Origin of the sequence: Paracoccus denitrificans, assembly GCF_900100045.1 — a bacterium.
GTDB classification, from domain to species: Bacteria; Pseudomonadota; Alphaproteobacteria; order Rhodobacterales; family Rhodobacteraceae; genus Paracoccus; species Paracoccus denitrificans.
Genome location: NZ_FNEA01000018.1, coordinates 1 through 52,903, shown reverse-complemented (window position 1 = coordinate 52,903; position 52,903 = coordinate 1). Strand labels below are relative to the sequence as shown.

The 52,903-nt window shown below is 64.8% G+C and carries 72 protein-coding genes and 1 tRNA gene (1 of these 73 cut by a window edge); 45 read left to right on the top strand and 28 right to left on the bottom strand.

Annotated elements, in window-relative coordinates:
• Window positions 1-992 carry the 5' portion of a citrate synthase gene (gltA, locus tag BLT64_RS16360; protein ID WP_011749952.1) on the bottom strand. It extends 301 nt beyond the left edge of the window, so the window shows 992 of its 1,293 coding nt (coding positions 1-992); the start codon lies at window positions 990-992; its stop codon lies off the left edge, out of view.
• 54 nt (window positions 993-1,046) lie between these two features.
• Entirely contained in the window at window positions 1,047-2,453 is a 1,407-nt protein-coding gene (gene gltX, locus BLT64_RS16355; RefSeq protein ID WP_011749953.1) for a glutamate--tRNA ligase, read from the bottom strand.
• 149 nt (window positions 2,454-2,602) lie between these two features.
• On the opposite strand from gltX, the gene BLT64_RS16350 reads away from it, so the two are divergent.
• Window positions 2,603-4,756, top strand: coding sequence for a ComEC/Rec2 family competence protein (locus BLT64_RS16350; protein WP_011749954.1), 2,154 nt, complete (start codon window positions 2,603-2,605; stop codon window positions 4,754-4,756).
• Between the two features lie 37 nt (window positions 4,757-4,793).
• On the top strand, window positions 4,794-5,363 hold the full coding sequence (locus BLT64_RS16345; protein ID WP_011749955.1) for a heme NO-binding domain-containing protein: 570 nt from the start codon (window positions 4,794-4,796) through the stop codon (window positions 5,361-5,363).
• Here the strand turns inward: BLT64_RS16345 and BLT64_RS27405 are convergent.
• Complete coding sequence (locus BLT64_RS27405; RefSeq protein WP_254777243.1) at window positions 5,312-5,599, bottom strand: hypothetical protein; 288 nt, start codon at window positions 5,597-5,599, stop codon at window positions 5,312-5,314. The two genes, BLT64_RS16345 and BLT64_RS27405, sit on opposite strands and share 52 nt — an antisense overlap.
• 141 nt (window positions 5,600-5,740) lie before the next feature.
• Here BLT64_RS27405 and BLT64_RS27400 point away from each other — a divergent pair, with 141 nt between their 5' ends.
• The 4 genes from BLT64_RS27400 (at window position 5,741) to BLT64_RS16330 (ending at window position 8,973) form a co-directional block, all read left to right on the top strand.
• A complete protein-coding gene (locus BLT64_RS27400) occupies window positions 5,741-6,322 on the top strand; it encodes a GGDEF domain-containing protein (RefSeq protein ID WP_254777242.1) in 582 nt (193 codons plus the stop codon).
• A gap of 272 nt (window positions 6,323-6,594) precedes the next feature.
• Window positions 6,595-7,470 carry a hypothetical protein gene (locus BLT64_RS16335; RefSeq protein ID WP_011749957.1) on the top strand — a complete coding sequence of 292 codons (876 nt, stop codon included), beginning with the start codon at window positions 6,595-6,597 and terminating at the stop codon, window positions 7,468-7,470.
• Between the two features lie 325 nt (window positions 7,471-7,795).
• Window positions 7,796-8,035, top strand: a complete 240-nt coding sequence (locus BLT64_RS26465; RefSeq protein WP_128493052.1) for a hypothetical protein — start codon at window positions 7,796-7,798, stop codon at window positions 8,033-8,035.
• A gap of 65 nt (window positions 8,036-8,100) precedes the next feature.
• Entirely contained in the window at window positions 8,101-8,973 is an 873-nt protein-coding gene (locus BLT64_RS16330) for a LuxR family transcriptional regulator (protein WP_011749960.1), read from the top strand.
• Between the two features lie 82 nt (window positions 8,974-9,055).
• On the opposite strand, the gene tsf is transcribed toward BLT64_RS16330, so the two are convergent.
• Together tsf and rpsB are read right to left on the bottom strand one after the other, a co-directional pair.
• The gene (gene tsf, locus BLT64_RS16325) at window positions 9,056-9,946 is read right to left on the bottom strand and encodes a translation elongation factor Ts (RefSeq protein ID WP_011749961.1); all 891 of its coding nucleotides are present in this window, start codon (window positions 9,944-9,946) and stop codon (window positions 9,056-9,058) included.
• Between the two features lie 97 nt (window positions 9,947-10,043).
• Window positions 10,044-10,829, bottom strand: coding sequence for a 30S ribosomal protein S2 (gene rpsB / locus BLT64_RS16320; protein ID WP_011749962.1), 786 nt, complete (start codon window positions 10,827-10,829; stop codon window positions 10,044-10,046).
• Window positions 10,830-11,363: 534 nt separating this feature from the next.
• Here rpsB and BLT64_RS26915 point away from each other — a divergent pair.
• Together BLT64_RS26915 and BLT64_RS16315 are read left to right on the top strand one after the other, a co-directional pair.
• Entirely contained in the window at window positions 11,364-11,513 is a 150-nt protein-coding gene (locus BLT64_RS26915) for a hypothetical protein (protein ID WP_011749963.1), read from the top strand.
• A gap of 56 nt (window positions 11,514-11,569) precedes the next feature.
• A tRNA-Thr gene (locus BLT64_RS16315) sits at window positions 11,570-11,645 on the top strand.
• Window positions 11,646-11,713: 68 nt separating this feature from the next.
• Here the strand turns inward: BLT64_RS16315 and BLT64_RS16310 are convergent.
• The 21 genes from BLT64_RS16310 to BLT64_RS16215 form a co-directional block, all read right to left on the bottom strand.
• Entirely contained in the window at window positions 11,714-12,742 is a 1,029-nt protein-coding gene (locus BLT64_RS16310; protein ID WP_011749964.1) for a site-specific integrase, read from the bottom strand.
• Complete coding sequence (locus tag BLT64_RS16305; RefSeq protein WP_011749965.1) at window positions 12,739-12,945, bottom strand: hypothetical protein; 207 nt, start codon at window positions 12,943-12,945, stop codon at window positions 12,739-12,741. Before BLT64_RS16305 ends, BLT64_RS16310 begins: the two co-directional genes overlap by 4 nt.
• Entirely contained in the window at window positions 12,946-13,191 is a 246-nt protein-coding gene (locus BLT64_RS16300; protein WP_011749966.1) for a hypothetical protein, read from the bottom strand.
• Entirely contained in the window at window positions 13,172-13,627 is a 456-nt protein-coding gene (locus tag BLT64_RS16295) for an HNH endonuclease (RefSeq protein ID WP_011749967.1), read from the bottom strand. Before BLT64_RS16295 ends, BLT64_RS16300 begins: the two co-directional genes overlap by 20 nt.
• Window positions 13,627-13,869 (bottom strand): hypothetical protein, encoded by a 243-nt coding sequence (locus tag BLT64_RS16290; protein ID WP_011749968.1) that lies wholly within the window; start codon window positions 13,867-13,869, stop codon window positions 13,627-13,629. The genes BLT64_RS16295 and BLT64_RS16290 overlap by 1 nt, the downstream gene beginning before the upstream one ends.
• Before the next feature lie 97 nt (window positions 13,870-13,966).
• The gene (locus BLT64_RS16285) at window positions 13,967-14,368 is read right to left on the bottom strand and encodes a hypothetical protein (protein ID WP_011749969.1); all 402 of its coding nucleotides are present in this window, start codon (window positions 14,366-14,368) and stop codon (window positions 13,967-13,969) included.
• Window positions 14,352-14,606 (bottom strand): hypothetical protein, encoded by a 255-nt coding sequence (locus BLT64_RS16280; protein ID WP_041530388.1) that lies wholly within the window; start codon window positions 14,604-14,606, stop codon window positions 14,352-14,354. The genes BLT64_RS16285 and BLT64_RS16280 overlap by 17 nt, the downstream gene beginning before the upstream one ends.
• Window positions 14,606-14,884 (bottom strand): hypothetical protein, encoded by a 279-nt coding sequence (locus BLT64_RS16275; protein WP_011749970.1) that lies wholly within the window; start codon window positions 14,882-14,884, stop codon window positions 14,606-14,608. The genes BLT64_RS16280 and BLT64_RS16275 overlap by 1 nt, the downstream gene beginning before the upstream one ends.
• The gene (locus BLT64_RS16270; protein WP_011749971.1) at window positions 14,877-15,521 is read right to left on the bottom strand and encodes a Lar family restriction alleviation protein; all 645 of its coding nucleotides are present in this window, start codon (window positions 15,519-15,521) and stop codon (window positions 14,877-14,879) included. Before BLT64_RS16270 ends, BLT64_RS16275 begins: the two co-directional genes overlap by 8 nt.
• Entirely contained in the window at window positions 15,511-16,005 is a 495-nt protein-coding gene (locus BLT64_RS26460; RefSeq protein ID WP_128493054.1) for a hypothetical protein, read from the bottom strand. Before BLT64_RS26460 ends, BLT64_RS16270 begins: the two co-directional genes overlap by 11 nt.
• 32 nt (window positions 16,006-16,037) lie before the next feature.
• Entirely contained in the window at window positions 16,038-16,139 is a 102-nt protein-coding gene (locus BLT64_RS27830) for a DUF7666 domain-containing protein (RefSeq protein ID WP_420892255.1), read from the bottom strand.
• Between the two features lie 26 nt (window positions 16,140-16,165).
• The gene (locus BLT64_RS16260) at window positions 16,166-16,417 is read right to left on the bottom strand and encodes a DUF2312 domain-containing protein (RefSeq protein WP_011749973.1); all 252 of its coding nucleotides are present in this window, start codon (window positions 16,415-16,417) and stop codon (window positions 16,166-16,168) included.
• A 98-nt stretch (window positions 16,418-16,515) separates the two neighbouring features.
• Entirely contained in the window at window positions 16,516-17,496 is a 981-nt protein-coding gene (locus BLT64_RS16255; RefSeq protein WP_139171642.1) for a recombinase family protein, read from the bottom strand.
• A gap of 2 nt (window positions 17,497-17,498) precedes the next feature.
• Window positions 17,499-18,467, bottom strand: coding sequence for a YqaJ viral recombinase family nuclease (locus BLT64_RS16250; RefSeq protein WP_011749975.1), 969 nt, complete (start codon window positions 18,465-18,467; stop codon window positions 17,499-17,501).
• Between the two features lie 102 nt (window positions 18,468-18,569).
• Window positions 18,570-18,872: a hypothetical protein gene (locus BLT64_RS16245; protein ID WP_011749976.1), complete on the bottom strand. Its 303-nt coding sequence runs from the start codon at window positions 18,870-18,872 to the stop codon at window positions 18,570-18,572.
• Window positions 18,872-19,177, bottom strand: coding sequence for a hypothetical protein (locus tag BLT64_RS16240; protein ID WP_011749977.1), 306 nt, complete (start codon window positions 19,175-19,177; stop codon window positions 18,872-18,874). Before BLT64_RS16240 ends, BLT64_RS16245 begins: the two co-directional genes overlap by 1 nt.
• Window positions 19,177-19,371, bottom strand: coding sequence for a hypothetical protein (locus BLT64_RS16235; RefSeq protein WP_128493055.1), 195 nt, complete (start codon window positions 19,369-19,371; stop codon window positions 19,177-19,179). Before BLT64_RS16235 ends, BLT64_RS16240 begins: the two co-directional genes overlap by 1 nt.
• Before the next feature lie 226 nt (window positions 19,372-19,597).
• Entirely contained in the window at window positions 19,598-20,185 is a 588-nt protein-coding gene (locus tag BLT64_RS16230) for a hypothetical protein (RefSeq protein ID WP_011749979.1), read from the bottom strand.
• On the bottom strand, window positions 20,173-20,415 hold the full coding sequence (locus tag BLT64_RS16225) for a hypothetical protein (protein WP_011749980.1): 243 nt from the start codon (window positions 20,413-20,415) through the stop codon (window positions 20,173-20,175). The genes BLT64_RS16230 and BLT64_RS16225 overlap by 13 nt, the downstream gene beginning before the upstream one ends.
• The gene (locus BLT64_RS16220) at window positions 20,409-20,831 is read right to left on the bottom strand and encodes a hypothetical protein (RefSeq protein ID WP_011749981.1); all 423 of its coding nucleotides are present in this window, start codon (window positions 20,829-20,831) and stop codon (window positions 20,409-20,411) included. The genes BLT64_RS16225 and BLT64_RS16220 overlap by 7 nt, the downstream gene beginning before the upstream one ends.
• Before the next feature lie 186 nt (window positions 20,832-21,017).
• The gene (locus BLT64_RS16215; protein ID WP_041530394.1) at window positions 21,018-21,404 is read right to left on the bottom strand and encodes a helix-turn-helix domain-containing protein; all 387 of its coding nucleotides are present in this window, start codon (window positions 21,402-21,404) and stop codon (window positions 21,018-21,020) included.
• Between the two features lie 85 nt (window positions 21,405-21,489).
• Here BLT64_RS16215 and BLT64_RS16210 point away from each other — a divergent pair, with 85 nt between their 5' ends.
• From BLT64_RS16210 to BLT64_RS16075, 29 genes are all read left to right on the top strand, one after another.
• Window positions 21,490-21,708, top strand: a complete 219-nt coding sequence (locus BLT64_RS16210) for a carph-isopro domain-containing protein (RefSeq protein WP_041530395.1) — start codon at window positions 21,490-21,492, stop codon at window positions 21,706-21,708.
• Window positions 21,705-22,046 carry a hypothetical protein gene (locus tag BLT64_RS16205; protein WP_011749983.1) on the top strand — a complete coding sequence of 114 codons (342 nt, stop codon included), beginning with the start codon at window positions 21,705-21,707 and terminating at the stop codon, window positions 22,044-22,046. Before BLT64_RS16210 ends, BLT64_RS16205 begins: the two co-directional genes overlap by 4 nt.
• A gap of 117 nt (window positions 22,047-22,163) precedes the next feature.
• Window positions 22,164-22,493: a hypothetical protein gene (locus BLT64_RS16200; protein WP_011749984.1), complete on the top strand. Its 330-nt coding sequence runs from the start codon at window positions 22,164-22,166 to the stop codon at window positions 22,491-22,493.
• Window positions 22,493-23,203, top strand: coding sequence for a hypothetical protein (locus BLT64_RS16195; protein ID WP_011749985.1), 711 nt, complete (start codon window positions 22,493-22,495; stop codon window positions 23,201-23,203). Before BLT64_RS16200 ends, BLT64_RS16195 begins: the two co-directional genes overlap by 1 nt.
• Window positions 23,200-23,412: a hypothetical protein gene (locus BLT64_RS16190; protein WP_041530397.1), complete on the top strand. Its 213-nt coding sequence runs from the start codon at window positions 23,200-23,202 to the stop codon at window positions 23,410-23,412. Before BLT64_RS16195 ends, BLT64_RS16190 begins: the two co-directional genes overlap by 4 nt.
• Before the next feature lies 1 nt (window position 23,413).
• Entirely contained in the window at window positions 23,414-23,698 is a 285-nt protein-coding gene (locus BLT64_RS16185; protein WP_041530398.1) for a hypothetical protein, read from the top strand.
• A 68-nt stretch (window positions 23,699-23,766) separates the two neighbouring features.
• Window positions 23,767-24,240: a hypothetical protein gene (locus BLT64_RS16180; RefSeq protein ID WP_128493056.1), complete on the top strand. Its 474-nt coding sequence runs from the start codon at window positions 23,767-23,769 to the stop codon at window positions 24,238-24,240.
• The gene (locus BLT64_RS16175) at window positions 24,237-24,605 is read left to right on the top strand and encodes a hypothetical protein (RefSeq protein WP_011749988.1); all 369 of its coding nucleotides are present in this window, start codon (window positions 24,237-24,239) and stop codon (window positions 24,603-24,605) included. The genes BLT64_RS16180 and BLT64_RS16175 overlap by 4 nt, the downstream gene beginning before the upstream one ends.
• Window positions 24,605-25,363 carry a YdaU family protein gene (locus BLT64_RS16170; protein ID WP_074988172.1) on the top strand — a complete coding sequence of 253 codons (759 nt, stop codon included), beginning with the start codon at window positions 24,605-24,607 and terminating at the stop codon, window positions 25,361-25,363. The genes BLT64_RS16175 and BLT64_RS16170 overlap by 1 nt, the downstream gene beginning before the upstream one ends.
• Window positions 25,341-25,985 (top strand): SPFH domain-containing protein, encoded by a 645-nt coding sequence (locus tag BLT64_RS16165; RefSeq protein ID WP_041530399.1) that lies wholly within the window; start codon window positions 25,341-25,343, stop codon window positions 25,983-25,985. Before BLT64_RS16170 ends, BLT64_RS16165 begins: the two co-directional genes overlap by 23 nt.
• A 5-nt stretch (window positions 25,986-25,990) precedes the next feature.
• Complete coding sequence (locus BLT64_RS16160) at window positions 25,991-26,314, top strand: hypothetical protein (RefSeq protein WP_011749989.1); 324 nt, start codon at window positions 25,991-25,993, stop codon at window positions 26,312-26,314.
• Window positions 26,315-26,316: 2 nt separating this feature from the next.
• On the top strand, window positions 26,317-26,718 hold the full coding sequence (locus BLT64_RS16155; RefSeq protein WP_011749990.1) for a terminase small subunit-like protein: 402 nt from the start codon (window positions 26,317-26,319) through the stop codon (window positions 26,716-26,718).
• 100 nt (window positions 26,719-26,818) lie between these two features.
• Entirely contained in the window at window positions 26,819-28,144 is a 1,326-nt protein-coding gene (locus BLT64_RS16150) for a phage terminase large subunit (RefSeq protein WP_011749991.1), read from the top strand.
• Between the two features lie 60 nt (window positions 28,145-28,204).
• Entirely contained in the window at window positions 28,205-28,459 is a 255-nt protein-coding gene (locus BLT64_RS16145) for a hypothetical protein (protein ID WP_011749992.1), read from the top strand.
• Complete coding sequence (locus BLT64_RS26910) at window positions 28,459-31,683, top strand: hypothetical protein (protein WP_011749993.1); 3,225 nt, start codon at window positions 28,459-28,461, stop codon at window positions 31,681-31,683. Before BLT64_RS16145 ends, BLT64_RS26910 begins: the two co-directional genes overlap by 1 nt.
• Before the next feature lie 77 nt (window positions 31,684-31,760).
• Window positions 31,761-31,934 carry a hypothetical protein gene (locus BLT64_RS26905; protein ID WP_157137454.1) on the top strand — a complete coding sequence of 58 codons (174 nt, stop codon included), beginning with the start codon at window positions 31,761-31,763 and terminating at the stop codon, window positions 31,932-31,934.
• 6 nt (window positions 31,935-31,940) lie between these two features.
• The gene (locus tag BLT64_RS16135; protein ID WP_011749994.1) at window positions 31,941-33,617 is read left to right on the top strand and encodes a portal protein; all 1,677 of its coding nucleotides are present in this window, start codon (window positions 31,941-31,943) and stop codon (window positions 33,615-33,617) included.
• Complete coding sequence (locus tag BLT64_RS16130) at window positions 33,614-33,943, top strand: Bbp19 family protein (protein ID WP_011749995.1); 330 nt, start codon at window positions 33,614-33,616, stop codon at window positions 33,941-33,943. Before BLT64_RS16135 ends, BLT64_RS16130 begins: the two co-directional genes overlap by 4 nt.
• Window positions 33,936-34,592 (top strand): hypothetical protein, encoded by a 657-nt coding sequence (locus BLT64_RS26900; protein WP_011749996.1) that lies wholly within the window; start codon window positions 33,936-33,938, stop codon window positions 34,590-34,592. Before BLT64_RS16130 ends, BLT64_RS26900 begins: the two co-directional genes overlap by 8 nt.
• A 3-nt stretch (window positions 34,593-34,595) precedes the next feature.
• Window positions 34,596-35,627 (top strand): major capsid protein, encoded by a 1,032-nt coding sequence (locus tag BLT64_RS16120; protein WP_011749997.1) that lies wholly within the window; start codon window positions 34,596-34,598, stop codon window positions 35,625-35,627.
• A gap of 57 nt (window positions 35,628-35,684) precedes the next feature.
• Complete coding sequence (locus tag BLT64_RS16115) at window positions 35,685-36,113, top strand: Bbp16 family capsid cement protein (protein ID WP_011749998.1); 429 nt, start codon at window positions 35,685-35,687, stop codon at window positions 36,111-36,113.
• 7 nt (window positions 36,114-36,120) lie between these two features.
• A complete protein-coding gene (locus BLT64_RS16110) occupies window positions 36,121-36,429 on the top strand; it encodes a hypothetical protein (RefSeq protein ID WP_041530401.1) in 309 nt (102 codons plus the stop codon).
• 57 nt (window positions 36,430-36,486) lie between these two features.
• On the top strand, window positions 36,487-36,789 hold the full coding sequence (locus BLT64_RS16105; RefSeq protein ID WP_011750000.1) for a Gp49 family protein: 303 nt from the start codon (window positions 36,487-36,489) through the stop codon (window positions 36,787-36,789).
• A gap of 50 nt (window positions 36,790-36,839) precedes the next feature.
• Window positions 36,840-37,448, top strand: coding sequence for a phage connector family protein (locus tag BLT64_RS16100; protein ID WP_011750001.1), 609 nt, complete (start codon window positions 36,840-36,842; stop codon window positions 37,446-37,448).
• Window positions 37,448-39,487 (top strand): phage tail protein, encoded by a 2,040-nt coding sequence (locus tag BLT64_RS16095; protein WP_011750002.1) that lies wholly within the window; start codon window positions 37,448-37,450, stop codon window positions 39,485-39,487. The genes BLT64_RS16100 and BLT64_RS16095 overlap by 1 nt, the downstream gene beginning before the upstream one ends.
• 1 nt (window position 39,488) lies before the next feature.
• Window positions 39,489-39,956, top strand: a complete 468-nt coding sequence (locus BLT64_RS16090; RefSeq protein WP_011750003.1) for a hypothetical protein — start codon at window positions 39,489-39,491, stop codon at window positions 39,954-39,956.
• Window positions 39,956-40,507, top strand: a complete 552-nt coding sequence (locus BLT64_RS16085; protein ID WP_011750004.1) for a hypothetical protein — start codon at window positions 39,956-39,958, stop codon at window positions 40,505-40,507. Before BLT64_RS16090 ends, BLT64_RS16085 begins: the two co-directional genes overlap by 1 nt.
• On the top strand, window positions 40,507-43,122 hold the full coding sequence (locus BLT64_RS16080; protein ID WP_011750005.1) for a lysozyme family protein: 2,616 nt from the start codon (window positions 40,507-40,509) through the stop codon (window positions 43,120-43,122). Before BLT64_RS16085 ends, BLT64_RS16080 begins: the two co-directional genes overlap by 1 nt.
• A 17-nt stretch (window positions 43,123-43,139) precedes the next feature.
• Window positions 43,140-46,439, top strand: a complete 3,300-nt coding sequence (locus BLT64_RS16075) for a hypothetical protein (RefSeq protein WP_011750006.1) — start codon at window positions 43,140-43,142, stop codon at window positions 46,437-46,439.
• On the opposite strand, the gene BLT64_RS26440 is transcribed toward BLT64_RS16075, so the two are convergent.
• Complete coding sequence (locus BLT64_RS26440; RefSeq protein ID WP_139171641.1) at window positions 46,429-46,824, bottom strand: Rap1a/Tai family immunity protein; 396 nt, start codon at window positions 46,822-46,824, stop codon at window positions 46,429-46,431. The genes BLT64_RS16075 and BLT64_RS26440 overlap by 11 nt on opposite strands.
• Window positions 46,825-47,307: 483 nt before the next feature.
• On the bottom strand, window positions 47,308-47,607 hold the full coding sequence (locus BLT64_RS16065) for an Arc family DNA-binding protein (RefSeq protein ID WP_011750009.1): 300 nt from the start codon (window positions 47,605-47,607) through the stop codon (window positions 47,308-47,310).
• A gap of 80 nt (window positions 47,608-47,687) precedes the next feature.
• On the opposite strand from BLT64_RS16065, the gene BLT64_RS26050 reads away from it, so the two are divergent.
• The 8 genes from BLT64_RS26050 to BLT64_RS16035 all read left to right on the top strand — a co-directional run.
• Window positions 47,688-47,843: an Arc family DNA-binding protein gene (locus BLT64_RS26050; protein WP_081465082.1), complete on the top strand. Its 156-nt coding sequence runs from the start codon at window positions 47,688-47,690 to the stop codon at window positions 47,841-47,843.
• Between the two features lie 75 nt (window positions 47,844-47,918).
• Window positions 47,919-48,734, top strand: coding sequence for a Rha family transcriptional regulator (locus tag BLT64_RS16060; RefSeq protein WP_011750010.1), 816 nt, complete (start codon window positions 47,919-47,921; stop codon window positions 48,732-48,734).
• On the top strand, window positions 48,731-48,988 hold the full coding sequence (locus tag BLT64_RS16055; RefSeq protein WP_011750011.1) for a hypothetical protein: 258 nt from the start codon (window positions 48,731-48,733) through the stop codon (window positions 48,986-48,988). Before BLT64_RS16060 ends, BLT64_RS16055 begins: the two co-directional genes overlap by 4 nt.
• Window positions 48,985-49,341: a hypothetical protein gene (locus tag BLT64_RS16050; protein WP_011750012.1), complete on the top strand. Its 357-nt coding sequence runs from the start codon at window positions 48,985-48,987 to the stop codon at window positions 49,339-49,341. Before BLT64_RS16055 ends, BLT64_RS16050 begins: the two co-directional genes overlap by 4 nt.
• A 274-nt stretch (window positions 49,342-49,615) precedes the next feature.
• On the top strand, window positions 49,616-51,925 hold the full coding sequence (locus tag BLT64_RS16045) for a metallophosphoesterase (RefSeq protein WP_011750013.1): 2,310 nt from the start codon (window positions 49,616-49,618) through the stop codon (window positions 51,923-51,925).
• A gap of 9 nt (window positions 51,926-51,934) precedes the next feature.
• Entirely contained in the window at window positions 51,935-52,222 is a 288-nt protein-coding gene (locus tag BLT64_RS16040; protein WP_011750014.1) for a hypothetical protein, read from the top strand.
• Entirely contained in the window at window positions 52,219-52,428 is a 210-nt protein-coding gene (locus BLT64_RS26435) for a hypothetical protein (protein ID WP_074988170.1), read from the top strand. Before BLT64_RS16040 ends, BLT64_RS26435 begins: the two co-directional genes overlap by 4 nt.
• On the top strand, window positions 52,425-52,903 hold a 479-nt coding region (locus tag BLT64_RS16035), incomplete at its 3' end, for a glycoside hydrolase family 19 protein (RefSeq protein ID WP_367888672.1). The genes BLT64_RS26435 and BLT64_RS16035, both read left to right, overlap by 4 nt.

Here is a 52,903-nt window from a genome sequence, read left to right as displayed (position 1 = left end):
AGAAGGTCCAGCACCTCGTCGGCCGATTCCTTCATCACCTTGGCGCGCGGGTCGAAGTTCTTGTAGACCCGGTGGCCAAAGCCCATCAGGCGGAACGGATCGTTCTTGTCCTTGGCGCGGGCGAGGAATTCCGGGATGCGCTCGACCGAGCCGATCTCGCGCAGCATCTCCAGGCAGGCCTGGTTGGCGCCGCCATGCGCCGGGCCCCAGAGGCAGGCGATGCCGGCGGCGATGCAGGCGAACGGGTTCGCGCCCGAGGAACCCGCCAGGCGAACGGTCGAGGTCGAGGCGTTCTGCTCGTGATCGGCATGCAGGGTGAAGATGCGGTCCATGGCGCGCGACAGCGCCGGATCGACATGATAGGGCTCGGCCGGAACCGAGAAGCACATGTGCAGGAAATTGCTGGCATAATCCAGCTCGTTCCGCGGATAGACGAAGGGCTGGCCCAGCGAATACTTATAGGCCATCGCGGCGATGGTCGGCACTTTGGCGATCAGCCGGATCGAGGCGATCTCGCGCTGCACCGGATCGTTGATGTCGATCGAGTCGTGATAGAAGGCCGACATCGCACCGACCACGCCGACCATGGTCGCCATCGGATGGCTGTCGCGGCGGAAGCCGCGGAAGAAATAGTGCATCTGCTCGTGCACCATGGTGTGGCGGGTGACCCGGGTCTCGAAGTCGAGCAACTGGTCGGGGTTCGGCAGCTCGCCATAGAGCAGCAGGTAGCAGACCTCGAGGTAATGCGATTGCGCCGCCAACTGCTCGATCGGATAGCCGCGATACCACAGCTCGCCTTTGTCACCGTCGATATAGGTGATCGTCGAATCGCAGGACGCCGTCGAGGTGAAGCCGGGGTCGTAGGTGAAGACACCCGCGTCGCCGTAGAGCTTGCGAATATCGACCACATCCGGTCCCGCGGTCGGGGACAGGACCGCGAGGTCGTAGTCCTTGCCCTCGAGATGCAGCCTTGCGGTTTTTCCTTCTGCCATTCCCAGTTCCTTTCACCTGTCTCCGGCCCGCGGGCCGGGTGATGGGCGCGGGTCTCAGCCCGCTTGATCCTGCATCCGGGCCAGCGTTTCGTCGCGGCCAAGCGCCAACATCATATCGAACACGCTAGGGGTCGAACTGCGCCCCGCGAGGGCCGCACGAAGCGGCGCCGCCACCTTGCCCAGCCCCAGACCGTGCGACTCGCCTATCTGCTTGGCGGCCGCCTCGAGTTCGTCGCGCCCCCAGCTAGCATTCTGCACCGCGGCAGTCAATTCTTTCAGTATACTACGGGATACAATATCCAGCGCGGCCGCCGCCTTCTCCTCGATCTGCACAGGCCGGTCGATCAGGGCGAAATGCGCCTGTTCCAGCAAAGCAGGCAGGGTTTTCGCCTTGGTTTTCAGCGCCCCGAGTGCCGGGCGCAGCCGCGCGACCTGCCGTTCGGACAGGGGTTCCGCCCCGGTCGCGGCGCGGAAATCGGCGATCTCGTCCAAGAGCTCGACATCGTCCATCCGCGCGATATGCCAGCCGCTGACATGTTCCAGCTTCTTGAAATCCAGCCGTGCGGGGGCCTTGCCGATTCCGTCCAGATCGAACCAGGCTTTGGCCTGCGCATCGTCGAACAGCTCGTCGTCGCCATGGCTCCAGCCCAGGCGCGCCAGATAGTTGCGCATCGCCGCCGCCGGATAGCCCATGGCGGCATATTCGTGCAGGCCGACCGCGCCATGGCGCTTGGACAGCTTCTTGCCGTCCGTCCCGTGGATCAGCGGGATATGGGCGAAGACGGGGATATCCCACCCCATGGCCTGATAGATCTGGATCTGCCGCGCGGCATTGGTCAGGTGGTCGTCGCCCCGGATCACATGGGTCACGCCCATGTCGTGGTCGTCCACCACCACCGCCAGCATATAGGTCGGCGTCCCGTCCGAGCGCAGCAGCACCATGTCGTCGAGCTGCGCGTTGCCGAAGGTCACGTCGCCCTGCACGGCGTCGCGCACCACGGTCTCGCCGTCGCGCGGCGCCTTCAGCCGGATCGCATAGGGCGCGTCGGGCAGGCCGGCCGGATCGGCGTCGCGCCAGGGCGACAGGAACAGGGTCGAGCGCCCCTCGGCCTTGGCCTGCTCGCGGAAGGCCTCGATCTCCTCGGTGGTCGAAAAGCACTTATAGGCCGTGCCGTTTTCCAGCATGGCGTGGGCGACCTCGGCATGACGCTCGCGTCCGGCGAACTGGCTGACGGGCTCGCCGTCCCAGTCGAGGCCAAGCCAGCGCAGGCCCTGCAGGATCGCCTCGGTCGCTTCGGGGGTCGAGCGGGTGCGGTCGGTATCCTCGATCCGCAGCAGGAACTTTCCGTTCCGGCCGCGGGCAAAGAGCCAGTTGAAGAGCGCCGTCCGCGCGCCGCCGATATGCAGGTAGCCGGTGGGCGAGGGCGCGAAGCGGGTCACGACGGGGCGGGAATCAGTCATCGGCGATCCGGTCACTTTCAGAAAACGGGGTCATTGGCCATGTCCGTTAATCCTTTCGAAAGGGTCGGCATGCCAATCTTGGCGCCACAGATAAGCAAGTGCCACGGCAAGGACAAGTTTCGGTGACGGAATCGGTAAACGCTTTGCGAATGCGCCCGCCCGTGCTTGCAGCCGGTGCAAGGCGGCATGCGGCGGCCGCGCCGCGGCCTTCCGTCAGCGTCCGGGCGGGGCTGCTGCCCTGGGTGCCGTTCTGGCTTTCGCTGGGCATCGGGGGCTGGTTCCTGCTGCCGCGGGAACCGGGGCCGGGTCTTTATGCGGGGCTGATTCTGGCCGGCGGGTCCTGCCTGCTGCTGTCGGCCTGGACCGTGCGGCTGGCCGATGACGGCAGGCTCGGCTGGTTCTGGGCGGATCGGCTGCGGCTTGCCGTATTCGTGCTGTTCCTGGTCGCGCTGGGGGCGGTGCTTGCAGGGGCCAGGACGCATATGGTCGCCGCGCCGGTGCTGGATTTCCGCTATTACGGCCCGGTCGAGGGGCGGGTGATCGGCATCGACCGCTCGTCGCGCGACCGGATGCGCCTGCTCATCGATCAGGTGCGGTTGCACCGAGTTGCACCCGGCCGCACGCCGGCGCGGGTGCGGATCTCGCTGCTGACACCGCAGGAACTGCCGGTGCCCGGCCAGCGCGTCATGCTGACCGCGCATCTGGGTCCGCCCGCCGGCCCGTCCGAGCCGGGAGGGTTCGATTTCCGCCGCATGGCCTGGTTCCAGCGGCTGGGCGCCGTGGGCTATGCGCGCGCGCCGGTGATGACGGTGGAGCTGCCTGCCGATGGCGGCACCCTGGCGCTGCATCGCATCCGCATGTCGCTGTCCGAGGCCATGCAGGACCGGATCGGCGGCCAGTCCGGGGCGGTCGCGGCGGCGCTGATGACAGGCGACCGCTCGGGCATTGCCGAGCGGACCAACCAGATCATGCGCGATTCGAATCTCTATCACATCGTGTCGATCTCGGGTCTGCACATGAGCATGCTGGCCGGTTTCGTCTATGCCGCGCTGCGCTTGGCCGGCGTGGCCGTGCACGGGCTGGGCGGTATCCGGGCGATGCCGGTGCACAAGCTTGCCGCGGCGGGGGCGCTATGCGCCTCGGCGCTGTATCTGTGGCTTTCGGGCGGCGGCGTCGCGACCGAGCGTTCGTTCATCATGGTGGCGGTGATGCTGCTGGCGATCATCGCCGACCGGCGTGCGGTATCGTTGCGCACCATTGCGGTCGCGGCCCTCATCGTGCTGGTGTTGAACCCCGAGGCGCTGACCGAGCCAGGCTTCCAGATGAGCTTTGCCGCCACGGCAGCGCTTATCCTGATGCAGGAGCCGTGGGCGAGGCTTGCGCCGCTGTTGCCATGGTGGACCAGGCCGGTGCTGATGCTGTTCGTTTCGTCCTTCGTCGCCGGCATGGTGACGGCGCCGATCGCCGCGGCCCATTTCGGACGGATGTCACAATACGGGCTGCTGGCCAACATGCTGGTCGTGCCTGTCGTCGGCACGCTGGTGATGCCCGGCGGCGTCTTTGCGGCGCTGCTGGCGCCGCTTGGCCTTGCGCAGCCGGCGCTGTGGCTGATGGGTCTCGGAACGGACTGGATGCTGACGGTGGCGCAATGGATATCGGATCTGGACGGCGCGGTCACGTTGCTTCCTGCCGCGCCGCGCGCCGTTCTGCCGCTGATCGGCATCGGCGCCATGATGGCCGTGCTGGGGCCGATTCCCGGCGGGGCGCATCGCCCCGTGCTGCTCTGGCGGCGCGGCACGGGCCTGGCCTTGCTGGCGGCGGCCGCCCTGCTCTGGGTGGGTGACAGGCGCCCGGACGTCCTGATCTCGGCCCAGGGCGATGCGGCGGCGGTGCTGACCCCGGCGGGCAGGATACCCTCGAAGCCAAGGGGCGGCAGCTTTGCGGTCGAGAACTGGCTTGCGGCCGATGGCGATGCCGCCGATCAGGCCGGCGCCGCCGCGCGTCCGCTATGGCAGGGCACGCCCTCTGATCGTTGGGCGGTTCTCGACCGGGCCGGCATGCGGCTTCGCATCCGGCACCTGACCGGCAAGGGCGCGGCGCAGGATGCAGCCGCCCATTGCCGCGAGGGCGGCATTCTGGTCGCGAACATCCCTCTTTCCATGAGCGCGGAGGCCCGCAAGGAATGTCTGGTGCTGGATTCCGAATATCTGGGCAAGCGTGGTGCGACCGCGATCTTCCTGACGGAAGGGGGGGCGAGCCTGGTTTCCGTCGACCAGCCGGGCTCTGGCCGAATTTGGCACTGATCGCCAGCGACGGCTCATCCGAACAGGGTTTCAGGAAATGCATGGTCTCGTCAATCGTTGTATCGAGGTGTTCCTGCGCAGCACCTATGGCAATGCGCTGTGGCAGGAGGTGGCCGCCGAAACCGATGTCCACCCCGACGGCTTCCTGACCTGGGGGAACAGCCCGGACGGCGTCACGCGTTCCATCGTGATCGCCTCGGCGAGGCGGCTCGACAAATCGGCCGGTGAACTGCTTGAGGATGTCGGGGCATGGCTGAGCCGCCAGGAGCAGATCCGCAGGCTGCTGCGATTCGGCGGCGCGAGTTTCGAGGAATTCGTCGAATCGCTGCGAGAGTTGCCGGGGCGCGTCAAGCTGGTGATCCCCGATCTCGAACTTCCGGGTTTCGCGGTGCTGTCGGACGCACGGGGGCGCTATCGGATAATCGCCGAATCGCACCAGTCGGGCCTGATGCGGGTCATGGCCGGCATGCTGAGGGGCATGGCGGATGATTACGGCTCGCTGGTGATCATTTCGGTCGCCCGGGACCGCATCGAGATCGATGTCGTCCTGCCCGATTACTCCGGCCGCCGCCGCTTCGAACTTTCGCCGATGCAGGTGCGGCCTTGAAGGACGCGGTGATCGACATTCGCGATCTGGCGGCGTTGATGCCCATGCATCTCATGCTGGATCGTGCCGGCGTGATGGTTTCCCGGGGAAGGACGCTTGCCAAGCTGTTGCGAGGCGCTGTTCGCCTGGAGGATGTTTTCATTCCAGCCGATAACCTGGGTCATCGGATATCTTTCAAGGATCTGTTTTCCCATCTGGGCTGCGGCAGGCGGATATTCTTGCAGATGCGTCATCACGGGGATGTTTCCCTGCGCGGGCATGGCGTCCATGTCTCGCCGGAACGCGCCATGCTCAACCTGGGGTTTGGGATATGCCTTTCCTCGGCGGTGCAAAGATTCGGGCTGAACGATTCCGACTTTCCGCCATCGGACCTGGCCATGGAGTTCCTGTTTCTGCACGAGGCGAACCGTGCCGCGCTGCTCGAACTGTCCCGCGTCAACATCGGCCTTGAGGAGGCGCGTGAAAGCGCGCAGGTTTTGTCGATCACCGATCCCCTGACCGGATTGCTGAATCGGCGTGGATTCGACATCGCCTTCTCCAGGGCATTCGATCAGAGGGACAAAAGACCTTTTGCCCTGGTTCATCTGGATCTCGACCATTTCAAGAATATCAACGACGAATTCGGCCATGCCGCGGGGGATCGCGTCCTGGTCGGGGTGGCCTCGGCCCTGGCCTCCGAGGTGCGTTCCGGCGACAGGGTTTGCCGCGCGGGAGGCGACGAGTTCCTGGCGCTGATCTTTGCCGACTGGCCGGCGGCGGATTCCCTGAACATCTGCAAGAGGATCATCGGCAGGATCGGTTCCGTCGAGGCCGGTCCCGGCTCGGGCAGGATTTCGGCAAGCATCGGCATCGCGGTTTCCGACAGCAAGCCAGCCGTGCTGCCCCATCAGCTGTTCGAACTCGCGGATGCAGCGCTTTACCGGGCAAAGATCTCCGGCAGGGGCAGGGTGGCGTTGTGAGTTGCGGTGATTGGATGGTACCCGGTGCGGCTGTCGCGCATCGCGAAGCCCGGTCAGGACGCCGCGCTGTCGGTTGCACTGCCTGTCTTGCGCATGCTGCGCCGTCTCGGCGCCACCGTGGAGCCGCCGCCGATGCCCCTTCGGTTGTCGGGCTGCGGTGGCGGATGGGCCGGTGCTTCGGCAGTGCGGTGTCGCGGGGGACTCAACCATGAGGTTTCCGCGGCACGGATTGCTGGCTACTGTGTCGCCGAAACGAGTCAGGAGTTGTGGGTATGCAGGTCGTCTTTCATTGCGGGGTTCATGGCACGGATCTCTATCGCATGGTCAAGACGCTGTTGCAGAACCGCGACTGGCTGTTGCGCAACGGGGTCGAGCCGGTGACCCCGAACCGGCATCACGAGGTCTTCAACGAGGCGTTGAGCGCGTTGCGGGGCGGTCCCGCCACGCCCGAGATGGAACAGGTGATGCTGGATGCGATCCTGAACTCGGACAATCCGCGCCGCGTCATCTGCAGCACCCCGACCTTTCTGGGCAAGGCGTCGCGCGCGATCTCGCCCGAGGGGCTCTATGCCGCCGCCGGCGAGAAGATGGCGGCGCTGGCCAACCTGTTTCCCAGCGCCGAGGTCGAGTTCTTCCTGGGGTTGAAGAACCCGGCGACGCTGGTTTCCTTCATCCTCTCGCAGGAGGGCAGCGGCAGCTATGCCGAGTTGATGGCAGGCGTCGACCCCGAGGCGCTGCGCTGGGGCCCGGCGATCCGGCGCATCCTGGCCGCCCTGCCAGGCCGGCGCCTGGTGGTCTGGTGCCATGAAGATACCTCGCTGATCTGGCCCGAGGTGGTGCGCAGCATCTCGACCATGCCGGCCGATGTGCCGCTCAAGGCCGGATTGCAGATCCTGGGCGACATCCTGCATCCCGACGGCATCCGCATGATCCGCGAGGCGATGGCGCAGGAAGAGCGGCTGACCGTTGCAAGCCGCCGCCGCATCTTTGCCGCCGCGCTGGAGAAACACGCCCAGCCCGAGCAGATCGAGGTCGAACTGAACCTGCCTGGCTGGACTCAGCAGATGGTCGACCGCATCACCGCCGCCTATGATGCCGATATGGCCGAGATCGCTGCCTTGCCGGGGGTCGAGTTTCTCACCCCCTGAACCCGTCCCGCCGCTCCAGTCTCTGGTTCTCGCCGCAATCGGCGATCCCGTGACGGCGAGGCGTGCCGGTCGGGAAGGCGCCCGCAAATATGGGCCGATCATCAGGTGTGCGGCCCGGCAACATTGCGCAGGCTCCGGGTTGCATGGCGATGAATGCCGGCGCCGCTCTCTTCGGAATACTGGCCCTGCTTGAAACCGGGCGGTTTCAGGTATTCTCGGCCTTGCGCGAGGCCGCAGCGACCGGGTCGTGTGGCCGGGTGCGACGCCCCGATATTCCGCCGGGTGCAGGTATCACGCATTCTCGCGTTTTTTCCGTTGCGATGTGATGATTGATCGCGTGATTCTCGAAAGAATTCCCATGGCTGTTTCTTGCCGCGAACCACCAAGGGGCGGAACCGGCAAGTCGGCAACGAAAATCACCCCAAAGGCAGGGTATTTGGGCGCTCTGCCAATGATTTCCTTATATTATCAAGGCGATTTCCCCGATCCGTCAATCCTGTTGACCAAGCGTCATGCTGAAAAGGACGCGCTTGGTGCATTGATCCTTGCAGCTTCTCGGCAATAATATTTCAATGGCACTGGCTACGGTGCAATTTATTCTAAGGAATTTGGGGGAAGAGTTCGATCGACATGGAGCTTCTGAAAGACATCGAGATCATCCTGGCGGCGCGTTCGACGGCGGCGGTCTGGCAACATTATTTCGCGCGACTGGCCAGCCTGGGTTTTCCCAATGTGTCCTACCGTGCGGTGCGGATTCTCGAGCCGCCCTGTGGGCGGATGCTTGACGATGGTGTGCTTCTTTCCAGCTATTCGCCGTATCTGATGCAGGAGCTTGCTTCGCTGGATCTGTTCGAAAGCGCGCCGATGCATCGATGGATCATCCAGAACAGGGGCAGCGAAAGCTGGGACTGGATGCAGCGATGCCGGCTGGCCGGACGCCTGAGCCCGCGGGAGGAGCGCGCGATGGACGTTTTCGCCCGCTACGGCCATGTCGCCGGCTATGCGGTCGGCATGGGCGACGATGTGGAGCGGATCCGCGCCGGGGTGATCGTCAGCGGCACGATCGGGATGCGGCAGGACCGGCTGGACGCGCTTTGGGCACAGCATGGCCGCCTTGTCGGGGCGCTGAGCGGGGTCATGCACCTGCGCATCTCGACCCTGCCTCATGCCGAGCGCGAATGCGTCCTGACGCTGCGGCAGCGCGAGGTGCTGGAATGCATCTCGGCCGGGCATACCACGCAGGAGATCGCCCAGATCCTGGAGGTGACCCCGGCCACGGTGGAAAAGCATCTGCGGCTGGCGCGCAGGGCGCTGGGGGCAAAGACTACAGCCCAGGCAATCCTGCTGGCCGCCAGCAGCAAGCAGATCTCAGGTTCCGCCGCAGAGTCGCGCAAGATACCGGAGAATCGCCCATTCGACCTTCCCTCGCCGGGAACGGAAAACGGGCATGGCCATGGCATCCGGCGGGTGGCCGTGGCGCCCGCGGTCTGCCGGGCGATCTGAACCGCGACGGCCGCGCGCGGGCGCATGATGCGAAACGCCGGCCCGATGGGGCCGGCGCTCGCAATTCGGCTGTTGGGGCGGATCAGGCGCCGGCGCGGGTCTTGGCGACCTCGGCGGCGAAATCCTCTTCCTTCTTCTCGATGCCTTCGCCGACCACGACGCGGGCATAGCCGGTCACCTCGACGCCGGCCTCTTGCGCGGCCTGGGCGACGGTCACGTCGGGATTGATGACGAATTTCTGGCCGAGCAGGGTCACCTCCTCGAAGAACTTCTTCATCCGGCCCTCGATCATCTTCTCGATCACCGCCTCGGGCTTGCCCGATTCGCGGGCCTGCTCGCTCAGCACCGATTTCTCGCGCTCGACCAGGGCCGGGTCCAGATCGGCTTCCGACAGCGAGGCCGGGTTGGTCGCGGCGATATGCATGGCGATCTGCTTGCCGATTTCCTGCGCCTTGGCGGCATCGCCCTTCAGCGCGACCAGCACGCCGATCTTGCCCATGCCCTCGGCGGCGGCGTTATGCACGTAGGAGACGATGGTGTCGCCTTCCAGCGCGTGCAGCCGGCGCAGCGTCATGTTCTCGCCGATGCGGGCGATGGCGTCGGTCAGCACATCATCGACCGGGCGGCCGTTCAGGTGGGTGGCCTTCAGCACCTCGACATCGGTGGCGGCATCCAGCGCGACATTGGTGATATCGCGGACGAGTTGCTGGAAATCGGCGTTCTTGGCGACGAAGTCGGTTTCCGAGTTCAGTTCGACGGCGACCCCGCGGCCGGCGCGGACGGCGACGCCCACCAGGCCCTCGGCGGCGACGCGGCCCGATTTCTTGGCGGCCTTGGCCAGACCCTTGGTGCGCAGCCAGTCGATGGCGGCTTCCATGTCGCCATTGGTTTCGGTCAGCGCCTTCTTGGCGTCCATCATGCCCGCGCCGGTGGTTTCGCGCAGGTCTTTCACCATAGCAGCGGTGATAGCCATCGGGAGTCTCCTTGCTTTTCAATGCGTCAGGCGGGGTTTATCCCCGCCTGATGAATGTTCCGTAAACCTGTCGCGGCCCGGTCCGGGCCCTGTCCGATCAGGCTTCGGCGGCTTCTTCAGCGGTCTCGCCGGTCAGCTCTTCCTCGACGCTGGCTTCCAGCGCGCCAAGGTCCACGCCGGCGGCGCCCATCTGGGCGGTCATGCCGTCCAGCGCGGCGCGGCTGACGAGGTCGCAGTAAAGCGCGATGGCGCGGGCGGCGTCGTCGTTGCCTGGGATGACATAGTCAACGCCCTTGGGCGAGCAGTTGGTATCGACCACGGCGACGACCGGGATGCCCAGCTTCTTCGCCTCGGCGATGGCCAGGTCTTCCTTGTTCACGTCGATGACGAACAGCAGGTCGGGCAGGCCGCCCATTTCGCGGATGCCGCCCAGCGAGGCTTGCAGCTTGGCCTGCTCGCGTTCCATTTGCAGGCGCTCTTTCTTGGTCAGCCCTTCGGCGCCCGAGCCCAGCGTCTCGTCCAGGGCCTTCAGGCGCTGGATCGACTGCGAAACGGTTTTCCAGTTGGTCAGCGTGCCGCCGAGCCAGCGGTGGTTCATGTAGAACTGCGCCGAACGCTCGGCCGCATCGGCGACGGCCTTCTGCGCCTGACGCTTGGTGCCGACGAACAGCACCCGGCCGCCCTTGGCGACGGTGTCGCGCACGACTTGCAGCGCCGCGTCCAGCATCGGCACGGTCTGGGTCAGGTCGACGATGTGGATGCCGTTGCGTTCACCATAGATGAACTCGGCCATGCGAGGGTTCCAGCGCTGGGTCTGGTGGCCGTAATGAACGCCAGCTTCAAGCAGCTGACGCATGGAGAATTCGGGAAGCGCCATGTCCATGTCCTTTCCGGTTTGCGCCTTGGCGGGGCTTTCAGGGGCTTGCCCCAACCGGTGGACCGTCGAAGGATGTCTCCCTCCGGGGCCCGACCCCGCCTGTGAAGTGCGCGCGAGATAGTCCCTTCGCGCCCGGAATGCAAGCCCCGGCGACCGGAAATGCGCCGGTTTCGCAAGATTGCCACCGGAATGCGGCGGCTTGCGGTCTCGCGTCAACCGCAGATTAATCTTTCCGCGCGATCCTGCCCGAAACTGCTTGATTCGGAGGTATTGATGATCGCTGCCGGCCACAAGGGACGACTGGGGCGGGGCGCGGGGAACGGGCATGGCGCTGACGGTCCTGGTCCAGCACGGCAATCGCGAATTGCGCGCAGGCGTGGCCGCGATGCTCGCGGCGGCGGGCATGGCGGTGCGGCAGTCCCGCGACGGAGCCCAAGAGGCTGGCCATGCTCGGGCCCGTGCCCGTCGATGTCATCCTGACAGGCATCAACATGCGGCGGGTCTGCGGTTTCGGCTTCGTCTAGGCGGTGCCAGGGTCGGTTGCGGGACATCCCGATCCTGGTCATGGCGGTCACGGCCACGCCGGAACTGACGGCCCGCGCCCGCAATGCCGGGGCGGGGGGCGGGCTGCCTTATCGGCTCGATCCCGTGCGGCTGGTCGCGGCGGCGGGCATGGTCGCCGCGTCATGACGGCGCAACCCGCGCTTGCGCCCGCGCCCGTCAGACGCTATCGGAATTGCAGGAACGCCGGTTTAGCTCAGCTGGTAGAGCAGCTGATTTGTAATCAGAAGGTCGCGGGTTCGATTCCTGCAACCGGCGCCATAAAATCAATGGGTTGTGCGGAAATGATGATAACTCGGGAAAATGTTTCCCACAATCGTTTCCCACGGTCATGTTCTGTCCCCGTTCCGTTCCATCGCTGCCCGTGACAGTTTCTTTCGATTCGCGCGCTTGCGATAATAGGCGACGGTCTGCGCGGACTGGTTGGTGATCGCCTGAATTTCGGCGTCCGTGCATCCAGCCTCGGCCAGCCTGATGATTGACAGCTTGCGCAGACCATGCAGTGAGAAGGGCCGGGCGCGGTCGCCCAGATCGGTGCGCCATGCCCGGAACGCCTTCTCGACCGAATCGTATCGCATGGGCTGGGTCAGGTTGCGCGGAATGACGTGCTGTCCGGCAACCGGCAGGCTGGCGAGATAGGAACGGAGCTCCTGCGGGCAGAATATCTCATAGCTCTCGTCGCCCTTCTCGTCGGTGACGGTCATCCATTCTCCGTGGAACTGATCGCGTCGCATGACGATGGCCGCTGATGGGCGCTGTCCAGTGCCGAGGATCAGTTCGGCCGCGCTGCGGACGACCAGCGGGGCGTCTGGCAGCGCCTTCACCATCCATTCCGGCCAAGGCTCATATTCCCGCTGCTTCCCGTAGAGCGTCAGTCCCTCGGCTGGATTCGTGACGGCCCATTCAAGCTGGGTGCGCGCGAAGTTGACCAGGATCGAAACCATCTGCACCAGCATATCAGCCTTGCGCGGCGTCTCCCCATACTTGACGTGCAGGTCGCGCAGCTTCTGCTTGGTGATGGTCGATACCGCCTTGTCGGCGTTCGCTGACAGAATCCATTCAATCGTGTCATTGTAGGACTTCTGGGTGCGGGGCGCGAGCTTTCGGAACCCGGCGCTGCCCCGATAGGCCATTACCAGTTGCCGCCACGTTTCCTTTTTCGGCCTCTGGACTTCCTCGCTGGTGCCCGAGCGGATCGACCAATAGGCCCGGTCGAATTCCTCGCTGTCCGGGTCGTCTGGCAGGGGGATGAACCGCTCTCGACGGCGCGCGCCCTCGAACCACGTCAGGCGGTAATACCAGCGAGCCTTGCCGCCGGTGCGCTTGAGCGTGACATAGGGCTTGCGCTGTTTCCTCACAGGTCAAATTCCTCGCTGGGCTTGATCTTCGTGCCGCGCATGATGGCCTGCAACTCGGCAACATCCCAGCGCCCATGCCGAACCGCACAGGGCAGCGCCCCGGCATCGACCAGTTTGCGGAACTCGGCCGGCTGCATGTCCAGCAGGCGCGCGGCGGTTTTCTCGCTGGCGAACAGCGGCTGCATCGGCTCATGCCTCCCCATCTACGCCTCCCTCTGTGCGGCGCGCAAATCTGCGAAGCGCAGCCAGTCCTGAAAGCGCGCCATTAGTGCAGCCTTTGCGGCTAGAACGCTCTTTTCCTTGACGTGGATGAATGATCGGCTGCCCAGCCAGAACGACCACATGGCTTTGCCGTCAGCCAGCGGGAAAACCGCTCCGACCTCAACCTGACCCGTCCGGGCCAGTATCCTGCCGCCCTCATATTGCGGCTCAACGAATACCAGCGTCATCCCCGCCTCCCTTCTCCCCCGTGCTGGACAGGGCGCCGCGGGCGACTTCCTCGAAATAGAACACCACCGGCTTTTCCGTCACTGAAATGAGGCCAAAGCGAACGCCAGCGCGGAATATCGACTTCTCTCTGGCGACGATTTCGGCTGACCGTGCCAGCAGATCGCGCCACCCTTCCAGAGTGTGTCCGCCCTTGCTGATATTGCATGGGCCGCAGGCAGGCATCATGTTGTCCACGGTGTTGCGATCAGCCTTGACCATTCTGCATTCTGAAGCTGGCAGGCGGTTCCCCCACGGGTCGGTGGTGATGCGGATAACAGGCTGAACGTGGTCAGCGTGCATCTTGTCCATCATCTGGCCGCAGTAGGCGCAGCGACCGCCGAACTTGGCGCGCAGGGCTTCTTTCTGCCGTTTTGAGCCGGTCCACGTTTCAGCCATCACCCCTTCTCCCCCGTGCTGGACAGGGCGATGCGCAGAACACGGCGAGCGCCAATCTCAATGGCAAATCCGCGATCTTCCAGAATGTCGTCAGCGTGACGGATCGCCTCCCGCAGCCGCCGGTTTTCCTCGATCTGCGCGGTGATGAGGTCGGCGGCGTCGTCCATCAAAAATTGCCAGATCGAATTGTGATCCTCACGCAGCTTCTCCACCAGTTCCCGCGCTTTGTCGTGATGGGTCATTTACCCTTCCCTTTGCGAATGCACTCTGGCTTTGGCTTCTTCCTTCCGGTCGCAGCGCAAACGCACACTCCAGAGCATTTTACACTATCGTAGGCGCTCATTCCCCGCCCTCCTTCTCCATTTCGGCGAGTATGGCAGCGATGCCCTGCGGATACAGATCGACGGCCCGCTTCATCCCCTCCCGCACCTTTTCGCGGTCACGGGCTTCAAGAGCGGCTTTGGCATCGGCGGGGGTGAGGGCGCGGATAGCCAATTGCGAGGCATACACCACGTCATTGACCCCATAGGCGTCGTCCGGGTCTCGCAGAGTATAGGTTGGCTGTGCCCTTGATGCCGCCACATACGCAGCCGCCACCTGCGCCCGAGCCTCGTCCCGCTCCTTGGTCAGCCGCTCGATCTCGGCGCGGGCTGCGGCGAGGTCAAATTGATAAGAGGACGCGCCGCAGGTGCAATCGTGACCCAGTCGATGTTCACAATCGTTATCATGTGTGATCTGCATTGTTCTCTCCTTTCATGGCGCGCATGGCGATCTTGTCGATGATGTCGAGGCGGATACCTTGCGAGAGGTTGCCATCCTGGATCGCCGCGCGGATTTCGCGCAGCGCCTCCGCGACCGACACGCTGGGTTGGGGCGGGTGGGCACCACAGACTGCGCACGGGATATTCGGGTGTTTCGGGTTATCCTCGCCGCGCACCTGGCCGGCGCCGGGCTGCTTGATCCAGCGGTCAGCCATCATCACACCTCGCTCAGGGGCTTGTGGTCACCTTCGCGCTCAAGCTGGGCGCGAAGGCTGGCGACGTGCTGCTGGGCGTCTTCGAGGCTGGAAAACCACTCGGGCCAGTAGGCTTCATCTTCCGAAAGGGCGATATCATCCTCCATGATCGCAATGATCTCGGACAGCAACGCGGCATGCTCGGGGCAGAAGGTAACCTCGCCGCTGAATTGGGCCTTGTCGCCTTCGTAGAGCGGAAGGCCGCAGGACTCGCATACGTAGACGTGATCGCGGTCAGCCATTGTCGCCTCCCGACAGGGCGCGCGGATCGACGCTTTCCAGATTTGACTTCGTCACCCATTGTCCGTCGAGGTGTTGCCACATCAGCCATCCGTCATAGCGACCGCCGACGCAGACCCCGTAACCGTGCATGGGATACGGCAAGCAGATGACGCGAGGCTCCGCGACCGTCTCGCTGGGCAGGGGCGGGTGGGCGTAAAGGGGGGCCTGCCGCAAAGTCTCATACGGCGAAACGGCAGTGGTAAGCACGTCCATCAAACCACCGTCCGGCCAATAATAAGCCCAAGCCACCGCCTCTTGCGCGGTCGGGGTTGCGGGGGTGGATGCAGGCGTCCATCTATGAGCCGGGGCACCGACGATCTTGCGCAGTTCGGCAAGCTCGTCGCTATCCGGGTGCTCGTCATGCACGTCGGGGGCCAGCAGATCCCGCAAAGCATCGTCGTAAAGTTCCAGGATGCGATGCGCGGCCGCCCGCACCTGCTGGCCCGAGGCGCAGAGGTCGGCGCGGCGGTTCCAGCGATCTACATCCACGGCCAGATCGCCAATAGGGCATTTCTGTGGGTCGAGGTGGACGGCGCCGTATCCCCGATCCTCCATTTCCCCGCCGCAAAACGGGCAGGGCTTGAGTTCACTCGGCATCGCAGCCTCCTTCGGCTTCGGGGGTGGTGGGATAGAGCGTGGCCTTGACGCTGGCGATCCAGTCCTCGATTTCGCGGATCGACTCGACGGTGGCCTGATCCTCTGGGTCGGGACACATGACGCCGTTGACGCTGATGCTGGCGCGCAGAGCACTGGCCTCAAACGCCAGCAGGTCGCAGCCCGCCAGCAGCAGGGCGCGCATTCCCGCCTCTGCCTTGCGGCGGGCGAGGACTTCACAGATCAGGGCAGGCACGAGCGCGATGGCGCGGGCGTTGGCCTCACCTTCGTTTGCATCCGGCCCTTTTGCCCATGACGAGATTGGCGCAATCCTGCATTCGGAAACGGGATAGCCCATACCGCGATCACTAGTATCATCAGCATCACACGATCCCCAAACTAGCGTGGTGCCAGCTTCAACGCGCCACTCTCCCGGCGTGATGCTCGCCGCCAGCCGTTCCAGTTCTGCCGTGTCGATGGGGGTCATGCATGCCACCCCGCCGTGGCTGTCTTGGGCGCTCATTCTGCGGCCTCCACCAGCTTGCCGCCGATTTCGAACTGGAAGCCTCGGCAGGTCAGATCTGACTTGAAACCCTTGATGCCGCGAATTGTCTTGCACATGCTGTGTGTCCTTGCGATAGGGCCGGTCAGGCCATGCCGAGGGCGGATTTGTAGAGTTCCAGCACCGCCTCTTGCTCGGCCACCTGATCCTTGTCCTTCCGGCGCAGGGCGACGATCTGGCGCAGAGCGGCGCCGTCGTAGCCGCGGCCCTTCGCCTCGGCGTAGACCTCTTTGATCTGCTCCGCGATGTCGCGCTTTTCCTGCTCCAGATGCTCGATGCGCTCGACGAACTGGCGCAGCTCATCCGCGGTGACGGTATAGGTGTCGTTGTCCTGCATGGTCGTCTCCTGTTTCGAAAAGCCCCGGCTGGCGCTTGCGAACCGGCCAGCCGGGGAGTGGCCGCGCCCGGCGATGGGGTGCGGCGTCAGGGTTCAGGCTATCCGCGCAGGCGGGCGATCATCGCCTCGGCCGCGCCGGAGTCCTTTGCGCGCAGGTCGTCGATCTGCTCGGCATAGGTTTCCAGCACAGCGTCGAGGTCGGCGCCGGCATCCAGCTCGGCTGCCAGCAAGCTTTCAATCCGGTCCAGATCCGACGCGCGCAGCTCTGCCAGACGGTCGGCATAGGCGCGGCGGGCCTGATCCTTATCGGCGTCGGGCAGCCTGCCGCAGTCGGCGCCGACTTCGTTCAGCGCAGCCTCGGTCGCGGCGGCGCCGATCTTCTCAAGCACCTCGCTCAGCGACGGCCCCTCGGCCTTGGTCTTCTTCGCCGATACCTTCGCTCGGACCTTTTCAGCCGTGCTGACGGGGGCGCCCTCGGGCGTCACGTCGCGCATCACCGGCGTGTCGCGGGCTTCCTCGGCGATTGCCACGCCGCGCAGCACATCGGCGAAACCGTCGCGCAGGGCGAAGGCGCGGGCGCGCAGCTGGAGCATCCGCTTCGGGTATTGCTTCCACGGCCCGTCCTTGCGGCTAAGCCCGGCGCGGTCGGCATCCTCCATGGTGAAGGTGCGGCTGATCGGCTGGGCGTGCCCGCGGCGGCGCAGGGTGCAGGTCGCAACTTTCCCGTCGTCGCTGATTTCCTCGTGGATGCTATCCAGAAGGCCGGAGCCCTGCACGAGACCAAGCATCGCATCGCCCCAGATCGAAGGGCGCCCGTTGATGACCGCGATGGACTGCATGGCCTGGAGGGGCTGGAGCCCAAGCTCGGCCCCCCACTGGCACGCGATAAGCACGTTGCCCGGCCGGCCCTGGAAGTCCTTCGGCACGATTGACGAGTCGGCCAGAATTTCGGCCATCTTCATCGCTTCGCCGAGGTTGGCCGGGGTCAGGAACCCCATAGCAGGGCGGCTTTGCGGCGCGACCGCGGCGCCTTCCGGCTGCACGGCAACGGCCGTGGCGGGCTTCGTCATGGTGTTCACGATCATTCCTTTCTGGATTTGATGCGCAAGACGCGCGAGCTGCTGGTCTTGCTGTAGAGGTCGGCGATGCCGGGGTAGTCGGCCCGCAGCGCCTTGGCATCGATGCGTGTGGCGCTCTGGGTTTTCAGCGTGGCGATGGGCGTGCCCATATCGGTCAGGATTTCGGCATCCTGCGCCTCGGCCATGATCTGGAGCTTCAAGGCTTCCTCGCGCTCGGCCAGCGCCTTGGCCTGCTGCTTGATCGCGTCCAGTTCCTCGATGGCGCGGACGGTCGGGATCGAGGCGACGGCCGTTTTCCCGGCAACGTGCTGGGGCCAGCGCGCCTGCGCGTCGGCGAGCGTCTGCGGATCGGGCGCCACGCCGTCCTGCACCAGTTTCCAGAATGCCTCGGCCTCGGACATCATGTCGGAGAACAGATCGGGCATGGCTTCGATGGTATAGGTCCGGTAATCCGATCCCCCGATCAGCACCGCCACATCGGCGTAGCGGGCGCCGGTGATGCCGAGATACCACTGGCACTGGCAGAGATAGGACTCCGGCACCTGGTCACTGCCGGGCTCGCCCCACAGGTTCGCCGCAAAACCATTGGCGGTCTTGCATTCGAGGATGCGATCGGTGGTCAGGCGCCCATCCTTCCACCAGACGCGGCCAGCGATATCCGGGTTGACCACGGCGCGGTCGATGTTCGCCACGGCAAAATCGCGTTCGGGGTGGATCAGCTGGGCATTGACGCGCTGGACCTTGCTGCCGGTGCGCTGGCCGTATTCCTTGGCCACCACATCCTCCAGCACCGAGCCCCAATAGAGCCAGGGCTTATCGCTCTCGTCCTCGGCAGGCGCTTCGCCGCGCTTGTCGAGCCACACGTCATAGGCCGTCTTGTATTTCGACAGGCCGAGGATGGCGGCGATGTCGCTGCCGCCGATCCCGGCGCGTCTGCGGTGCAGGAATTCATCCCGTGCAATCTGGTTCATCTTCAACCTCGTTTGAAACTGTCGCCCCTGCGGCCAGGGAGGAGGAGAGCCGCAGGGGCAGGGCGGCCGGCAGGGAGGAGCACAATTGCCGGCCGTTTCGGGTTATTCGTCGTCCAGCCGGTCGGCGCGCCTGCGCTCCAGCCGCGTGACGGTCATGGGGTTCAGCAGCTTCATGGCCATGTCGCGGGGCAGGTTCACCGACCAGAGGTCGTCCCCCAGCCCGCCGGTGACCCGGATCGCGATCAGCGCGCAGTGGCAGCCGTAGCCGCTCACCTCGTCGTCGAAGAACGCTTCGCAGCACTCGCCGCGCTCGTTCTCCGGGTCGGTTTCCTCGGTATACACGTCCGAGATGTCTTCGCTGCCGCTGTGCGGCGGGATGCGGTAAGGCGCGAACTGGAAGGACATCAGCGGTCCTCCTGACTGTCGCGAATTTCAATGCTGTCGATTTCGAGGTCGTAGCGGCCCACGTCCCAATCGACGTTGCCGCCTTCGATGCGCCTGTCGGCTATCTTCTCCGCTTCGGCACGGGATCTGGCCTTGACGGTAATCGTGGCCGTGACTTTCGAACTGGCCTCAATCTCTACCGTGAAGGAACGCTCCGGGCCTGCGCCGGCAAATTCATCCCAATGCCCGGCCTTCTGGAGCGGAGCCTTGGCCGCTCCGAACCCTGGCATATTGGCGAGGTCGTTCAGGTTGACGGGCTGCGGCATCACCAGCCCCCATCCGCGCGGGCCGCGCAGTCCCAGCCGTTCAGGCCGGCACAGGCGGCGGGCCGCTGCGTCGCGGCTTCGATGACGTGCTTGGCGAACGGGACGCCGAAGACGACGGCCGATGCCCAGAAGGCGACGACCAGGCACGCAATCGTGCCCCAGACGACGCAGTTCTCGATGTTCAGGCGTGGCATGGGATGCTCCATCTGCTGGCGCGGTGGGGTGCGCCGTTGAGATGAAGTGTGCGCACAATGCGCCCAATGCGTCAAGCGTAAAAAGCGCACATCGGGCGCTTAAAGCGCACAAATCTGTAGCGCGCGCCGAATCACCGGGCTATCCTGCCCCTGCCAGCGCGGGGCGGCCGCGCATGAAAAGGCCCGCGCGAGGCGGGCTGGCAATCTCCAAGGACACACTATGCGGCTACCGCCTGTTCCGTCGTTCCTTCGCCTTTTCGGCTCTCCGCTCCTTGCGGTTCTTCTGGTGTGTCAGGCCGGGTTTTACTGGTGGGCGCTTGACGTCCAGGAGCGGACGGCGCGTGTCAACCTGGGGCTCGTAATACGTCTCCTCGAAACGCTCCATTGCGACATCGAGGACGTCTCGGTTGGGACGGTCATACTGCAAATACGCAAGGACGAAACTGCCGACGGCAGCCATGCAGCCTATGAAATTAAGCCCAAACTTGGCCCATCGTCCGAACTGCTCTGCGAGTGCGGGCGAGTGCTTTGCGAGTGAAGCGCGGGCCTCGTCAGGCGTAATCCTGCGCCTGCGCAAATCCTCCACAGCGATGTTCAGTTTCTCAAGGGTCTCAATCGTGAAATCCGAGCTTGAGAACACCTTGATGGCATCGCCTATAACCGAGAACGCGCCGTCAATGGCGGGCGTGAAGGTTCCGCACCGTTGGCAAGGCACCTTGATGTTAAGTTCTACGAATGCATTCGTGACCGACACTCCTGACGGGAAAATCAGGCCGCAATTCGGGCAGGACGCGGGGACGCTCAAGGTTGCCAACTGACCACCTCGCCCCTCAACCTCTCCGCCACCTTCCGCGCGATGATGGCTGTGATCCTGCTGCGCATCCGCCCGTCCGCGATGTCCTGATACTCGTCCGCGATCCGCTGCATCTGCTCGGGCGTGGCGCCCATCGACTGGATCGTCAGCACCACCAGCGCAGCGCCGGCATCCTGCGTTTCGGCTAGCTCGGCATTGAGGGCGGCTATGCGGGCCTCTGGGGTCAGCATATTGACCCTCCGTTCGCCTTGCAGTTCCAGTATTCCACCGCAGCGTTGAACTCGTCCAAAGCGTCCTGCGATTTTCGCTGCGCGGTCTGGATGTTGTCTCGCTCTTGTTCAATCCTGGTTATGGAGTCGTCGATCTCTCGCCGCTGGCAGTCTAGGAAGCTTTCAACATCGCTCTGATAGCTCCTGAGCTGCCCGCGGCAGCTTTCGAAGCTGAATTGGTCGTCGAATGTCCCATAGGCCCTGATGCAATAAGGCTCGGACGGCTCGAAGCACATGGCGGTCGCGGCCCCGGGCAAAAGCAACACGGCAGCGGTGAGTAACCGGATCACGGAAGCGCGCCTATCAGCCAGAATATCGCCATAAGCAAGACGGCGGTCGCGGAAAGGATCGCCATTCCAAACAAGAAGCCACGCCACCCCGTTCCCGAGAGAAGCGCGCTTACACCGGACATGATTATCGCCGCCGTCACCGCCTCGAACATTCACCGCACCTATCCTTTTCTACATGTCGCCGGCGGCGGATTCTTGCTTAACGTGTTCTTTGTTTGTTCCAGAAGTTCGCAGGGGAGAGAATGAGTAAAAGGGTGAATTTTGGGGCGCGGGTCATTGCCCTGCCTCCTTCGTATCGGCGTCGCGTGCTGGATTTTCTCTCTCGTGAAGAGCTTCTTGATCGGCAAGATACTGAAGAACCCTCTGACGACGATCCGCAGGAAGCTTCGATAGGCGTGCGTCGAGGCTCTCCTCGCTAGGCACGTCAGATACACCGGCCAAGGCGAGAACCGCATCCCTGGGCACGCCATCCGGTTCCAAGGCGTCGGCAAACCTCTCGGCCCAGTGCATCGGAAGGTAGGGATCCTTGAATCGGTTCGGGTTCTCATAGTGCGTGTAGCTGTTCGGGGAGATTCCCAGCCTTCTGGCCATTTCCCGCACGCCGACCTTCGCGCCCTCGCGTAGCGCACGGAGCGCATATGTAACCTGCTGATCACTCATGCTTGTTGCATCGCATGAGAACGCTGGCCGCGTCTGTGCGCAATATGCGCTTGAATAATGGGCGCAAATAGCGCACATTGCGCCCATGAGCTACGCACAAACCATAATCGAGAAGTTCGGAGGAATCCGCGCCACGGCCGCCGCGCTGGGGCGGGCGCCCTCGACGGTTCGGGGCTGGAAGGTCCGCGGGACGATTCCAGACGCAGAGAAGCCGGTGGTGCTGGATGCTGCGCTGCGAAGGGGATTGCCCCTGTCGCGCGACGACTTCTGGCCCGCCCAAACTCCCGAGGGGGCGACGCGATGACCGCCGCCGCCCCCTCTCGCCGTTCTGTTGATGATCCTTCTGCACAAGATCATCATGGGGCTATTTCTATGCAAAATGTTGCAAAATCCGTGGCTTCCGTCAGGGAGGCCACGAGGAAGAAGATTTCGGATCTGATCTGGGCCGGTTTCGGCGACGCGGGGCATACCCAGAAGGCGGTCGCCAGTGCAGCGGCGCGGCTCACGCGGATCAGCGAGCGGCAGATCATCAACTACATGCAGCGCAAGCACGACGCGCCGCACTACATCGCCGAAATCCTCGAAGACTACGTGGTGGCCAAGACCGAGCGACTCGCACGCCGAATTGGCGGTGAGCCATGAGGATGCTCCGGGCGCTGATTTTCGCCGTCACCTATCCGGTGTCGCGTATCGGGGGGGCTTTGCTCTCTCGGCTGGCCAAGAAAATGAAAAATCCTTCACGTCGAAAGGGTTGCACCCATGGCCGACGATAGCCAAACGCCCCTCCAAAAATTCCAGATCACCGTCGAGATGCCGGCCGGCGAGCGCATCAGCCATGTCATCCGGGCGGCGGACAAGAAAGCCGCTATGGCGCGGGCGGTGATCCCTTATCCCGGCGCGCTGGTCGTTCGGCTGGACCAGCTGTCCGAGGTGGCCGACGCGCCGAAGATCGTCCGGCTCAGGCCCGTCGACCGGGCGCGGCGCGAGATGATCGGCATCCTGCAAAGGCAGGGCTATTCGCTGGCCGACATCGCCGAAGCGCTCAACATCACCGTGGAGCGGGCGCTGGTGCTGATGGAGGCGGCGTGATGCGGGTGCTGATCGCCTGTGAATGCAGCGGGATCGTCCGCCGCGCCTTTGCCGCCCTCGGCCATGATGCATGGTCCTGCGACCTGATGCCGGCCGAGGATCGCAGTAACCGCCACATCGTCGGCGACGTGCGTGACCTGCTGCATGAAGGCTGGGATCTGCTGGCGGTGATGCATCCGCCCTGCACCCGGCTGGCGAATAGCGGTGTCCGCTGGCTCAAGGAGCCGCCTACAAACGCCCCGGATGAGGCGACGGAAGCAGAGAAGTCCGCATGGTCGGTTCTGGGTCGCGATGCCCGGCTGGCCATCATGTGGCGGCTGCTGGATGAGGGCGCCGCGCTGTTCTCGGACTGCTGGAATGCTCCGATCCCGCGCATCGCCGTGGAAAACCCGGTCATGCACAAGCACGCCAAAGCGCGCATTCGCGGCTATGAGCCGTTCGCGCAGAGCGTCCAGCCGTGGCAGTTCGGGACCGACGAAGCAGGACCGGACAACGTGAAAAAGCGCACCTGCCTGTGGTTGCGCGGCCTGCCCAAGCTCAAGCCGACCGGCACACTGGACGGCAGCACGGCGCGGGACGAAATCCACCGCGCGGCGCCGGGGCCGAACAGGAAATCGGATCGGTCGCGGTTCTTCCCCGGCCTCGCTGCCGCAATGGCATCGCAATGGGGCGGGTTCGCGGATGAAGTGACCGGAAGGGCCACGGCATGACCCTGACCGCCTCCGTCCGCGTCGAGGATGGCCATGCCGTCATCCGCATCCCCTTGGCCGAGGTTCACGGCCTGCGCGTCGCGCTCGCGGAATGCCCGTGCCGCGCACCGAAATCATTCGAGACACAGGGTATTCGCCAGCGGCTGGCGATGGCGCTGGGGCGCCTCCAGGCCGCGGCGGATGGCCCGTCAACCCATCGGAGGGCCTGAGATGAAGTTCAAGGAAGCGGCCGAGGATCTGGCGGTCAAGGATCGCCTCTGGGACGCCACCGAGCGCGAGCTGGAGCATTTCGCCCGGCTCTATGCCGATGGCTATGTCGTCGGAGAACCCTACAGCGACGCCCAGAGGGATGCGACCAGCGCGGCGAAGCGCAAGGGTTATCCAAAGGGCCTGGTGCGCGACCTCGGCGCCATCGTCAGGAAGGGCGAATGGGGGGGGGGCGGCTGGGATAAGCCTGCGGTCCAGCTATCGCGCGAGGCTGGGAATCTGAGCTGATGAGCAAGCGAACCCCCGGACTTCCCCAGCGCCCGCGCGGCTTCTGGCCGACCCCTCGCGAGGCGGTGGTGCCTCTGATCCCGCATCTGCCGCCTCGGGCGCGCTATGGCGAGCCCTGCGCAGGCGATGGGGCGCTGATCGGGCATCTGCGGGATCTGTGGCCGGCGGGCCGGTGCGTCTGGGCCTCTGACCTGGAGCCGCAAGGGCCGGGCATTGAAACGATGGCCGTGGCGGATATCGAGGCAGCGGATGACGTTGACCTGTGGATCACGAATGTTCCCTGGCCTGTCACCGGCGGAAAGGGCGACCCGGCGCTATCCATCATCAAGCACCTGATCGGCATCGCGCCGGCCTGGGTGCTGCTCCCCTGGGACTTCGCCGCCAACGGCTATTTCGGCCGTCTGATCGACCAGTGCAGCGACATCGTGCCCATCGGCCGCGTTTCGTGGCTCGGCAACGGCACGCCCGGCAAGGACAACTGCTGCTGGATGCGCTTCGACGCCCAGAACCGATTCCCGGCAGTGGTGAGGGCCAGAGCATGATCCTCCGCGTGAAACTGCCATGGGCTAAGACCAGCGAGCTTTCCGCGAACAGTCGCTTGCACTGGCGCAAGCGGGCGAAGCTGGTCAAGGCGCAGCGCCGCGTGACCGATGCCCTGGCGCGCGAGGCCGGCTGGCACAAGGCCCGAATTCCGGCCGACGCAGAGCTGCGCATGACGCTGATCTACTGCCCGCCCAGCACCGTCACCACCGTCGACGACGACAATGTCGTGACCGAGAACAAGGGCGCCCGGGACGCGCTGGCGGCGGTCCTGCGCATCGATGACGGCCGGATCAAGCTGCAAGCGCCGATCCGCGGGGACAGGTGCCGGGACGGGGCGGTGATCGTCGAGGTGGAGGTGGTTTGATGGCTGAACAGCCGTTCATGCAGCTCTACGTCGCCGACTATCTGGCCGACACGCTGGACCTCTCCACGGTCGAGCATGGCGCCTATCTGCTCATCCTGATGACCATGTGGCGGCATGACGCGCGCCTGCCAAATGACATGGCAAAACTGGCCCGGATCGCCCGGATGTCGCCCGCGAAGTTCAAGCCGGTCTGGGCCGAAATCAGCCGGTTTTTCGAGGTGGACGGCGACAGCATAACGAACCATCGCCTGTCAAAAGAGCACGAAAAAGCGCGCAAAAAAAGTGAAGTTCGCGCAACGGCCGGACGCGCAGGCGGACAGGCTAAAGCATTGAAAGATAAGAAAGTGGCATCTGGCAATTGCCATGCGGATGCCATGGCATTTTCTTCAGAGTCCAGAGTCAGAGAAGAAAAAGAAGAACCTATCGGTTCTTCCAAAAAGCCCCCTCGATCACCTCCGAAGCGTGCCTGCGCGCTGCCGCCCGATTGGGTGCCATCGGATCGCAACATCGCCGACGCCCATTCCCGAAACTTCACCGATCAGGAAATCCGCCATGAAGCCGAACGATTCCGCGATTTTCACCTCGCCAAAGGAACAACCTTCAAGGACTGGGATGCCGGCTGGCGAACATGGCTCGGCAACGCCAGGAAGTTCGCCGCAGATCGCGCTATGGCTCGCGGCTCGCAGCACGGCGGAAGTCAACAGGTCGGTGGCCTCGTTGGTGCAGCAATGCGGAGTGCGGCTGCGCGAGGATATTGATTGGCGGGGCAGCTACGAGAAGCCGGACGGCACGATTGTGCCGGCGCAGGCCACGCGTCGCGGCTGGATCGCGGCAGGCGAGACCGCCGACCAGATCGAGGCGGCGCGCGCCAAGCTGGACGCCAGCATGACTCCGGCCATGCCGGATCAGGTCAACCTCTGGATCGCCGAGCTTTCCGTGATCACCGCCCGGCGCGAAGACGCGCCAGAGGTCGAGGCGCTGCGCCTCTCGGCCTATCGCTCGCGCCTCTCGGCCTATCCCGCCGACGTGTCCCGAGAGGCGCTGCTGGGGCATCCGTGGCGATTCTTCCCGGCATGGGCCGAGCTGGCCGAGGTCTGCGACCGCCTCGTTGCCGAGCGCCGGCAGATCAAGGCGGCGCTGGAGCGTGCGGCTGCCGATCTGGCCGAGCGCGAGCTGCGCGCCCGCGCGTTGCCGACTGAGGGAACCGCGACGCAGACGCAAGAGGAGGCCGAGGCCAGCCGCAAGCGCCGCGCCACGGTCCTGGGCGACATGATCGCGGAAATGCGGGCCAAGGCGGAAGCCGAGCAGGCGCGGCAAGACGAGGATGCCGTTCGCGCGGCCGAGAACTTCGCGGCCTATCGCCCGAAAGCTGCGGAGTGACCACCATGGCGCCGCCCTACAAGACCGGACCCATCGACGACGCCGAGGCATGGATCATCGCGACGCCGGACGCGACCTATGCCGAGGCCGCCCGCATGCACGGCGTGACGCACAACAGCCTGCGCGCCCGCATCTCGAACAAATACGGCTCGCTCGCCGCGGCGAGGCTCATGCGCGACGCCGGGGTGCTGAAACCCGATGCGGGGCGGGTCCTTCGGCCCGTGCGGCGCTGCATGCGGTGCGGCGTTTCGGCCAACATAGATCACGGCCTGCGGATGTGCTCAGCATGCCGCAAGGAGGTCGCGCAGCTTCACGACGGAGGAGTTTGAGTATGCCGATCAAGAGGGATGCGGAAACCATTGCCGGATACAAGGACGCGATCTGCGAAGCGATTGCCTGCGGTGACAGTCTGGCCAAGGTGCTGCGAAAGAAGGGCATGCCCGGGTATTCGACCGTCATTCGCTGGTTGCGGGATGATGAAGATTTCAGGGTCGACTACGCGCGCGCGCGCGAGGCTCAAGCGGACGCGGATGCCGACAAGATCGGCGACATCGTGGATCGCGTGCTGGCGGGCAAGCTGGACCCTCAGGCAGCCCGTGCGGCCATCGACGCGCTGAAATGGACGGCCGGCAAGCGACAGCCGAAAAAATACGGCGACAAGCTGGATCTGGACATCAATGGCCGCGTGCAGATCGAGCGTGTCGAGGTGAAATTCGTGGGGGACGGCGAGTGAACGCGCGCGACGCAAAGCGATACGAGCGGATGCAGCGGCGCCTGTTCGCGGCCGGCGCGCTGCTGTCCATGTGGCTGGGCTATCTCGTCTGGGCCGCTGCATGATCCTCGACGTTCGCCCGCCCAAGGTCTTTGCCCCGCTCTGGAAGTCGAAGCGGCGGTATCTGTGCGCCTGGGGCGGGCGCGGGTCGGGCAAGTCGTGGGACCGGGCCATGCACATGATCGTGCGCCACCTGACGGAGCCCGGCCTTTCGTCGATCTGCCTGCGAGACGTGCAAAAATCCCTCGACCAGTCGGTATTCAAACTGCTGGTCGAGACTGCGGCCCGGCTCGGGGTGGCGGAGGCGATCAGGCCGGTGGAATCTGATCGGATCATCAGGACGCCGGGTAACGGCATCATTGCCTTCAACGGCATGAACGAGTTCAACGCCGAGAACATCAAGTCGCTTGAGGGCTTCGACATCGCGTGGTGGGAGGAGGCCGCGACCGCCGGGCAGGGGCCGCTCGACATGCTGCGCCCGACGCTGCGCAAGCCGGGGTCGCAGATCTGGTTCACCTACAACCCCCGCCTGCGCTCCGACCCGGTCGACGTGATGATGCGCCAGGACGCGCGCTTTGCGGACAGCCGCACGGTCGTCGAGGCCAACTGGCGCGACAACCCGTTCCGCGGTCCCGAGCTGGAGGAGGAACGGCTGCTCGACCTGGCCGGCGACGAGGCCCGCTATCGCCATATCTGGGAAGGCGATTACGAGGCCGAGTCGGACATGCAGTTCATCGGCGGCGGTCTGGTGCGCGAGGCCATGGCCCGCCAGCCGTTCTCGCAGATCGGCGACGAGCTGGTGCTGGGCGTGGACGTGGCGCGATTCGGCGATGACCGCAGCGTGATCTGGGCACGGCGGGGCAGGGACGCCCAGACCGAGCTGCCGATCATCATGAAGGGCGCCGACACCATGGCGGTGGCCGCGCGCGTCATGGCCGAGATTGACCGCCTGCACCCGGATGGCGTGTTCATCGACGAGGGCGGTGTGGGTGGCGGCGTGATCGACCGCTGCCGGCAGATGGGCTATTCCGTGGTCGGCGTGAACTTCGGCGGCAAGGCGGATCGCGCCATTGAGGGCGTGCCGAAATGCCGGAACAAGCGCGCGCAGATGTGGGCCACCATGCGCGAATGGCTGCGCTCGGGCGGATGCATCCCCGACAGTCGCGACCTTGAGATGGATCTGACCGGGCCGCTCTACAGCTTCGACGTGAACAACGCGATTGAGATCGAGAAGAAATCCGACATGAAGAAGCGCGGCGTCTCCAGCCCCGACGAAGCCGACGCGCTGGCGCTGACCTTCGCCTATCCCGTGGTGCCGCGCTCAATCCAGCGCCAGCAGGAAGCGCGGGCGCAAGAGGATTGGCACCCGGTCTGGGGCAGCCAGTAGCCAACATATATCGCTCAGCGCGCCGTCCATATCCTGCCCCCGAACAATGACGGGCGGGCCATGGCGACGACGCACAATTTCACGGTGGGCAATTCCTGGACGCGCATCGCCAGCGGGCGCGCCGACGGGCAGGTGGTGAAGGTCGAGGGCGCCGGGCAGTTCAACCTGGCCGTCACGGTGGGCGCGAAGTCCATCCCGCCCGACATCCCGCCGCAGACCGGGCATCGCGTCACGGGCAAGACCGATCTGCCTCTGGTAGCCGCCCAGCACCTCTGGGCCAGTGCCGCAACCCCCACCAACCTGACGGTGACCTGATGGCCAGCGCGACGAAACGCATCACCCTTTCCTCGGGCTGGCAGAAGATCGCGGAGGCCAAGGGCCGCGAGGCCATGGCCATGATCGATTCCTACGGCGCGGTGCAGCTGGCCGTCGCCGACGGCGAACCGCCGCGGGGCGATGTCGCGAACGGCCATGCCATGAACGGCTCGATGATGTGGCCCGTGAAGGGCGCCGAAATCATCTGGGCGCGGGGCGAGGGCGTCTCGGTCTACGTCACGCTGCTCAAGGTGGTGCCCGAGTTCGCAACGCTGGATTCGGCGGCGGTCAAGGCGGTAGCGCAGGATGCGGATCGCAAAGCCACCGCCGCGCAACTGCCGCCGTTCGTGCCCTTCGCGACCCGCGCCGACATTGCGCTGACCAACTTGGGCGACGTGCGCCGCATCAGCGTTGCCGGCGTCGGCGATTACCGTCAGGCAGTCGGCCCCATCGCCTACACCCCGGCTGCCATCTCCGCCGATGGGATCATGCTGGTCCCGGATGGGCCGATCACCCCGCAGCACTTCGGGGCGCGGGCTGATCTGGAATACGAGTTGCAGCAGATACGGGGCTCGGGCGGCGTGCTGACCGACGCTTACGGCTTCGTCAGGACGGGCGGGACCAATGACCGCGCTGCCATCGTCGCCGCCGATGCTTATGCGGCAGCGATGGGGCAGCCGCTCGTCTTTCCTGCGGGTGCGTATTACATTGAGGGCGCGGTTCGGCCCACGGCGCTGTGGCTGTCCGAGGATGATTTCGGCGCGGTCCTGTGGCTCAACTACAACCGCGACACCAACGGACGCTCAACCTCGGGGCTTGAGTTCTTCCACGGCCGCACGGGACTCGGCGTTCCCGGTAATCATGGGTTTAGGCTCATTGGTCAATATTCCATTACAACCCCCAAAGAAAGTGGTAACGGCCAGCTTGGCACCGTGTGGCGGATTGGCGATTATTACCTGCCGACCGAGCAGCCGGTTCTTGAGGGCATGCACATCCGGGTCAAGGTGGTCCGGGCTGCTGTGCAACGCAACGAGATCGGCACCATCACCCAGCGTTCGGCAGGGTCCATCCTGGGCGCCGGGTTCGCGGGTATCGAGCATTCGAACTACGAAATCGGCGTCTGGGGGCGGACCAACGTATCCAGCGCCATGCCGATCCTACTCCATTGGGGCGCGAAATACGACCCGGACAGCATCGCTATCGCGGGCGTGACGGTCACGAATGGCGGCTCCGGCTATTCCTCGACCCCCACTGTCGTTTTCACCGGCGGCGGTCCGGGCGTCACCTACCCGGCCGAGGCCACCGCCACGGTCGAGGGCGGCGTGGTTACTGCCGTCACCGTCACCGATTGGGGCACCGGCTACACGGAGCGCCCGACCGTCTCCTTCGTTGGCGGCGGCGGTTCCGGCGCAGCGGCAACGGTCGTGTTCGGTGATGACGAAACCCTCGACAAGCGGACTTGCCAAATCATCGAAACCTACCATTCCTGCTGGTGGACGATCCGGTTCATTACGCCGCTGGATAACAACATGGGGTATAATTTCCTCCAACCCTATGATCTGGCGGGCACCGGGCCGGGCGAGGTGTTCGGCGTTGACGGCATCAAGGTGGCGGGTGGCGCGACCGGCGTTAACTATGGCGGTAGTCTCGGGTCCATCTCCTGCGGCGACAACTGCGATGCCTATGCGATCCCGCGCCATAAGCCTTTGCTGTGGCAAGGGATCACGATCCATTCGCCCAAGGCGTCCGAAGTGAACTCCGCGCTCGGGTCCGAACAGCTTTACATCAAGGGCATGGGAACGGCGAAAGGGTCGCAGGATTTCGAGCCGGGCACCCGCCAGCCGAGGCAGCGGCAGTTGCGTGCCAACATCACTGTGAACTATCCGCAGTGCATCTATGCCGACGAAGCGAACCCGGCCGATCAGCGCACGGTGTTCGTGGATTGCGTCTATGGCAGCGTGAAAATCAAGGGTCTGTCGTCGCTCGGCTCGCATCGCGGCATCGAATACGAATACTGCTGGGGCGCGTTCGAACTGGACGGCCATAGCGGCGACGGCGTCACCATCATCAACTTTTCGGGCGGGCTGAGCCTGCTGGACCAGCGGCAGGACCGCCGGAACCAGAGCAACTCGGGCGATACGAGCAACTACGCATTTGGCTGGGGAAGCCCGAATAGCCGTGCTATCGAACTGCTGGGCAACAGCCAGACTATCGGCACCGTCGCGGCCGATGCGGAAGTCGGGGATACGGTGATCTATCTGGCCGCCCCCAGTCTGGTCAGGGCCGAAACCGGATGCCCGCTGCAAATCGGCGCTGTCCGGGCCACGTCCACGCGGATGCACTGCGTCGGGGCCGTGCAGCTATCCGTCGCGCCGCTCACCGCCCCTGTGTCGTCGGGGGCGCTGGTGGTGGCGGACAGACAGGCCCATGCGGCGCGTGTGGAGAGCGCCACGCGGTCCAGCTTCCACGGCGTGGACCTGAACTATGGCCGGGTGGACGATCTGGACCTGACGCGCATGATGTATGCAGGCCGCAATGCGGTGCGGCTGCGCAACAACAGCGTTGCCAAATCCCGAGGCGGGCGCTTGCCGCTCATGGGACGGGCCGGAGGGGACATGCGGACTTTTCGCGTCGAGGACACGTCCAGTATCGTTCTGGATGGCGTCTACATCCCCGACAACCCGCAGGTTGCGAACCACATTGCCTTGATCGGCGATGCGTCCAGCGCCACCATTCGGGATTGCGTGATCGAGAACCCGGCCTCAGTGGTGGCCTACGGATCGCGCGGCCAAGTCACATGGAGCGGCAACCGCAAGCCGGACGGCAGCAAGGCCGTCTGGGGTGGATACGAAAACACCTGGACCCCATCTCTGCTGATCGGCGGTGTTGATACTGGGATCACCTACGGCACGCGGCAAGGCAGCTTTGTCGTGCAGGAAGATGGAATGGTGACGGTGCGGTTCGACTTCACCTTGACCAGCAAGGGCACGGAGACGGGCATCCTGACGTTGGGCGGCATACCGTTCGACTGCAACACACCCAACGCGTTCCCGATCTTCATGCACTTCGCGACCCTGACGGATGGCACCCCGCTGATTTCCACCAACGGCAGCGTGTGGACCCTTAGCCGCCAGACCACCACGGGCGTTGCGTCCCTGACGGAAACCCAGATCGGGGACACGACGCGCTTCCGTGGCTCGCTCACCTATCGGACGACGCTTTGACCGATTGGGCGCTAGGCCAACATATATCACCCGCGTCCCGCCTCGCATGATGCCCTCGAAGCAATCGAGAGGTTATCATGTGCGGCACCCCGGATGTTCCTGAGCCGACGCAATACCAGGCCAGCAAGGCGCCGGTGTTCAACACCGCGTCGCGCCCCCGCTCGAAATCGGGCCGGCAGGGCACCATCCTGACTGAAGCCGCCGGGCAGACCTATGCCCCGGACGGCAAGAAGACGCTTCTGGGGGCCTGACCGTTCATGGCCGCCATCGTCAACCAGCAACTGCGCAAGACCCTGGACTATCGCCGGCAGGCGATGAACCAGGAGTTTGACTATTGGCAGGGGCATTTCCGCGAGTTGCGGGATGCGATCCAGCCGACGCGCGGCCGGTTCGAGGCGAGCGAGCGGCGCAGCGATTCCTCCATCAACAAGCGCATCCTCGACAATACCGCCCAGATGGCGCTGCGCACGCTGCGCGCCGGGCTCATGTCGGGCGTGACCTCGCCGTCTCGGCCGTGGTTCCGGCTGGGCCTGCGCGGCTCCACCGCTGACGAAGCCGAGTTCGAGGTCAAGGACTGGCTGCACGAGGTCCAGCGCCGCATGTATGAGGTCATGCGGGGCTCGAACATCTACCGCATGCTGGACACCACCTATGGCGATCTGGGCCTCTACGGCACCGCGGCCAATCTGGTGGTGCCGGATTTCGAGGACGTGGTGCGCGGGCACAACCTGCAAGTCGGGCGCTTCCGGCTGGGCGAGGACGGCAACGGCCGGGTGATCGCGCTGTATCGCGAGCTGAAAATGCCGGTGCGCGGTATCGTCGAAACCTGGGGGCTGGATGCCGTCTCGCAATCGGTTCGCCGGGCTTGGGACACGGGCGAGTATTACCAGACCTTCACCATCTGCCACATGATCGACAAGCGCGCCGACGGCGATCCGAAGGCCATGCAGTCCAGTGGACGGCCCTGGGCCTCGATCTATTGGGAGATGGACGCGCCGAGCGGGCAGTTCCTCCAGATCGGCGGCCACCGGGTCAAGCCGCTGCTGGCGCCGCGCTGGGAACAGGTCGAGGGCGAGGCATGGTCGGCGTCGTCTCCCGGCATGGTGGCGCTCGGCGATGCCCGCTCGTTGCAGGTGTCGCAGGAGCAGAAGGCCATCGCGATCCAGAAGATGCACAACCCGCCCCTGATCGGCGGGGCGGTGCAGGGCGGCATGTTCTTCAAGAACGTGCCCGGCGGCTTCACGGCCATGGCAACGCAAGACCTTTCCACCGGCGGTATCCGCCCGGCCTATGAGGTGCGCCCCGACATTCAGGGCCTGATCATCGACATTCAGGAAAGCCAGCGACGGGTCGAGGTCGCGTTCTACAAGGATCTGTTCCAGATGACCGCGCTGGCGCTGGACGGGCGCAGCCAGATCACGGCGCGCGAGATTGCCGAGCGCCACGAGGAAAAGCTGATGGCCTTGGGTCCGGTGCTGGAAAGCCTGGACCATGAGCTGCTGCAACCGCTGATCGAGGCGACGTTCGCCTATATGCAGGAGGCAGACATTCTGCCCGAGGCGCCGGAAGGCATCGTGGGTAACCCGATCAAGGTCGAATACATCTCGCTGCTGGCCCAGGCGCAGAAGGCCATCGGCATCGGTGCGATCGAACGGACTATCGGATTCGCCGGCACGCTGGCGCAGATCAAGCCCGACGTGATCGACATGATCGACGGTGAGCAGATGATGCGCGAGTTCGCGGATCAGGTCGGCGGCCCGCCCGGCATCCTCCTGTCGCCCGACGAACTGCGCGAGGTCCGCGAAGCCAAAGCGCGTGCCGCGGCGCAGGCGCAGGCCATCGAGGCGGCGGAGCCCATGGCCGGGGCTGCAAAGCTCATTTCCGAGGCCACACTGAACGGCATGGACGCCCTGCAACGGGGGGCGGCGCTATGACCGAGCGCATCTCGGAAATCATCGCCGAGCGCCGGGCGCTGGAGGTCCGGCAGGCGTGGGGCACGGTGCTGGGCACCCGCGAGGGCCGGCTGGTCATGTGGTCGATCCTTGAGCGCTGCCATGTGTTCGCCCGCACCCATTACGGCAACGACCTGGACGGATTCCGCGAGGGCCAACGCGAGGTCGGCCTGATGATCCTGAACGAACGCATCTTCCCGCATGACGTGCGCGCCTTCGCCGCCATGCAGATCGAACACGCCGAGCTGATGGATCGCATCCAGCTCGCCGCCGAACAGCAAGCCGAGAAGGAAACAGCTGATGAGTGAGGAAGCCAATGCCTCGACCGATACCACCGAAGCCACCGCGGCGGCCGCCACCGAAGAGGCCGGCGCCGATGTGACGGATACCGCCGCGACTGCGGATGCGGCTGCCGAGCAAGAGGGCGCCGAGGGCAAGGATGCCGAAAAGGCCGGCGACGCCGAGGCGGGCGCCGAACCCTTCTCCCTCGCGGCACCGGAGGGGGCCGAGGCGTTCCAGGCGGATTTCGATGCCTTCGCCGGCGACATGGACGCATGGCTCAAGGCGAATCCGAACGCCACGGCGCGCGATGCGCTGACCGAGGCGGCGATGCGCCAGGCGCGGCTCGCGGGCGATGCCCAAAAGCAGATGATCACGCAGCGCGATGCCCAGCTGGATGCCTGGGCCGGCGATCTGCGCAAGGACACCGAGTTCGGGGGCGAGAAATACGACGCCAACGTCGCCACGGCCATCAAGGGCCTGGAGGCGGTCGGCACGCCCGAACTGCGGCAATTGCTCGACGAAACCGGGCTGGGCAGCCACCCGGACGTTGTGCGCGCCTTCTGGAAGGTGGGGCAGATGGTGGCCGACACCACTGTCGTCAACGGACAGGCAGGCACTTCGACGCGCCGGAACTTCGCCGACGCGCTCTATGGCAACGGCAACGGAAAGGAATAACCCATGGCCGAGCTGAACATCCAGAATCCGGGCCTTGTCGATATCCTGTCGCGCACGGACCCGGACGGCAAGATCGCCAACATCATCGAGCTTGCCGAGAAATCGAACCCGATCCTCAAGGATGCGGTGTTCACCGAGTGCAACGACGGCACCAAGCACCAGCACGTCATCCGCACCGGCATTCCCGAGCCGGCATGGCGCCGCTACAACGCCGGCGTCAAGCAGGGCAAGACCACCACCGCCAAGGTCGTGGATACCACTGGCATGGCCGAAGAGTTCTCGGTCGTCGACGAGGCGCTTGCCAAGCTGAACGGCAACGAGGCCGCGTTCCGCGCGTCCGAGATGTCGGGCCTGATCGAAGGCTTCAACCAGTTCATGGCGCGGAACATGATCTATGGCTCGACCGCCGTGACCCCCGACGGGTTCATGGGGCTGGACGTGCGCTACGACGATCCCGCCGTGGCTTCGGGCCGCCAGCTGATCAATGCCGGCGGCACCGGCTCCGACAACACCTCGATCTGGTTCGTGACCTGGGGGCCGCGCGCCACCACGCTGCTTTACCCCAAGGGCTCGGCGGCCGGCCTGTCTCACAAGGACATGGGCGCCCAGCTCTGGGATGCACAGGATGGCAGCGGCAAGTTCCGCGCCCTCGTCGACCACCTGAAATGGGACATGGGCCTGTCGGTGGGCGACTGGCGCGGCAACGCGCGGATCTGCAACATCGACGTGTCGGCGCTGACCAAGGACGCGGCGACCGGCGCCGACCTGCTCGACCTGATGATCGACGCCGAGGAGATGATCGACACGGCCAGCCGCGTCGGCATCGACAGCAAGGGCAACCTCGTCGAGGGCAAGACCGTCATCTATGTCGGCCGCACCGTTGCGAAGTTCCTGCGCAAGCAGGCGCTGAACAAGAAGAACGTCCAGCTGCGGGTCGAGGAAGTCGCCGGCGAGCGCGTCACCATGTGGGGCGACATGCCGGTGCGCCGCCTGGACGCGATCAGCAACGCCGAGGCTGCCATCGTCTTCCCGTAAGAACAGGCCCGGCTCCGAGCGGGCCGGGCTTCACCACAACCCCGACAGGAGGATGCCATGCATCTCGACGCACAAAACCTGTTCTCGGACGCGCAGGCCATCACCGCCACCGCCGTCTCGACGAACCACATCGACCTCGGCGACACGGCGCAGCCTGTCCTGTCGCCTGTGAAGCTGACCCGCGACATCGGCGGCAACTACGACATCCCGCTGCTGGTGCAGGTCGTTGAGGATTTCACCGGCGGCACCAGCGTCACGGTGCAGGTCCAGATGGCCGCCGCCAATTCCTTCGCCAGTCCGAAGGTCGTCGCCGCCTCGCCCGCGATCCCGGTCGCGCAGCTCAAGGCGGGCTTCAAGTTCCCGATCCCGGTCATCCCGCCGGGCGCGGATCAGCGCTACATGCGCCTGAACTATGTCGTGGTCGGCGAGCCGAGCGCGGGCCGGATCACGGCCGGCATCGCTGCGGGGCTGCAAACCAATGGCTGATGATCGCATGATCTGGGTCGTTGCCAAGTCGCGGGGCCAATCGCCCGACCGGCTTTGGCACGCCCCCGAGGACGGCCCGTTTCGCATCGAGGCGGGCCTGTTCTCCGGGCGCTGGATGCGCGAGGCGACCGAAGCCGAGGTGATCGAGGCCACGGGCCAATCGCCCGAGCAGGCGGGCGGTGCCAAGGATATGGCCGCCATGTCCGACGACGAGCTGCGCGCGCATTACGAAACGGTCCTGGGCGAGAAGCCCCATCACGCAATGAAGCGCGAGACGATGATCGAGCGCGTCACCGAGAGGCTGAACGCCGACTGATATTGTTCGGTCCCGCTCGGGGCCGGGCTTAACCCTCAGATTGATCTGGAGATCGACATGACCAACGAAAGCGAGATCGAAGCTGAAATCCAAGCGACCGGCAAAACTGCGCCGCGCCTGACGCCTGATGCCATCGACGCAACCATCGTTTCGGAGATGTATCACGTCTTCCCCGGCACGACCCTGACAATTTGCGCGCTGACATTGCGGAATGGCTACATCGTCACCGGAGAAAGCGCCGCCGCCAGCCCGGAGAACTTCGACGCCAACATCGGCCGGAAGATTGCCCGTGACAACGCTCGCAACAAGATCTGGGGCCTTGAAGGCTACCTTCTGCGTGAGCGCTTGAGCCAAGTCTGACGCGGCGGGCGGCGCAGGCCGCCCTCGCAATCCCGCCCTTGGAGCCCCCGATGCAATCCGCCATCGCCATCTGCAACGTCGCGCTGACGACCTATCTGGGGTCGAGAACCATCACGGCATTCGAGGATACGTCGCCCGAGGCCGAGCAGTGCAAGCTGCACTATGACCGCATCCGCCTCTCGCTGCTGGAACGCTGGCCCTGGGTCTTTGCATCCCGGCGGGAAAAGCTGGTCGAGGAGACGCTGAACGACCGGGCCGGCGCGTGGACCTATCGCTATGCCCGGCCGGGCCATATGGCTGCGATCCGCTGGGTGAACGACGTGACTGCGGCGCGCATGGCGATGCAGCTGGGCCAATCGCCCGACACGCTGCGTGAGCTGACTGCCGATTCGATCTATTCCGACGTGCCCGGCGCCGTGATCGAATACACGCGAGACGAGACGGACCCGACGGTATTCACCTCGGCATTTGCCGATGTCCTGGCCGCGCATCTCGCCGCGGCCATCGCGATGCCGATCACCCGCGACGCCGCCAAGGTCACCGGCGCCAAGCGCGAGGCGTCGGAATTGCTGGATCAGGCGATGGTGGCCGATTTCAACAGCCGGCCGGCGACGGAACAGACCTTCTATCCCATGCAGCTGCGCGTGAGGGGCTACTGATGCCGGCCGCGCGTATCCAGCCCACATTCGCCTCTGGCGTTCTCGGCCCCGCGCTCTGGGGCCGCATCGATCTGGCGCGCTACGACAGTGCGCTTCGCAAGGGGCGCAACGTATTCGTCCACGCCCACGGCGGCGTCAGCAACCGGCCGGGCCTGCGGTTCGTCTGCGAGGTCATGGACAGCGCGCATCGCCACCGGCTGCTGCCCTTCGTGCGGGAAGCCGACGACGCCTCGATCCTGATCATGGGCCAGAACGAAATGGGGTTCGTGAAGAACGGCGCGCGGCTCCAGTCCGGCGGCGTGGACTACACCATTGCCACGCCATGGACGGCGACCCAGGCGCAGGCGCTGGATGCAGTGCAATCCGTCGACGTGATCTTTGCCGCCCACCGGCAGGTTGCGCCGCGCCGCATCATGCGCAACGGCGAGACGGATTGGAGCATCGCCACCGTTCCGATCAACCCGACCGTGGCGGCGCCGACGATCAGCAGCGTGACGCCGCGCAACAGCGGCGACGAAACCTATCGCTATCGCGTGACGGCCGTGGTCGGTGGCGTCGAAAGCTTCGCCTCGGCGCCGCTGGCCACCACGGCGGCGGAACTGCTCAGCATCGAGGGCGCCTGGAACGACATCGCGTTCTCCGCGGTCACCGGAGCCACGGAATACCGGGTCTATCGCATGCGCAACGGCGTGCCGGGCTATATCGGTTTCACGACCGGAACGTCATTCCGCGACGACAACATTTCGCCCGACAGCACCGTGACGCCGCCGGTTCAGGCCAGCCTGTTCGATGCCGCGGGCAAATATCCCTCGGTCGTCTCGATCTACCAGCAGCGCCTTGCTTTCGGCGCGAGCGATGCGCAGCCCGAGACGGTCTGGCTGTCCCGCGTCGGCGATTACCTGAACTTCACCCGGTCGCAGAACATGACCTCCTCCGACCGGGCCGAGTTCGACATGGCCGGAGAACAGCTGAACCGCATCCGCGCCATGCTCCAGCTGCGCGAGCTGCTGGTGTTCACCAGCGCGGGCGAGTTCTCCGTTTCCGGGCCTGACGGCGGTTTCGACGCGCTGAATCCCATCGTCACCCAGCACGGCTATATCGGCAGCGCGACGGTCAAGCCGCTGGTGGCCGACGACACGGTGCTGTTCGTCGACCGCTCCGGCCGGGGCGTGCGCGATCTGCGCTATGCCTATGAAAGCGACGGATACTCGGGCAACGATCTGGCCATCTTCGCCTCGCACTTCCTGCAGGGGCGCCGGATCGTTGGCTGGGCCATGGCCAAGAACCCCTGGTCGATCATCTGGGTGGTGCTGGACAACGGCAAGCTGCTGGCGCTGACCTACAAGCGCGAGCATCAGGTCTGGGCGTGGACAGAGATGGATATCGACGGCGCGGTCGAAAGCGTGGCCTGCATCCCCGAGGGCGCCAGCGACGCCACCTATCTGATCGTGCGCCGGCTTATCGATGGCCAGCAGCGGCGCTATGTCGAACGCTTCGACGACCGGGATTTCGCCACGGCGGCCGATGCGTTCTTCGTCGATTGCGGCATCAGCTATTCCGGGTCGGCCACCACCACGATCAGCGGCCTTGATCACCTGGAGGGCAGGGAGGTCATTGCCCTGGCCGACGGCGATGTCGTCACGGGGCTGACGGTCGAGGGCGGGTCGGTCACCCTGCCGCACGCCGCTGGCGTGGTGCATGTAGGCCTGCCGTTCACCGCCGAGATGGAGACGCTACCGCCCGCCATCCAGTTCGATGATGTCGGATCGGCGCGCGGCCGGCCGCACAGCGTCAGCGCGGTGCGTATCCAGATGGAGAACACCCGCGGGGTGAAGGTCGTTACCGACGACGGCCGGGCCAGCGAGCTGGTGCAGACCGGCGGCGATCTTGCCGATGAAATCCCGCTCTGGACCGGCATGCATGAGCTGACGGTGCCGGCGCAATGGAACCGGGACGGCACAGTGACGCTGCGCCAGGACTATCCGCTGCCCATGACGGTGCTGGCGGTTTCGGTCGAGCTGTCGATAGGTCGGAACTGACATGGCGGTCACGGTCGCGCCCATCACCGCCGACGTGATCGACGCCCTGCTGCCGCGCCTGCGCCCCATCGACCGCCTGGAGCTGGATTGCATGGGCACGGGCGACGCCCGCCATGACCTGCTGCGGCTGGCGGCGCAATCCCGCCGATGCCGTGCAGCATACATGGAAGGCGATCTGGTCTGTATCTTCGGGGTGAAGGCGGCAACGGCGATGTCCGATACCGGCTTTCCCTGGGCGCTGGCAACGCGCGCCGTGGACCGGCCGCAGGTGCGGCGCGAGTTCGTGGCGGGGTCGCGGGTCGGGGTGGAGTGGCTGGGGCAGGACTTTCGTCGGCTCTGGAACCTGGTGGCCGAGGAGAACCTGGTGGCGCGGCGCTGGCTTCGGTGGATCGGGTTCCGGTTCGACGCGGAAAAGACGGTGGTGTTGCGGGGGCATCGCTTCCTGCATTTCGAGATGGAGATGAACTGATGTGCCTTGATCCGCTGACCGCCGCACTGACCGCCGCCACTTCGTCCGGGGGAGGCGGCCTGTTCAGCAGCCTGGGCTCGCTGTTCTCCGTCGGCTCCGGCGTCGTCGGCGCCTATTCCTCGATCCAGTCGGGCAGGGCGGCTCAGGCCGCAGCCGAGGCCACGGCGCGCCAGCAGGAAGCCGCCGCGCGGGAATCGCTGCGCCAGGGCGAGGACGAATCCGACCGCCAGCGCCGGGCCGGGGCGGCCGTGCTGGCGCAGCAGCGCGTCGCAATGGCGGCGAACGGCGTCGATGTCAGCTCCGCCTCGGCCATCGAACTGCTGGACGATACCAAGGCCGCCATCGAGGACGACGCTTTCGCCATCCGGCAGAACTTCCGCAACCAGGCGGGCAACTATTCCCAGATGGCGGCCAACAGCCGCACCGAGGGCGCCAATGCCTTGTCGCAGGGGCGCTGGGGCGCGGCCAGCACGATCCTGTCGACCGGCGCCAAGGTGGGCGAGAAATACAGCCAGTGGGCGCGTGACCGTGCAACTCCGAGGTATGCGTGATGGCAATGAGGGTTCCGCAATATGAGCGCCGCGAGGTGGTGCAGGCGCAGCGCCCCGTGGGCGTGGCGGCGCGTCAGTCCGGTTTCGGGCAGGTCGCCAAGGGACTGGCAGATGTCGGGCAGATGTTCGACCAGTGGCAGGCCGACGTGGACGAGGCCGACGCCAAGGCGGCGGATACTGCGTTCGCAAAGACCGTCAGACAGGCGCTCTACGACCCCGAGCAGGGCTATCTCTATGCCCAGGGTGGCGATGCTCTATCCCGTCGCAAGGCGGCCATGGACGGCCTACAACGTGCCTATGACCAGCGGTTGAGCGGGCTAAGCCCGGCCGCGAAGGAGATGGCGCAGCGCGCGCTCGATAGCCGACTCCAGTCCGCGAATCTCGACATCGACCAGCACGCCGGGCGGGAGCGGATCACCTATCTGGACAGCCAAGCCGACGCCCGTATTCAGGCGGCAGCCGATGACGCGGTTCTCAACCCCGCACTGATGGACCGTTCCATGCAGATCGCGCGAAACGAGGTCGCGGAAAAAGCGGCACGCCAAGGCTGGTCTCCAGAACAGACGCAGGAGGAGCTGGGCCGGGTTCAGTCCGAGGTCTACCGCCTCACGTCCCTGAACATGATGCAGAACGATCCCGTCGCAGCGGCCGAGTTCGTCGCGACGAATGCGGACAAGTTTTCCGCAGTCGATCTGATGAACCTGCACGGCGCACTCGTCGGCCCCCTGGGCGAGGCGGCGGGCCGGGATGCGATCGCAGCGGCGCAATCTGCCGGTGGCGCGATTGATCAGGTGGCAGATCGTATTATCGGCGCGGAAAGCGGCGGGAACCCGACCGCCAAGAACCCCAATTCTACTGCATCGGGCTTGGGACAGTTCATCGACAGCACTTGGTTGAAAACGGTGAAATCCTACCGCCCGGACCTTGCGGCCGGCAAATCGGATGCCGAAATTCTGGCGCTTCGATCCGATGCTGCCCTGTCGCGTGAGATGACAAAGCGGTATGCTGCGGAAAACTCGGCCGCGCTGCTGAGGTCGGGACATGCCGCAACGCCGGGGAATGTCTATCTGGCTCACTTCCTCGGCCCCGGCGGCGCGAACTCCATTCTTTCCGCCGATGATGGCGCGGCTGTGGAAACCATCCTTCCCGAGGAGGTGATTAAGGCGAACGGATTCCTGCGCGGCATGAGTGTCGCTGACTTGAAGGCATGGTCCGCCAGGAAGATGGGCGGGGCGGTGGCTCTAAGCCCCCAGGTTGCCTCTGCGATCAACACCCTTCCCGGCAACCTCGCCGCGCAGGTGCGCGAGACGGCCGCCAGCGGCGTCGCTTCGTGGGCGACCAAGCAGCAAGCCGCAGTCAAGGCCCAAATCCAGCAGGTCGAGGACAACGTAAGGCTCAGGATCGCGACCGCAGATCCGACGCTTACGGCTCAGGAAATCGTGAACCTGGGCATTGATGAGGGCACCAAGGCAACCTTGCTGAACTCTTTCAACGAAAAGACCAAGGTCGTTCAGCAGACCCGTGCCGACGTGCTGTCCTTTGGCCAAGGCGGGCTGCATGTCGACCGATACAGCGCCGACGGAAAAAAGCGCGTCGATAACCTCTGGAACGAGATGTCCAGCAGCCTGCCTGACGGCGCCGACGCGGGGGCGCTGGCGGCTGGGATTGTCGAGCAGACCGGACTTGTCCCTGCGCCGATCATGGGGGCGCTGCGCACCGCCCTGTCGGGCCAGAGCGCCGGGGATCTGAAGGATGCCCTTATCCTGGCATCGCGCCTCCATTCCCTCGATCCTGCTGCCTTCGGGCGACGCGGGGGAGGGTCGGAAATCGCCGACAAGGTGGCGATGTTCAATCATTCGACCGGCGTTCTGGGCTTGTCGCAGGACGAAGCGGCAAAGCAGATCATGGACTTGAACGACCCGCAAAAGCGCCGCGAGCGTGATGCGTTGTTGAAGTCCGAGGGCGCAAAGAAGTGGATCAAGGACACCGCCACGCCAGAGAGCGTGCGGGCGATCTTCGATGCTGGGATTTTCAGCCGTGCGCCGGCCCTCGGTGAAAATGAGCTGCAAAAATCTGCGGCAGTGTCTGAGTATGGCGAGATACTGGAGCAGGCGCTCTATGACGCTGGCGGCGACCAGGACAAGGCCAAGGTGATTGCTGGAGAACGGTTCCGGCGGCTCTATGGCCCCTCGAAATACCTGCCTTCCGGTTCTGGCGCCGTGACCCGCCTGCCGCCCGAAGTGACCTATCCGGCGGGGGTGGACGGCACTCACGATTATATCGGCGATCAGGCGCGCGCTGCGCTTGCAGAGGCCGGGATCGCCCCGGAGGAGGGCTTCGTTCAGCAGGTATTCCTCCAGGCATACGACGACACGGCTGCCGATGTGCAGGCCGGTCGCCCGCCGCGCTATGAGCTTTGGTTCGTGGATGGAGAGGGCAAGGTCCAGCGGGCGCAGCATCCGTTCTATGCCGAGCCTCCGTCGCAGGACGAGGCCCTGGCGGCTCGGAAGGCCGAGGCAATGAAGGAGCGTGACCGGCTGATGAAACTTCATGAGCAAGGTAAGGAACTCATGGAAAACTCGCCACTCTATGGCGCTGCCGCCGTCAGCTTTTGATTTTCAGGGAGAGCAGCATGCCCATTGATCGCGATACCGTTCTTGGAACGCCGAAGGTTCCCGCCGGGCTTGGACTCGATCCGTCCCTGTCCCAAACTCTCGGGGCGGCATTTGAGCGCGACAACATGGTCGGGTCCGCGCTGGCGTCCGAGTCGCTGTGGGCGAGGATGCAGGGCGATTTCTATGACATCGACCGAAACTACAACGTCTTCGATGATATCGCCGGATACGAGGATCACATGGACCGCTTTGAGGGCGCGTTCAACGCCAAGGCCGCGGCCGCGATAAAATCCGACATCGACCGAGAAATTCGGAACCGTCGCATCCTTGAAGCATCGGGTTGGGTGGGAACGGCTTCGCAATTCGGCGCCAGCCTTGCCGACCTACCGACGCTTCTTCCCGGCGGCGTCCTGGCGCGCACCGGCGGCAAGATCGGCTATTCCGCCGCAAAGTCGGCGCTATCCGTCGGGGCGGCGGCCGGCGTTTCCGCCGCGGTCCAGGAGGCCGGATTGCAGGCGACGCAGCAGACCCGCACGGCAGAGGAATCGGCTTGGACCATCGGCGGATCTGTGGTGCTGGGCGCGCTCCTTGGTGCCGGGGCCGGTGCGCTCATGTCACGCTCGGAATACAAGGCGGCATCGAAGCTCATGGAGGATGCCGCCCGTCCTGATTTCGATGCCGCTACGGATGCCTTGCACGCCGAACTTTCGATCATGGCCAAGCCGGAAAGTGCTGGCGCGGCGGCGGCGCCAGCCGTGACCCTCGATGACTTCGGTGTGGCGGGGAAGTCTGCCAGCAAGGCGGCGAAGGCCACGGCGCGGCTCAACCCGCTTCTGCGCACCCTGCACAGCCCGTCTGTCGCGGTGCGGGAAATTGCCTCGCAACTGATGGAGAACCCAGTCTATCTGAAGCGCAACCTCGAAGGGAAGGGCGAGGCCGCGGCGGAAACCTCGATGAAGGAATGGACCCGCGGCGCCGTCGGCTCGACCGTCGAGGACATGAATGAGGCCTATAAGGCCATGCGCAAGCGCGGCGTGGCCATGACCCGCACCGAATTCAACAACGCTGTGGGGCAGGCAATGCGCCGCGGAGACCGCAGCGACATTCCCGAGGTTGCCCAAGCCGCGGCCTCGATTCGCGCCAAGGTGTTCGATCCTCTGAAGGATCGGGCCGTCGCGGCCGGGCTGCTGCCCGAGGGAGTCAGCGTGGACACGGCAGAGAGCTATTTCTCGCGGGTCTGGAATCGCCCGGTGATCGAGGCGAACGAAGCCGAATTCAAACAGATCCTGCGCAACTACTTCGACGGGCAGGTGACGGCGGCGGCGCAGCGCGCGGCGGCCGAGACGGACAAGGCGACCGCCAGCCTGCGCAGCGCACGAGAAGCCATCGAGCGCAGCATGGCGGGACGGCAGGCCGATGCGTCGGCGCTGTCCGACGGCGTTGCCCGCGGCGTGGCCGATGTGATGTCCGATGATGCCATGCGAGCGTTCCGTTCCGGCGTGGACACGCTGGCCGGCCGCGTCGTGGGCGAATTGGACGAGGCCGATCTGGCCAAGTTGGCGAAGATCGACGCCGATCTGGAAGCCCTGGGGCGGCGCGGAGAATACGACTGGCTGTCCGATGCCGACCGCAAGAGATACCTCGATGAAATTGTGGACAGCGTTTATGAAGTGGTCACCGGGCGCGCGCTCGATGCCGACTTGCCGTCGAATATAATTCCCACCAAGCGCGGCCCCCTGGCGGAGCGAACCTTTCATATTCCCGACGAACTGGTCGAGAAGTTCCTGGACAGCAATGCCGATCTGATCATGCGCCGGTATGCCCGCGTCATGTCGGCTGACGTTGAACTCCAGACGCGTTTCGGCAGCGTCACCATGAAAGATCAGATCAAGACCATCCGCGATCAATACGCCCAGATCCGCGCCGAACTGGAGAAGAACACCGAGTTGCCAGAGACGGCCAAGCAGAAGCAACTGGCGAAACTCGCCGCCAAGGAAAAGTCTGATATTGAGGACATCCAAGCTGTGCGGGACATGCTGCGCGGCACTTATAACGCGCGTTCCCAGACCACCGCCTTCGGCCGGATCGCCAATGCGGCAATGACCTTCAACTACCTGCGCACCCTTGGCGGCGTCACCATTTCATCGCTCACGGATGCGGTGCGGCCCGCCATGGTCCATGGGCTGAAATCCTACATGGAGGACGGGCTCAAGCCTCTGATCAGGAACATGCAGGGCATCAAGCTGGCGAAGAAGGAGGCCAAGGAGGCCGGGGCCATCTCGGAGAAGATCCTGCACTCTCGCCTCGCGACGCTGGCCGACCTGACCGACCCCTATGCGCAAGGCTCGCCTTTTGAACGGTTCCTCCAGAACGCATCGGTCGGCTTCACGAAGATGACCGGCCTGCTGCACTGGAACGACTTCCAGAAAACGCTGGCCGCGACGATGACGCAGAACCGTATCCTGAAGAACGCCGAGATTGTCGCAGACCGCGGCTTTGACGCCCTGCCCAAAGCGGAGCAGGCATATATGGCCTATCTCGGCCTGGGCAGAGACGGCGCCCCGCTGCTGGGTCGGCTGTTCCGCGAGCATGGCCAGGTGATCGACGGGGTGCGGGTCGCCAATTCCGAGGTGTGGCCAGCCGAGATGGATCACATGGTGCGTTCCTGGCGCGCGGCGATCAACAAGGACGTGGACAGCATCATCGTCACCAAGGGCGTTGCGGACGTGCCGCTGTTCGCCAGCACCACGGTCGGCAGGATGGCTCTGCAATTCCGCTCCTTCGCCTTGGCCTCAAATCAGCGTGTCCTGTTGCGCGGCCTGCAAGAAGATCAGACCCGGTTCTGGGGCGGCGTGGTGGGCATGTCCGCAATCGGTGCGTTCATCTACATGCTCAAGCAGCTCGAAAGCGGGCGCGAAATCTCGGACAACCCAGGCACCTGGGTTGCAGAGGGCCTGGACAGGTCCGGCATCTTTTCCCTCGCGTTCGAGGTCAACAATGCGCTGGAGAAGGCAGGCGGGTTTGGGATCTACAATGCCGCAGCCGCGGCCTTCCCTGGCAAGAGCCAGAAGGCACCCGCGTCGCGGTTTGCATCGAGAACGGGCTATGCCAGCATGTTCGGGCCGACATATGAGTTGGGAGAGGGCGCATATGGTCTGATGAGCATGGGATTGCGCGCTGCGCGGGGCGATCTGGACATGACCGCTGGCGACGTGGGCACCTTGCGACGCATGACGCCTTTCGCCAGCCTGCCCTATTGGCGCTGGCTGATCGACGGGCAGATCGTCAATCCGTTGAAGGAGAGCCTTAGCGACTAGGGCACGGGAAAGCCTTCTCTAGCGCGGTCAAAGTTAAGCCCGCCGCCGGATAATGCCTCTCGTTCGGATTTTGTTTAAGATACAAGGTGGTAACGTCTACTGCCTGCTGAGGGGTCATATCCTTAGCTTGGCAGTTCCCTACGACCATAGCATGATACCCACGGAACGCCCTTTCGTCGTCCAGGTTTATGCCCGCTGCGAGAGCTGCGGTCATTGATGTATAGTCCGCACTCAATGTCGTGCCAGTGATGAAGCCCACGCAAAAGGCATAGTCCGGTGTGTCCTTGGGCTTTTCACAGAACCGGAGAAGCTTATTGCCGTCAATCTCGGCAGTTGCTGGAGTCGCGGCGGCGGCGAAAACGACTGGAACTATCCAGCGAAGCATTCTGAACTCCATCCTGCGACACGTCTGTATCCCATACAGCGCAATTTTGCAGAGGGATTGCAAGCCCCTCAAAGCAAAGGGCCGCCCGGAAGCGGCCCCGTGGCCCCTGTAGGGGTCTTAATGCGGATGGCATGAGCAGAGCCGCGAACAGGATGATTACTCAGCCGGGTGGTGCTTGCCGCTGTCGGGCTTGTCGGTCGCGCGGACGATGAGGACCACCGCGCCCGCGACGGCGAGGGCGGCAACTGGAACGATGATGTCGAACAACGTCATGGCCGGCTCCTACCTCAGATAGCCTAGAATATAGTGCGCGGCGGCGTGAATTGCCAGTCCCGCGAAGGACCAGCCCGCCAAGGTCGTGTAGGAGGGGTCGCCCGCCTCCACTACGGGGCGCAAGACGGCGATGCCGATCAGGCCGATACCTAGGGCGTTCAGGAAGTTGGCGGCGAGCTTTAGGCGCTCGTTGCGGACTAGGGACATGGGTCAAGGCTCGCCGGGTTGAGTGTCATCGTGGTAGACCATCAGCCCGCCGCGCTCCTTGCGGATCGTCACCCATTCGTTGAACAGCCGCGCCCGCCGCGTCAAGCCGTCCTTGATGGTCAGGGCGCTTGCCTCTTCGAACTCTGCCAGGCTGGGTGGAGGGTATTTTTCCTCCAGCGTCGCCACGATTTCGGCGTTCATGCTGCGATTGTTCGCCTCGGCGGCAGCCTTCACGCGCGCCTTAAGATCGGGCGGCATGCGGAGGCCATACGGCGGCTCTTGTTTGGGCGCAGAATCGGTCATGGCTTCTATTTGTAGAAAGACCGCTTGACAGGCAATGCCTTCTAATAGAAGATAGCTGCTATTAGAAGAAAGGAGAAAGCATGAAGCGACCCCAAGAGCCGCCCTTCGGTCTGCGTCTGCCGCCCGACTTGAAGATGTGGGTGAAGATGAAGGCCAAGATCGAGGATCGGTCGATGAACAATCTTCTCATCAGCCTGATCCGGCAAGCCATGGAGGCAGACGATGCCAAGGCTTGAAACGAGAACGGCCGGGCAGGGCGGCAACCCTGACACCGGCCAGATGAACCCCCGCTGTGGAGAAGGAATTCGCCTATGAATATGGAGCAAAGCACGCCGAAAGGCAACGTCCCTGTCGCCGCCCTCGCCTCGGGCGAGCCGCTGACCATGAGCAGCCGCGAGATCGCGGAACTGGTCGAAAGCCGCCACGACAAGGTGAAACAGTCGATGGAGAGGCTGTCCGAGCGCGGTATCATCACTTTTACCCCAATGGGGGAAAAGTCCTCGGGCGGGCGTCCCGGCACGATTTACCAAGTAAACAAGCGTGACAGCTTTGTAGTCGTCGCCCAGCTCTGCCCCGAGTTCACCGCTCGCCTGGTGGACCGCTGGCAGGAGCTGGAACAGGAGAAGGCCAGCGGCGGCTTCGCCCTGCCGCAGACCTACGAGCAGGCACTTGAGGGCTTGCTCGCTAAGGTCCGCGAGAACGGCGCCTTGCAGATCGAAAATCGCGCGAAGGACGCGGCCATCAGCGCCATGCAGCCGAAGGTGGACGCCTACGAGGCGTATCTGTCCGAGGAGGGCGTCTGCCGGATCACGGATTTCTGCAACAAGCACGGCGTCAAGGTGAACCGTCCCGGCTGGATTCTGCGCGACAGGGGGCTGATGCACCACAAGAAGGTGCTGGCGACCCAGATCGGCCTGAAATCAGGCATTCTCAAGAACGTGCTGGAAAAGGACGGCTTCGAATACATCGACAGCAAGGGGCAATCGGTAGAGGCGCAGCAAGCCATGATCGTGCGGCAGCGCGAGGTCTCGCTGCTCAAGATGATCGTGGACGCCTATGGACTGACCGCGTTCCGCAACTCTGTCGCGTTCGACCGGGCCAAGGCACTGATCGGGAGCGGGAAATGAGCAAGGAAGTCACCCCCGCCCAGCATCTCGCCGCGATTGCGGGTCTGGCGCTTACCAGTAATCGCGCCATGCCGAAGGGCGACCTGATGCAGTTCATTCAGGGCACGAAGGAAGTATTCATCATGATCGGCGGCATCGCCGCACTGCTTGCTGATGACCTGGGCGTCAAATCCGAATTTGAACGCCACGTCGATGAGGGGCAGGCCCGTGTTGCGGCTTTCATTGCCAGTCAAGGCTTGGAGGGATCGGCATGAACCGCCGCACCCTTCTCGCCGCGGCCCCGGCCGCTCTGGCTGCCGCCCCGGCCTCGGCGCTGTGCGTCATCGACCCGGCCGATACGCCGGTGATGCGGCTGTTCAGGGAGTGGGAGGCCCACGCCAAGATTGTGATTTCGGCCTGCGACGATCACGACATGCCGGAGGATGAGTTCGAAGAACTCTCGCAGCGGCAGACCGACATCGAGGACGAAATCGCCCGGATGCCGCCGCAAAATCTGCGGGACTTCGCCGCGAAGATGTTCGCGAGGTCAACTGGCGGCCTCCACGATCTGCCACGCGAGGAGGATTGCCCCGGCCTTTGGGCCGAGGCCCGCGCGCTCATCGCTTGAACCAACTGAAATCACTGCCAACTAGGCCCCGCTTCGGCGGGGCTTTTGCGAATTCGGCAGCGCGTCTAAGACTTCACGCAGAGGCAGAGCCCGAACCAACCGGGGTCTAATTCCCCTTATGTCCAGCCTCGCAAGGCTGGCCTCACCTCTGCGCAGTCAGAATGTAATCATGGCTCTGATGGGCCGCAATCCCCTGATCGACTGACGCCCGCCAACATATATCGCCCGACTTCTGGTTCCTACCCTTCGCCTGACCCCATGCAGGCAGGCGAAGATGACGGTAGAGAGCGCGAAGAACAAGGCAGGCCCGTTCAACGTCACCGGGACGAGCGGGACGTTTCCGCGCAAGTTCCTTCTGCTCGACGAGGATCACCTGCGGGTCATCCGGGTTCGGGACGGGCAGGAAACCGACCTGACGACCGGCATCGGCCATACCGGAATCGGGACCGCCGACGGCACGGTCGTCATCTCGGCAGGGATCGAGCCCGGCGACACGATCTATCTCCTGCGCGCCGTGCCGAACACCCAGAGGTCGGATTACAACGACCAGGGCAGGGTGCGCCCCGGGCAGGTGGAATCCGATCTGGATCTGGTGGTGATGCAGATCCAGGATGTTTCGGAGCGCGCGGAACGGTCGCTGACCCTGCCCGTGTCGTCCGAACTCGGGGGCGAGGCGGCGATGCAGGCCGCGCTGGACGCCCCGGGCTATGCGGCGCAGGCGCAGGCGGCGGCGGCCATGGCGCAGGCCTATGGGTTGGGCTTCCAGTCCCGCGAGGCGTTCCTTGCAGCGGCGCAGAGTGGCATCCTGAACCTGCTGCCGGACGGGACCGCGATCCATGTCGTCGACCGGCTCTATATCCGCCGCGCGGGGTCGACGACCATTCCGGGCCTGCCGGGCTGGGATCATCCGCGCACGGTTCACAAGTCGATCCTCACCGGCGACTGGCAGGCGCGGCTGGAATATCCTGCCGAAATCGACGCGGTGCTGGATGTGTTCGACGACATGCAGCGGTGGCATGGGGATGTCGATGACATCTGCCATGTCGGCGATATCGTCGAGCGGGCGACCCAGCACAATACCGGCGACATCTCGGCGGTCTACAGCTACGACCGGCTGCTGCCGGCGCTGTGGGCGCGCACGGCGCTGCCGCGCGTCTATTTCATCCCGGGCAACCATGACAGCGACGGGGCGGGCCTGACCCAGCACCAATACGCCCGGTCCCAGCACACCTATATGGATTACATCGGGCGGCGCTTCTTCACCGTTCGGATGGGCAACCTGCTGCGCGTGTTCATGGGCACCATGGCCGGCGACGGCGGCGGCAACATCCACACGACGACGCTTTACTGGTTCGACCAGATATTGCAGCGCAATGCCGGCTGCAACATCGAGGTCTATCTGCACCAGCCACTCTATGGCTATGCCGATTACGTCGAGGACTCGGCAGCGGTCCAATACAAGAGCGTCTGCGACCGGATCGTCACCTCGCTCGAACGCGTCGACAACGTGGCCTTCGTGTGCAGCGGCCATATCGCGCGGCCCGAGGATCTGCCGAACTATTACGACGCCTATGGCACCCGCATGTTCAGCGTGAACATGCATATCCCTCGCATGACCGAAACCGGAGCCCCCGCGGCGCGGCCCTATGGCGTGATCGAATATCGCCGGGGCTCGAATTCCGCGATCGTGCGCATGTGGAACGCCGCGACGCATAGCTGGCTGGCCGGGCGCGATGTGCCGATTACCTACAAATACCCGCTGGACCTCGGCGCGGGCGTTCCCGACTTCGATGGGCGCTATGCGGCGCAGGCGTCCTGGCCAAGTTTCGACGGCGTTCTGCAAATCCAGCGCGATATCAGGGAAAACAGCCACAACGCGGGAACGCCCGAGGCGCCGAACTGGACATCGGACCAGGGGTTCAGGCCCGGCCTGCGCATGGTGCTGATGGAGCTCGGGCCGGATGATGCCAAGGCGGGCGACGGGCTCAGTATCGATTGGTGGGTGCCGGCCTCGGCAACCGTGCCGGATGCAACCGATGCGCACAACGACATTGCGGGCAACTATCTCGCCGGGCGCGGGGGCGTGCGTCGCGAGGTCGGGCTGGACGGCAACCCGACAGGTGAGCTTGCGTTCCAGCTCGGCACCACGGGGCTGGTATCTGGCCTGCGGGACGTGCTCACCGTGCGCGGATCGGACGGCCGCGCGTTCGCCCCCGAAAGCTTCATCGGCAACGCCCTGCCGGAGCTGGGCCTGCTGGCGGCGCTCGGCCTGGACAATACCCTGTTCGACAAGGGGTTCATCGGCGAAAACGGCAACGTCAACACCCTGGGCGAACCCGGGATCTATCGTATCGCGTCTGGCGCGGTTGCGGCCACCATCACCGGGCTGCCCTATACCGGATCGGGCGGCATCTTCATCGTTCTGAACCCCGCCGCGGTGCCTTCCAGCCGGCCGGTAGCCGTTGCCAACCAGATCCAGATCTGGATCGCCCGCGCGGTCGGTGACGGCGGGCTCATCTACTACCGGGTCTGCAACAGCGGATCGTGGGTGAGCTGGCGGCTCATCTCGACCACCGTCGTGTGAGGGGCGGCCATGGCCCAGATCGATAACCGCGTGAGCCTCGGCAACATCATATCGCTCGGCGCCACCCTGTTGACCGGCGCCGGCATGGCGGCCGCGCTGTTCGTCTGGGGCGGCCGGCTGAGCGAGCGGGCCGACAGTTTCGACCGCAGCATCCTGCAAATGCAGACCGCCATTTCCGGCCACGAAACCCGGCTGCGCCAGATGGAGCAGCTGTCCGCCCGCCAGGATGAGCGCCTGCTGCTGATCCTCGATGCGGTTCGGAAGATCGAGGCCAAGATCGACAGGGGGCCGCCATGACCCGCTGGTGGGCCGCCTCTCTCCTGATCAACCGCGCCCTGTGCGGCAATGCGTCGGAACCGCTGTGCAGCCGGGTCTACCGCCAGCCTCCCAGCCGGTGGCGGGCGGTTTTCATGTTCTGCGCCGACCTGCTGTTCGCCGAGCCCGACCACTGCGCCCGCATCCATCGCCGCTGGAAGGCGCTGCAACCCACGAGGACGACATGATCCTGACCGCAGACCACCTGTCGGCCATTGCCGGCACAGCGACGAACGACAACATGCGCTCTACCGTTGCAGGGCTGGCGAAGGCCGGCGTCGGCGCCGGGCTCGAACGGCCTCACCGGCTGGCGCATTATCTCGGCCAGCTTGCGCACGAAAGCGCGGGATGGCGATACGACCGGGAAATCTGGGGCCCCACCGCAGCGCAGAAGCGATACGAGGGCCGCGCCGATCTGGGCAACACGCAACCCGGCGACGGATCGCGTTTCCGGGGCAGGGGGCCCATTCAGATCACCGGCCGGGCGAACTACCGCTCCTTCGCAGCATGGGCCCAGAAACTGGACAGGCGCGCCCCTGACTTCGAATCCGATCCCGAGGCGGTCAATACCGATCCATGGGAAGGGTTGGGCCCCATCTGGTATTGGTCTACCGGCAACCCGACGCGCGCGAGCCTGAACGGCCTTGCCGACGCGAACGACCT

Bases quoted from the DNA above. Each gene is read 5' to 3' on its own strand.
- gltX (WP_011749953.1), bottom strand. From the start codon at position 2,453: ATGACTGATTCCCGCCCCGTCGTGACCCGCTTCGCGCCCTCGCCCACC.
- BLT64_RS16350 (WP_011749954.1), top strand. From the start codon at position 2,603: ATGCGCCCGCCCGTGCTTGCAGCCGGTGCAAGGCGGCATGCGGCGGCC.
- BLT64_RS16345 (WP_011749955.1), top strand. From the start codon at position 4,794: ATGCATGGTCTCGTCAATCGTTGTATCGAGGTGTTCCTGCGCAGCACC.
- BLT64_RS27400 (WP_254777242.1), top strand. From the start codon at position 5,741: ATGGAGTTCCTGTTTCTGCACGAGGCGAACCGTGCCGCGCTGCTCGAA.
- BLT64_RS16335 (WP_011749957.1), top strand. From the start codon at position 6,595: ATGCAGGTCGTCTTTCATTGCGGGGTTCATGGCACGGATCTCTATCGC.
- BLT64_RS26465 (WP_128493052.1), top strand. From the start codon at position 7,796: ATGATTGATCGCGTGATTCTCGAAAGAATTCCCATGGCTGTTTCTTGC.
- BLT64_RS16330 (WP_011749960.1), top strand. From the start codon at position 8,101: ATGGAGCTTCTGAAAGACATCGAGATCATCCTGGCGGCGCGTTCGACG.
- tsf (WP_011749961.1), bottom strand. From the start codon at position 9,946: ATGGCTATCACCGCTGCTATGGTGAAAGACCTGCGCGAAACCACCGGC.
- rpsB (WP_011749962.1), bottom strand. From the start codon at position 10,829: ATGGACATGGCGCTTCCCGAATTCTCCATGCGTCAGCTGCTTGAAGCT.
- BLT64_RS16305 (WP_011749965.1), bottom strand. From the start codon at position 12,945: ATGGGGAGGCATGAGCCGATGCAGCCGCTGTTCGCCAGCGAGAAAACC.
- BLT64_RS16300 (WP_011749966.1), bottom strand. From the start codon at position 13,191: ATGACGCTGGTATTCGTTGAGCCGCAATATGAGGGCGGCAGGATACTG.
- BLT64_RS16295 (WP_011749967.1), bottom strand. From the start codon at position 13,627: ATGGCTGAAACGTGGACCGGCTCAAAACGGCAGAAAGAAGCCCTGCGC.
- BLT64_RS16290 (WP_011749968.1), bottom strand. From the start codon at position 13,869: ATGACCCATCACGACAAAGCGCGGGAACTGGTGGAGAAGCTGCGTGAG.
- BLT64_RS16285 (WP_011749969.1), bottom strand. From the start codon at position 14,368: ATGCAGATCACACATGATAACGATTGTGAACATCGACTGGGTCACGAT.
- BLT64_RS16280 (WP_041530388.1), bottom strand. From the start codon at position 14,606: ATGATGGCTGACCGCTGGATCAAGCAGCCCGGCGCCGGCCAGGTGCGC.
- BLT64_RS16275 (WP_011749970.1), bottom strand. From the start codon at position 14,884: ATGGCTGACCGCGATCACGTCTACGTATGCGAGTCCTGCGGCCTTCCG.
- BLT64_RS16270 (WP_011749971.1), bottom strand. From the start codon at position 15,521: ATGCCGAGTGAACTCAAGCCCTGCCCGTTTTGCGGCGGGGAAATGGAG.
- BLT64_RS26460 (WP_128493054.1), bottom strand. From the start codon at position 16,005: ATGACCCCCATCGACACGGCAGAACTGGAACGGCTGGCGGCGAGCATC.
- BLT64_RS27830 (WP_420892255.1), bottom strand. From the start codon at position 16,139: ATGTGCAAGACAATTCGCGGCATCAAGGGTTTCAAGTCAGATCTGACC.
- BLT64_RS16260 (WP_011749973.1), bottom strand. From the start codon at position 16,417: ATGCAGGACAACGACACCTATACCGTCACCGCGGATGAGCTGCGCCAG.
- BLT64_RS16250 (WP_011749975.1), bottom strand. From the start codon at position 18,467: ATGAACCAGATTGCACGGGATGAATTCCTGCACCGCAGACGCGCCGGG.
- BLT64_RS16245 (WP_011749976.1), bottom strand. From the start codon at position 18,872: ATGTCCTTCCAGTTCGCGCCTTACCGCATCCCGCCGCACAGCGGCAGC.
- BLT64_RS16240 (WP_011749977.1), bottom strand. From the start codon at position 19,177: ATGCCGCAGCCCGTCAACCTGAACGACCTCGCCAATATGCCAGGGTTC.
- BLT64_RS16235 (WP_128493055.1), bottom strand. From the start codon at position 19,371: ATGCCACGCCTGAACATCGAGAACTGCGTCGTCTGGGGCACGATTGCG.
- BLT64_RS16225 (WP_011749980.1), bottom strand. From the start codon at position 20,415: ATGCTGACCCCAGAGGCCCGCATAGCCGCCCTCAATGCCGAGCTAGCC.
- BLT64_RS16215 (WP_041530394.1), bottom strand. From the start codon at position 21,404: ATGAGTGATCAGCAGGTTACATATGCGCTCCGTGCGCTACGCGAGGGC.
- BLT64_RS16210 (WP_041530395.1), top strand. From the start codon at position 21,490: ATGAGCTACGCACAAACCATAATCGAGAAGTTCGGAGGAATCCGCGCC.
- BLT64_RS16205 (WP_011749983.1), top strand. From the start codon at position 21,705: ATGACCGCCGCCGCCCCCTCTCGCCGTTCTGTTGATGATCCTTCTGCA.
- BLT64_RS16200 (WP_011749984.1), top strand. From the start codon at position 22,164: ATGGCCGACGATAGCCAAACGCCCCTCCAAAAATTCCAGATCACCGTC.
- BLT64_RS16195 (WP_011749985.1), top strand. From the start codon at position 22,493: ATGCGGGTGCTGATCGCCTGTGAATGCAGCGGGATCGTCCGCCGCGCC.
- BLT64_RS16190 (WP_041530397.1), top strand. From the start codon at position 23,200: ATGACCCTGACCGCCTCCGTCCGCGTCGAGGATGGCCATGCCGTCATC.
- BLT64_RS16185 (WP_041530398.1), top strand. From the start codon at position 23,414: ATGAAGTTCAAGGAAGCGGCCGAGGATCTGGCGGTCAAGGATCGCCTC.
- BLT64_RS16175 (WP_011749988.1), top strand. From the start codon at position 24,237: ATGATCCTCCGCGTGAAACTGCCATGGGCTAAGACCAGCGAGCTTTCC.
- BLT64_RS16170 (WP_074988172.1), top strand. From the start codon at position 24,605: ATGGCTGAACAGCCGTTCATGCAGCTCTACGTCGCCGACTATCTGGCC.
- BLT64_RS16160 (WP_011749989.1), top strand. From the start codon at position 25,991: ATGGCGCCGCCCTACAAGACCGGACCCATCGACGACGCCGAGGCATGG.
- BLT64_RS16155 (WP_011749990.1), top strand. From the start codon at position 26,317: ATGCCGATCAAGAGGGATGCGGAAACCATTGCCGGATACAAGGACGCG.
- BLT64_RS16150 (WP_011749991.1), top strand. From the start codon at position 26,819: ATGATCCTCGACGTTCGCCCGCCCAAGGTCTTTGCCCCGCTCTGGAAG.
- BLT64_RS16145 (WP_011749992.1), top strand. From the start codon at position 28,205: ATGGCGACGACGCACAATTTCACGGTGGGCAATTCCTGGACGCGCATC.
- BLT64_RS26910 (WP_011749993.1), top strand. From the start codon at position 28,459: ATGGCCAGCGCGACGAAACGCATCACCCTTTCCTCGGGCTGGCAGAAG.
- BLT64_RS26905 (WP_157137454.1), top strand. From the start codon at position 31,761: ATGTGCGGCACCCCGGATGTTCCTGAGCCGACGCAATACCAGGCCAGC.
- BLT64_RS16135 (WP_011749994.1), top strand. From the start codon at position 31,941: ATGGCCGCCATCGTCAACCAGCAACTGCGCAAGACCCTGGACTATCGC.
- BLT64_RS16130 (WP_011749995.1), top strand. From the start codon at position 33,614: ATGACCGAGCGCATCTCGGAAATCATCGCCGAGCGCCGGGCGCTGGAG.
- BLT64_RS26900 (WP_011749996.1), top strand. From the start codon at position 33,936: ATGAGTGAGGAAGCCAATGCCTCGACCGATACCACCGAAGCCACCGCG.
- BLT64_RS16120 (WP_011749997.1), top strand. From the start codon at position 34,596: ATGGCCGAGCTGAACATCCAGAATCCGGGCCTTGTCGATATCCTGTCG.
- BLT64_RS16115 (WP_011749998.1), top strand. From the start codon at position 35,685: ATGCATCTCGACGCACAAAACCTGTTCTCGGACGCGCAGGCCATCACC.
- BLT64_RS16110 (WP_041530401.1), top strand. From the start codon at position 36,121: ATGATCTGGGTCGTTGCCAAGTCGCGGGGCCAATCGCCCGACCGGCTT.
- BLT64_RS16105 (WP_011750000.1), top strand. From the start codon at position 36,487: ATGACCAACGAAAGCGAGATCGAAGCTGAAATCCAAGCGACCGGCAAA.
- BLT64_RS16100 (WP_011750001.1), top strand. From the start codon at position 36,840: ATGCAATCCGCCATCGCCATCTGCAACGTCGCGCTGACGACCTATCTG.
- BLT64_RS16095 (WP_011750002.1), top strand. From the start codon at position 37,448: ATGCCGGCCGCGCGTATCCAGCCCACATTCGCCTCTGGCGTTCTCGGC.
- BLT64_RS16090 (WP_011750003.1), top strand. From the start codon at position 39,489: ATGGCGGTCACGGTCGCGCCCATCACCGCCGACGTGATCGACGCCCTG.
- BLT64_RS16085 (WP_011750004.1), top strand. From the start codon at position 39,956: ATGTGCCTTGATCCGCTGACCGCCGCACTGACCGCCGCCACTTCGTCC.
- BLT64_RS16080 (WP_011750005.1), top strand. From the start codon at position 40,507: ATGGCAATGAGGGTTCCGCAATATGAGCGCCGCGAGGTGGTGCAGGCG.
- BLT64_RS16075 (WP_011750006.1), top strand. From the start codon at position 43,140: ATGCCCATTGATCGCGATACCGTTCTTGGAACGCCGAAGGTTCCCGCC.
- BLT64_RS26440 (WP_139171641.1), bottom strand. From the start codon at position 46,824: ATGCTTCGCTGGATAGTTCCAGTCGTTTTCGCCGCCGCCGCGACTCCA.
- BLT64_RS16065 (WP_011750009.1), bottom strand. From the start codon at position 47,607: ATGACCGATTCTGCGCCCAAACAAGAGCCGCCGTATGGCCTCCGCATG.
- BLT64_RS26050 (WP_081465082.1), top strand. From the start codon at position 47,688: ATGAAGCGACCCCAAGAGCCGCCCTTCGGTCTGCGTCTGCCGCCCGAC.
- BLT64_RS16060 (WP_011750010.1), top strand. From the start codon at position 47,919: ATGAATATGGAGCAAAGCACGCCGAAAGGCAACGTCCCTGTCGCCGCC.
- BLT64_RS16055 (WP_011750011.1), top strand. From the start codon at position 48,731: ATGAGCAAGGAAGTCACCCCCGCCCAGCATCTCGCCGCGATTGCGGGT.
- BLT64_RS16050 (WP_011750012.1), top strand. From the start codon at position 48,985: ATGAACCGCCGCACCCTTCTCGCCGCGGCCCCGGCCGCTCTGGCTGCC.
- BLT64_RS16045 (WP_011750013.1), top strand. From the start codon at position 49,616: ATGACGGTAGAGAGCGCGAAGAACAAGGCAGGCCCGTTCAACGTCACC.
- BLT64_RS16040 (WP_011750014.1), top strand. From the start codon at position 51,935: ATGGCCCAGATCGATAACCGCGTGAGCCTCGGCAACATCATATCGCTC.
- BLT64_RS26435 (WP_074988170.1), top strand. From the start codon at position 52,219: ATGACCCGCTGGTGGGCCGCCTCTCTCCTGATCAACCGCGCCCTGTGC.